This is a genomic window from Amphritea opalescens (assembly GCF_003957515.1).
Classification (GTDB): Bacteria; Pseudomonadota; Gammaproteobacteria; order Pseudomonadales; family Balneatricaceae; genus Amphritea; species Amphritea opalescens.
The window spans coordinates 1-57,671 of sequence record NZ_RQXW01000015.1 but is presented as its reverse complement, the minus strand read 5'-3'; the positions used below and the strand labels follow the sequence as shown (position 1 = coordinate 57,671).

Annotated in this window: 47 protein-coding genes, 1 tRNA gene and 1 pseudogene (1 of these 49 running past the window's edge); 21 read left to right on the top strand and 28 right to left on the bottom strand. The window is 46.4% G+C overall.

Annotated features, from left to right (window positions below; genetic code table 11):
* The 7 genes from EH243_RS14795 to EH243_RS14765 form a co-directional block, all read right to left on the bottom strand.
* A protein-coding gene (locus tag EH243_RS14795; RefSeq protein ID WP_126159439.1) for a lipid A deacylase LpxR family protein crosses the window boundary here: on the bottom strand, positions 1-309 show its 5' portion. Its footprint begins 777 nt before the window's first position; only the first 309 of its 1,086 coding nucleotides appear in the window; its start codon is at positions 307-309; the stop codon falls past the left edge of the window.
* On the bottom strand, positions 309-830 hold the full coding sequence (locus tag EH243_RS14790; protein ID WP_164549132.1) for a disulfide bond formation protein B: 522 nt from the start codon (positions 828-830) through the stop codon (positions 309-311). The genes EH243_RS14795 and EH243_RS14790 overlap by 1 nt, the downstream gene beginning before the upstream one ends.
* A gap of 26 nt (positions 831-856) precedes the next feature.
* Positions 857-1,189: a YdbL family probable chaperone protein gene (locus EH243_RS14785; RefSeq protein WP_126159437.1), complete on the bottom strand. Its 333-nt coding sequence runs from the start codon at positions 1,187-1,189 to the stop codon at positions 857-859.
* An 11-nt stretch (positions 1,190-1,200) separates the two neighbouring features.
* Positions 1,201-1,401: a YnbE family lipoprotein gene (locus EH243_RS14780; protein WP_164549131.1), complete on the bottom strand. Its 201-nt coding sequence runs from the start codon at positions 1,399-1,401 to the stop codon at positions 1,201-1,203.
* Between the two features lie 72 nt (positions 1,402-1,473).
* Positions 1,474-3,840, bottom strand: a complete 2,367-nt coding sequence (locus tag EH243_RS14775) for an intermembrane phospholipid transport YdbH family protein (protein WP_126159436.1) — start codon at positions 3,838-3,840, stop codon at positions 1,474-1,476.
* A 35-nt stretch (positions 3,841-3,875) separates the two neighbouring features.
* Positions 3,876-4,322 carry a hypothetical protein gene (locus EH243_RS14770; protein WP_241235097.1) on the bottom strand — a complete coding sequence of 149 codons (447 nt, stop codon included), beginning with the start codon at positions 4,320-4,322 and terminating at the stop codon, positions 3,876-3,878.
* A gap of 21 nt (positions 4,323-4,343) precedes the next feature.
* A complete protein-coding gene (locus EH243_RS14765) occupies positions 4,344-4,985 on the bottom strand; it encodes an O-methyltransferase (protein WP_126159435.1) in 642 nt (213 codons plus the stop codon).
* 244 nt (positions 4,986-5,229) lie between these two features.
* Between EH243_RS14765 and EH243_RS14760 the strand changes: the two genes are divergently transcribed.
* From EH243_RS14760 to EH243_RS14735, 6 genes are all read left to right on the top strand, one after another.
* Positions 5,230-5,580 carry a hypothetical protein gene (locus tag EH243_RS14760; protein WP_126159434.1) on the top strand — a complete coding sequence of 117 codons (351 nt, stop codon included), beginning with the start codon at positions 5,230-5,232 and terminating at the stop codon, positions 5,578-5,580.
* Between the two features lie 29 nt (positions 5,581-5,609).
* Positions 5,610-7,133, top strand: coding sequence for a DNA recombination protein RmuC (locus tag EH243_RS14755; protein ID WP_126159433.1), 1,524 nt, complete (start codon positions 5,610-5,612; stop codon positions 7,131-7,133).
* The gene (locus EH243_RS14750; protein WP_126159467.1) at positions 7,133-7,786 is read left to right on the top strand and encodes a gamma-glutamylcyclotransferase; all 654 of its coding nucleotides are present in this window, start codon (positions 7,133-7,135) and stop codon (positions 7,784-7,786) included. Before EH243_RS14755 ends, EH243_RS14750 begins: the two co-directional genes overlap by 1 nt.
* Positions 7,787-8,373: 587 nt before the next feature.
* On the top strand, positions 8,374-9,609 hold the full coding sequence (gene ftsA, locus EH243_RS14745; RefSeq protein ID WP_126159432.1) for a cell division protein FtsA: 1,236 nt from the start codon (positions 8,374-8,376) through the stop codon (positions 9,607-9,609).
* A gap of 135 nt (positions 9,610-9,744) precedes the next feature.
* On the top strand, positions 9,745-10,944 hold the full coding sequence (gene ftsZ / locus EH243_RS14740) for a cell division protein FtsZ (RefSeq protein WP_126159431.1): 1,200 nt from the start codon (positions 9,745-9,747) through the stop codon (positions 10,942-10,944).
* Positions 10,945-11,207: 263 nt separating this feature from the next.
* A tRNA-Ser gene (locus tag EH243_RS14735) sits at positions 11,208-11,295 on the top strand.
* 868 nt (positions 11,296-12,163) lie between these two features.
* Here the strand turns inward: EH243_RS14735 and EH243_RS14730 are convergent.
* The 5 genes from EH243_RS14730 to EH243_RS14710 all read right to left on the bottom strand — a co-directional run bounded on the left by EH243_RS14730 (position 12,164) and on the right by EH243_RS14710 (position 19,285).
* Positions 12,164-13,156: an LLM class flavin-dependent oxidoreductase gene (locus EH243_RS14730; protein WP_126159430.1), complete on the bottom strand. Its 993-nt coding sequence runs from the start codon at positions 13,154-13,156 to the stop codon at positions 12,164-12,166.
* A 563-nt stretch (positions 13,157-13,719) separates the two neighbouring features.
* The gene (locus tag EH243_RS14725; protein WP_126159429.1) at positions 13,720-16,650 is read right to left on the bottom strand and encodes a UvrD-helicase domain-containing protein; all 2,931 of its coding nucleotides are present in this window, start codon (positions 16,648-16,650) and stop codon (positions 13,720-13,722) included.
* A 394-nt stretch (positions 16,651-17,044) separates the two neighbouring features.
* Positions 17,045-17,755 carry an arsenical resistance protein ArsH gene (gene arsH / locus EH243_RS14720; RefSeq protein WP_126159428.1) on the bottom strand — a complete coding sequence of 237 codons (711 nt, stop codon included), beginning with the start codon at positions 17,753-17,755 and terminating at the stop codon, positions 17,045-17,047.
* A gap of 2 nt (positions 17,756-17,757) precedes the next feature.
* The gene (locus tag EH243_RS14715; RefSeq protein WP_126159427.1) at positions 17,758-18,117 is read right to left on the bottom strand and encodes an ArsR/SmtB family transcription factor; all 360 of its coding nucleotides are present in this window, start codon (positions 18,115-18,117) and stop codon (positions 17,758-17,760) included.
* Positions 18,118-18,439: 322 nt separating this feature from the next.
* Positions 18,440-19,285: a DMT family transporter gene (locus EH243_RS14710; RefSeq protein WP_241235096.1), complete on the bottom strand. Its 846-nt coding sequence runs from the start codon at positions 19,283-19,285 to the stop codon at positions 18,440-18,442.
* A gap of 882 nt (positions 19,286-20,167) precedes the next feature.
* On the opposite strand from EH243_RS14710, the gene EH243_RS14700 reads away from it, so the two are divergent.
* Positions 20,168-21,886, top strand: coding sequence for a protein adenylyltransferase SelO (locus EH243_RS14700; RefSeq protein ID WP_126159426.1), 1,719 nt, complete (start codon positions 20,168-20,170; stop codon positions 21,884-21,886).
* Positions 21,887-22,079: 193 nt separating this feature from the next.
* Here the strand turns inward: EH243_RS14700 and EH243_RS14695 are convergent, their stop codons facing one another.
* The gene (locus EH243_RS14695) at positions 22,080-22,544 is read right to left on the bottom strand and encodes an Lrp/AsnC family transcriptional regulator (protein ID WP_126159425.1); all 465 of its coding nucleotides are present in this window, start codon (positions 22,542-22,544) and stop codon (positions 22,080-22,082) included.
* A 162-nt stretch (positions 22,545-22,706) separates the two neighbouring features.
* Here EH243_RS14695 and EH243_RS14690 point away from each other — a divergent pair, with 162 nt between their 5' ends.
* Both EH243_RS14690 and EH243_RS14685 read left to right on the top strand, forming a co-directional pair.
* Positions 22,707-24,809 carry an alpha-ketoacid dehydrogenase subunit alpha/beta gene (locus EH243_RS14690; RefSeq protein WP_126159424.1) on the top strand — a complete coding sequence of 701 codons (2,103 nt, stop codon included), beginning with the start codon at positions 22,707-22,709 and terminating at the stop codon, positions 24,807-24,809.
* Between the two features lie 13 nt (positions 24,810-24,822).
* Positions 24,823-26,379: a 2-oxo acid dehydrogenase subunit E2 gene (locus EH243_RS14685; RefSeq protein WP_241235095.1), complete on the top strand. Its 1,557-nt coding sequence runs from the start codon at positions 24,823-24,825 to the stop codon at positions 26,377-26,379.
* A gap of 33 nt (positions 26,380-26,412) precedes the next feature.
* Here the strand turns inward: EH243_RS14685 and EH243_RS14680 are convergent.
* Positions 26,413-27,141 (bottom strand): annotated as a pseudogene (locus tag EH243_RS14680) (IS30 family transposase); the annotation flags it as partial.
* A 456-nt stretch (positions 27,142-27,597) separates the two neighbouring features.
* Here EH243_RS14680 and EH243_RS14670 point away from each other — a divergent pair.
* Positions 27,598-28,620: a polysaccharide pyruvyl transferase family protein gene (locus EH243_RS14670; protein ID WP_126159421.1), complete on the top strand. Its 1,023-nt coding sequence runs from the start codon at positions 27,598-27,600 to the stop codon at positions 28,618-28,620.
* Between the two features lie 179 nt (positions 28,621-28,799).
* Here EH243_RS14670 and EH243_RS14665 read toward each other — a convergent pair whose 3' ends face one another.
* The 6 genes from EH243_RS14665 to EH243_RS14640 form a co-directional block, all read right to left on the bottom strand.
* Positions 28,800-30,038 (bottom strand): hypothetical protein, encoded by a 1,239-nt coding sequence (locus EH243_RS14665; RefSeq protein WP_126159420.1) that lies wholly within the window; start codon positions 30,036-30,038, stop codon positions 28,800-28,802.
* Positions 30,039-30,203: 165 nt separating this feature from the next.
* Positions 30,204-30,557, bottom strand: a complete 354-nt coding sequence (locus tag EH243_RS14660) for a DUF3127 domain-containing protein (RefSeq protein WP_126159419.1) — start codon at positions 30,555-30,557, stop codon at positions 30,204-30,206.
* Between the two features lie 193 nt (positions 30,558-30,750).
* Positions 30,751-31,689, bottom strand: a complete 939-nt coding sequence (locus EH243_RS14655) for a LysR family transcriptional regulator (RefSeq protein WP_126159418.1) — start codon at positions 31,687-31,689, stop codon at positions 30,751-30,753.
* 232 nt (positions 31,690-31,921) lie between these two features.
* A complete protein-coding gene (locus EH243_RS14650; RefSeq protein WP_126159417.1) occupies positions 31,922-32,872 on the bottom strand; it encodes a Bug family tripartite tricarboxylate transporter substrate binding protein in 951 nt (316 codons plus the stop codon).
* An 84-nt stretch (positions 32,873-32,956) separates the two neighbouring features.
* Positions 32,957-34,483 (bottom strand): tripartite tricarboxylate transporter permease, encoded by a 1,527-nt coding sequence (locus EH243_RS14645; protein WP_126159416.1) that lies wholly within the window; start codon positions 34,481-34,483, stop codon positions 32,957-32,959.
* Between the two features lie 14 nt (positions 34,484-34,497).
* Positions 34,498-34,962 carry a tripartite tricarboxylate transporter TctB family protein gene (locus tag EH243_RS14640; RefSeq protein WP_126159415.1) on the bottom strand — a complete coding sequence of 155 codons (465 nt, stop codon included), beginning with the start codon at positions 34,960-34,962 and terminating at the stop codon, positions 34,498-34,500.
* An 819-nt stretch (positions 34,963-35,781) separates the two neighbouring features.
* Between EH243_RS14640 and EH243_RS14635 the strand changes: the two genes are divergently transcribed.
* The 10 genes from EH243_RS14635 (at position 35,782) to EH243_RS14590 (ending at position 45,488) form a co-directional block, all read left to right on the top strand.
* Complete coding sequence (locus tag EH243_RS14635; RefSeq protein ID WP_126159414.1) at positions 35,782-36,129, top strand: RidA family protein; 348 nt, start codon at positions 35,782-35,784, stop codon at positions 36,127-36,129.
* A gap of 27 nt (positions 36,130-36,156) precedes the next feature.
* Positions 36,157-37,398 carry an NAD(P)/FAD-dependent oxidoreductase gene (locus tag EH243_RS14630; RefSeq protein ID WP_126159413.1) on the top strand — a complete coding sequence of 414 codons (1,242 nt, stop codon included), beginning with the start codon at positions 36,157-36,159 and terminating at the stop codon, positions 37,396-37,398.
* A 15-nt stretch (positions 37,399-37,413) separates the two neighbouring features.
* Positions 37,414-38,130 (top strand): aspartate/glutamate racemase family protein, encoded by a 717-nt coding sequence (locus EH243_RS14625; protein WP_126159412.1) that lies wholly within the window; start codon positions 37,414-37,416, stop codon positions 38,128-38,130.
* A 682-nt stretch (positions 38,131-38,812) separates the two neighbouring features.
* Entirely contained in the window at positions 38,813-39,166 is a 354-nt protein-coding gene (locus tag EH243_RS14620; protein ID WP_126159411.1) for a hypothetical protein, read from the top strand.
* Between the two features lies 1 nt (position 39,167).
* Positions 39,168-39,809: a hypothetical protein gene (locus EH243_RS14615; protein WP_126159410.1), complete on the top strand. Its 642-nt coding sequence runs from the start codon at positions 39,168-39,170 to the stop codon at positions 39,807-39,809.
* Positions 39,810-39,852: 43 nt separating this feature from the next.
* Positions 39,853-41,037 (top strand): hypothetical protein, encoded by a 1,185-nt coding sequence (locus EH243_RS14610; RefSeq protein ID WP_126159409.1) that lies wholly within the window; start codon positions 39,853-39,855, stop codon positions 41,035-41,037.
* 79 nt (positions 41,038-41,116) lie between these two features.
* Positions 41,117-41,836 carry a C39 family peptidase gene (locus EH243_RS14605; protein WP_126159408.1) on the top strand — a complete coding sequence of 240 codons (720 nt, stop codon included), beginning with the start codon at positions 41,117-41,119 and terminating at the stop codon, positions 41,834-41,836.
* A 20-nt stretch (positions 41,837-41,856) separates the two neighbouring features.
* The gene (locus EH243_RS14600) at positions 41,857-42,669 is read left to right on the top strand and encodes a hypothetical protein (RefSeq protein WP_126159407.1); all 813 of its coding nucleotides are present in this window, start codon (positions 41,857-41,859) and stop codon (positions 42,667-42,669) included.
* A gap of 131 nt (positions 42,670-42,800) precedes the next feature.
* The gene (locus tag EH243_RS14595) at positions 42,801-43,994 is read left to right on the top strand and encodes a transporter (protein ID WP_164549128.1); all 1,194 of its coding nucleotides are present in this window, start codon (positions 42,801-42,803) and stop codon (positions 43,992-43,994) included.
* A gap of 87 nt (positions 43,995-44,081) precedes the next feature.
* On the top strand, positions 44,082-45,488 hold the full coding sequence (locus EH243_RS14590) for a sigma-54 dependent transcriptional regulator (RefSeq protein ID WP_241235094.1): 1,407 nt from the start codon (positions 44,082-44,084) through the stop codon (positions 45,486-45,488).
* A 131-nt stretch (positions 45,489-45,619) separates the two neighbouring features.
* Here the strand turns inward: EH243_RS14590 and pdxR are convergent, their stop codons facing one another.
* The 7 genes from pdxR to EH243_RS14555 all read right to left on the bottom strand — a co-directional run bounded on the left by pdxR (position 45,620) and on the right by EH243_RS14555 (position 55,444).
* Positions 45,620-47,089, bottom strand: a complete 1,470-nt coding sequence (gene pdxR, locus EH243_RS14585; RefSeq protein WP_126159405.1) for a MocR-like pyridoxine biosynthesis transcription factor PdxR — start codon at positions 47,087-47,089, stop codon at positions 45,620-45,622.
* 267 nt (positions 47,090-47,356) lie between these two features.
* The gene (locus EH243_RS14580; protein WP_126159404.1) at positions 47,357-48,748 is read right to left on the bottom strand and encodes an aminotransferase family protein; all 1,392 of its coding nucleotides are present in this window, start codon (positions 48,746-48,748) and stop codon (positions 47,357-47,359) included.
* A 391-nt stretch (positions 48,749-49,139) separates the two neighbouring features.
* Positions 49,140-50,510, bottom strand: coding sequence for a sulfoacetaldehyde dehydrogenase SafD (gene safD / locus EH243_RS14575; RefSeq protein WP_126159403.1), 1,371 nt, complete (start codon positions 50,508-50,510; stop codon positions 49,140-49,142).
* A 2-nt stretch (positions 50,511-50,512) separates the two neighbouring features.
* Positions 50,513-51,265 (bottom strand): sulfite exporter TauE/SafE family protein, encoded by a 753-nt coding sequence (locus EH243_RS14570; RefSeq protein ID WP_126159402.1) that lies wholly within the window; start codon positions 51,263-51,265, stop codon positions 50,513-50,515.
* A gap of 389 nt (positions 51,266-51,654) precedes the next feature.
* On the bottom strand, positions 51,655-52,875 hold the full coding sequence (gene glcF / locus EH243_RS14565) for a glycolate oxidase subunit GlcF (RefSeq protein WP_126159401.1): 1,221 nt from the start codon (positions 52,873-52,875) through the stop codon (positions 51,655-51,657).
* A gap of 24 nt (positions 52,876-52,899) precedes the next feature.
* On the bottom strand, positions 52,900-53,961 hold the full coding sequence (glcE, locus tag EH243_RS14560) for a glycolate oxidase subunit GlcE (RefSeq protein WP_126159400.1): 1,062 nt from the start codon (positions 53,959-53,961) through the stop codon (positions 52,900-52,902).
* 1 nt (position 53,962) lies between these two features.
* Positions 53,963-55,444: an FAD-linked oxidase C-terminal domain-containing protein gene (locus tag EH243_RS14555; RefSeq protein WP_126159399.1), complete on the bottom strand. Its 1,482-nt coding sequence runs from the start codon at positions 55,442-55,444 to the stop codon at positions 53,963-53,965.
* Positions 55,445-55,562: 118 nt separating this feature from the next.
* Here EH243_RS14555 and EH243_RS14550 point away from each other — a divergent pair, with 118 nt between their 5' ends.
* A complete protein-coding gene (locus EH243_RS14550) occupies positions 55,563-56,492 on the top strand; it encodes a LysR family transcriptional regulator (protein WP_126159398.1) in 930 nt (309 codons plus the stop codon).
* 72 nt (positions 56,493-56,564) lie between these two features.
* Here the strand turns inward: EH243_RS14550 and EH243_RS14545 are convergent, their stop codons facing one another.
* Complete coding sequence (locus EH243_RS14545) at positions 56,565-57,053, bottom strand: acyl-CoA thioesterase (protein WP_126159397.1); 489 nt, start codon at positions 57,051-57,053, stop codon at positions 56,565-56,567.
* Between the last annotated feature and the right edge of the window lie 618 nt (positions 57,054-57,671).

The following is a 57,671-nucleotide window of genomic DNA, read 5'->3' as shown; positions in this document are numbered from 1 at the left end:
GTTACGCACGATCTCACTTTGTTTGGGGGGCTGGTCGTCAAATAGTCCGAGTGGTGAGGTGATAAAGCGGTTATAGCGTCTAGACCAGGTCGGCAAACTTTCATCATCCAGATAACTGGTTATATCCGGTGATGTCCAAGAAAAACGAATCCCGTTGGTATACTGCTGATCGGTTTCGGCGAACAGGTCATTTTCTAAATAGAAAGTGAAGGTCCCTGGGTTTTTCTTGTCGCCATGGGGCATCTCGATGGCAAGTAGAGGTGTCGGCAGCAGAAGCCCTGCGGAAAGCACGATGGCAGATTTTTTCATCAGAAGAATAGGTTTCTCTGTGGTTTTTTAATCACTATCTTCCATACGATAACCAGTAAAACGAGCATGAGAAGCAGTGACAGATGGGCGACGTTTAGTTGATAAATTTGCCAGTCGGGATAGGGGCAGGTCGCGGCATTGTTGACGGTAGTTAAGAAGGAGTTAAAACTCCCCTGTTCCAGAAGTGTTGAGGTGCTGAGTTCACAGCTTGAGGGTAGATTGTCAGGATCTACAAATAGGCTGCGCAGGGTGGTAATAACGCCACCGGTAATTAATAACAGGTGGATGACGGCTATAAATCGTTGAAAATACATGCTGCGATTAATGAGAAAACTCACAAAAAACAACCCAGACATCAGTAGCAAAATGATACGGGTGACTGAGCACAGCGCGCAGTCGCTCTGTGCGATGAGTGGATCGATATAGGCTTGTGCGACCGCAAGGCTGGCCACACAGATAAAAAAGCCTAATGCATTATTTGAACGATATGAGGGCTTACCTGATACGCCAAAGGTGCTCACATGAATGTCCTGATCTTATTAGGTGTTTACTTTTTGGACCACTGTCCGTTAGGTGTTTGGATGTATTGTCCAGCAGGGGCGCGTTGAATCAACCGCTCACCGACACGCAACTCAATAATATTGATATCAACGCCGGCCTTTCGGGCTTTGCGGGCATAAGCTTCACGGCGTTTGTTATTGATATTTTTGACCAAGGCATTAACGTCAGATGAGCTTTTTACCACACCAAGATAACCGTTTAGCTGTTCACCGACCATACCCTGTTGTTTGGCATCGTCTAGGCTGATCGCCCAAGCAGGAGTGAAAACCAAGCTTAACAGAAGGGTGGCGAAGGTCAGGATAGTTTTTATCTGTTTCATGTTGCTACACCTCAGAATAGTTCGCTGTTTTCTTCAAACAGGCTATCAATCTCTTTATCAACTTTAATGAGTATCTCATGTTTGATCTTAACATTAAGGTTGATGGTGATCGGTTCATTGGGAACAGCAACCTGCACCGTGGGCGTACAAGCCACTAATGTGGCCATCAGGCTGCTGAAGACCAGCGATTGTAGTATTTTTGGCATAGCCATATGCTGTTCTCCGTCAATAGTAAAGCATGTTGTGATGCCGTTGTTGTCGCTGCATTAGGTGATTGTAACTCGTCAACGGTACCGTTTCTCTAAGGATTTCGTTAATTTATCGGTAAATTGAAGTGCTTGTAATAATTTGGGGATATTCTCCTCAATATTTATCGTGAAATCTACCGGCTGAGCGCTATTCCAGCTGGGGTTTCGACCCTTAAGATGGGTTTTTAGCAGGGCTTCACCGTCGGGATAGTAATCAAGCTCAATACCTAAGCTGTCATAGTGCATATTAGTCAGCGCATCAAATGCGACCCCTAATGCTTGATTGGTTTCTGTCAGCGCCAACACTTCCGGTTGTGGTGCATAGCGAATCCAACCGCCTTCTGAGGTACTGATGATCTGCCCCCCCGTAATACTAAACTCGCCATTTGAAACTCGAATAGGCATCTGGCCATTCAGTGTGCCGCTGCCTGTTAATCCTTCCTGTTGCTCTAGCGCAATGAGTTGGCCTAGATCGATCCCTGTGACGGCCACGGCGGTTGTGAAATGGGGGTTATCCAGTGATAACGTCAGAGGCAGGGTTGTCACCGTGCCGCCCAATAGATCAACCGTATTACTGCTCAACTGTACGAGAGATTTTCCGGCAATGCTACGTTCAAAGCGGTAGCGCCCCGAGAAGTTCTCCAGCGGCACACCAACATCAATAAAGGCGACGTTTAGTTCGCCGTTATCATCTAACTTACCGCGGTGGTTCTTAATGGTTTCTGAATGCCAGTTGATATCGTACAGATGGGTTTGATCATAACTGAGGTTCGCCTGCTCGGTCTTATTTAATAACCGCAGTGCGATACCGGTCTGGTTCATATCCAGCCAGCCTTGCTGTTTTAAGGTGCCAGCGGTGAACACTAGCTCTGGAGGCAGCGCTTGGGTATAGCGGCGAATCAGTTTTTCAATCCCTGTGAGGGGAAGGGCTGTTTGCCAATGCCCTGTAGTCACGCCTGTTGCCGTCACCGTGGTGGTTGAGCCATTGATCTGGGTGTCTGCGGCGAGCAGAGGGTCTTGTAACTGGATATCAAAACGGTTGGTGATCTTGGCGGGCGAGATCGAAGCAAGGCTGGTTAATGATAGCTGCGGTAATACTTGCTCGCCATAATGGCCGGTTAAGCTATTGGCTATGAGGTTAGCCTGAAAGCTGACCTCGTTGAGATTAATCTGCGACAACGCGAGTTTAAGCGGCTTAGTTTGAAGGGTTATCTTGGGTTGTCCGGCGATCTTCAGTGTCACCGGTGCTAGCTCTATCTGTAGCTGGGTATCGGGTAATTGAATATCGGCAAGCGATTGGCTGAGTTGCTCGATACTCGTTGTCACCGTTAGGGGGTTGAGTAGATTGACGCCCATGGTTGCCGTGCTGATCTGGTTTGGTTCTGGCTTAAGCTCAAGTTGTTGCCCGTTGACCGTAAAACTGTTGATCCTGAGCGTCAGATCGTCATGGTTAAGTGTCAGATTGGCATCCTGTTGCATCGCCAGTTCTTTTAAGTGCAGTGACGGGAAATACAATCGGCTTAGGTCGGCCAGTTGAGTTATGGTGAGTTGGCTCTTCAGATGGTATTGATGCAGCGCGGAGCTTAAATCGTTTAGTGGGATTTGACTGCTGCCTTCAAGCATAACGGTGCCGGAGATCACCGTTGGGATTTCTGGCCATGCAAGGAAGGTTTGTATTAATGGCAGTTGCAGAAGTGTGTGCCATTGTTCTGGATATAAGCTGGTTTGGCTGACGATCTCTAACTGTTGTTGCTGATAGGACAGCGATGCGGCTGTTTTTAGGGCGATGGCTTCCCCTGCGTAAATCGAAAGCGCTGCTTTATCTGTTTGATCCAGCATAAGAGTGAGGCGCATCTCGGGGGCATTATCGAGTTGGTCCACCGATAGGGTCAGTTGTTCGTTATTGGCGCTGGCGCTACCTGAAAAAGCGAAACGGGCCGGTTGGTTGCCTTCGACGGTGATTACCGCGCTGTAGTGCGATAAGTTAATGTGTTCCGCGGGTATTTGACTGAGGATATAGGAGGGCAGCGGAGGGAAGTCGAGCTGTAGTGCTGTGCTGTCTTGATCTGTATCGGTGATCTGTGAATGAAGGGTCAGATCCAGTTTTACGGCGTCCATATCCAGCGTGTTGATACGGCCGGTATTGAATAGTTGCCAGGGGCTAAAACTGAGGCTAATGGCCTCTGCGGTGAGTCGAAAGGATTGTTCGGGAGTATTTTTTTCGAGCTTAAGCTGATGTAACTCGATGCGGTTGAAGCCGGGGCGTTGTAGTTCAAATTGTGCATCGATCTGTTGCGCTTCGAGTGCTTGGCGGACGCTGTATTCGGCAATCGTCGGCAGTGCGAGATAGAGGCCGGTGATAAGAAGGACGAGGAGAACGGTGGCAATCAGTAGCTTACGCATTCGGTTCTCCTTTGTTGGGTTGGTGAGTGTCTGGGTTAAATCTCATCCAGTTCCATTTCATAGAGCCGGTCGACCGCATCCCGCAGATGAAAAATGATATCGGTATATTGATCGCTGTCGGCGGCAATATCAATATCACTGAGCCGGTCAGCGGTCTCTTCCAATGATGAGCCATCCACTCGAATACCCTGATCCCTCAGCAACCAGTGTATCAGGCCGTAGATTTCGGCAGGGGTTTCAATGGCATCGAGATCATCCAGCAAGTAACGTCGAGTCTGTTGCAACGCTGGGTAGAGAGGATTGTCATTATCCGTTGCGACATACAGTTTGAGTAACCGGTCGGCACTGTCTATCAGATAATCCGTGACGGCTAGGCTGGTCTTAGCCGAAGCCGAAGCAGCATTCGCGCTATCTGAATCTTGAGATTGGCAAGGTTCAACACTAAAACTGTCGCCGTTAGCGCGGATAATAAAGCTCATCATGGTCGGTTCCGTCCGTCGGTGTCAGCGGATTTTACGGACGACATTAAGGCCGTCTCGCACAGTGAGAAAAACGTTTTCCACATTGGGATCTTCAGCGATAACACGGTTGGTTTCGACCAATACATCATCGATGTCAGATTCGGGTTGCACGACTTTACCTGACCAGAGCACGTTATCTAAGACGATCAATCCACCGGGGCGGGTCATCTCTTTGACGCGATTGTAATAGTTGAGGTAGTTGCGTTTGTCGGCATCGATAAAGGTGAAGTCCAACTCGAGGTCGAGTTTTTCGAGGGTTTCCAATGCTCGACCAAAGATCACTTCAATTTTATGGCCATGTTCGCTGCGGTCATAAAAGGTTTGTGCAAATTCGATCGCCCTAGGGTTGGTTTCACAGCAGATGAGGTGACCGTCGTCGGGCATTCCTTCCGCGATAGAGAGTGCAGAATAGCCGGTAAACATGCCGATCTCTAAAGCGACTTTAGGCTGGTGGATAGCGCTAAGGAGCTTCAACGTACGACCGACTAAACGGCCAGAAAGCTTCTGTGGCCAGCCCATATTCTCGTTGGTTTTGTCGATGAGCTCCCGAAGTAGGGGCGGCTCTTCACCGGTATGGATAAAGGCGTAGTCTTCAATGGCTTCATCAACCAGGTACTGGGTCATTCTATGTCTCTCAATATGGCGGGTCTGGCCCGCACCGCTGTGGCGTGAGTGCCTATCGATGCGAGGTGAAATAGGCTGTGGATAATATCACTTTCAGGGGGCTTTGGGATAATTGCATTGCGCCAGCGCTGCTGGCAGATGAATCCGTGGTTTTTTAGTCGTTAGCGGTGGTTTGACCATAGGTTGATGCGGGGAAATCACTTACAATGGGGGCTCATAACGATCTGTAATAGTGGAGTAGCTCTTGGAATCCCTGATTTTATTTCTTTGCACCGGCTTTGTGTCTATGTCTGCAGCCTTGAGTGCTGGCCAACTGAATAAACTACCAGAGGCCGATAAGTCGGCGTTTTTACAGAGCCGAAACGGTGCGGTATTGGTGATTATGGCGGGTAACGTGGGGGCTTTGACACTGATTGGCGCGCTGGCTTATGGCTTCCGCTTGTTAGAGTGGTGGATACCGTTGAGCAGTATTTTTATCTCTTTCCCGGCGATATCGGTGGGGGTTACCCAGCGTTTATTCGGCGATAAGATTAACCTCTTTATTATGTTCCCGTTGACCTTGGTATCGGCCGGCTTGCTGTATTATTTTTGGTAAATCGACTGACGCGCTGATAAGGAATATCTATGGCTGCCACGACTCTGCCAACATTACTCAATCATCCAATATTAATCGCTATGATCGGCGCTGTGCTGGGCCTGCTGTTTGGTGTGTTGTTGATGCAGTTGGCAAAAGTAAAGCTCAGTGATCGTTACCAGCGACAACAACTGGCCGATGCAACGGAACTGCAGCAGCGTCAGGAACAGCTTGAACGCTTGCAGGCCGAGTTGGCGATGGTCAAGGGTAATAATCAGGATTTAGATCAAAATTTACAACAGCATCGCGCCCGGATACGTGAGTTAGAACTCGATCAGGTTCGGTTGCAACAGGTGGAAGCCCAGAAGCATTCACAAGATGATGAGCTGGCCGAACAGCATGAGCAGGTCGATCATATGCAGCGGCTGCTCAGTCAGCGCCAAGCCCGTATTGCCGAGCTAGAAAGTCGGCTCGAAAGTGAACGGGAGTCGCAGTCTGAAAAGCTACAGTTGTTAACTGAAGCGCGGGATCAATTGAAAAGCGAATTTCAGAATCTGGCGAACAAAATCTTTGAAGAAAAATCGGCGAAATTTTCGGCGGCCAATAAAGATTCTCTCGGCTCGTTGCTGACACCACTGCGGGACCAATTGGGTGAGTTCAAGCGGCGGGTGGATGATGTCTATGATAAGGAAGCCAAAGACAGGCGTTCACTCTATGAGCAGATCTCCCAGCTAAAAGAGCTGAATCAGCAGATGAGTGCCGATGCGGTTAATCTGACTAACGCCCTCAAAGGTGAAAGTAAGACACAGGGCAATTGGGGCGAGGTTATTCTTGAGCGGGTGCTAGAACAATCAGGCTTACGCAAGGGCTATGAATACGAAACGCAGGTCTCGTTGAATGAAGAGGGCCAGCGCTATATGCCGGATGTGATTATCCGTCTACCGGATAATAAAGATGTGATTGTCGATGCGAAGGTGTCTCTTACCGCGTATGAACAATACTGCTCCAGCGATGAATCGCGTATTCAAGATCAGGCTTTAGCCAGCCATCTACAATCTATCCGCAATCATGTGAGAGGGCTCAGTGATAAAGCCTATCAGAGCTTAGAAGGTGTCCGCTCACTGGATTTTGTGTTGATGTTTATCCCCGTAGAAGGCGCTTTTTTACTGGCGCTGCAGCAAGATAAAGAACTGTTCAGTTTTGCGTATGAGCGCAACATTATCTTGGTTAGCCCCTCAACATTGCTGGTGACGCTGCGGACGATTAATAATATCTGGCGCTATGAGCGTCAGAATCGTTTTGCTCAGGAGATCGCCCACCGAGGCGGTGAGCTACATGATAAATTTGTCGGTTTTGTCGAGTCCCTCGATGATGTAGGGCGACACCTGGGTCGTACGCAGGCGGCCTATGAAACGGCCCATAAGCGTCTCAGTACGGGGCGCGGAAACTTAGTTAGCCAAGCGGCTTCACTGCATAAGCTCGGTGTGAAGAGTAAGAAAGAGCTGGATAAAAAACTCACCGATAATGCAGTCGATTCAGACCCGGATGCGGAACAGTTGGAGATTCTTGATTGATGATCTCCGTTGTCGGTTATGGCTCACTTCTCTCTGAACGTTCTGCCCTGCAAACCGTGCCGACACTACAGAATTTCCGATTAGTGCGAGTACCCGGCTATCGCCGTATTTTTAATAAGGTAGGCATTGTTTTTCTGAGTCGGTATGGGGCCGATCCTGAAAGTCTAGAATTAGCCTCCTGCTCCACCGAAGCTGCCACGGATAGCATTATCTGTAGTCAGTTTGAATGTCCGGTGGATGACTTTGCCGAACTCTATGAACGAGAGCATCGATTTCGTTGGGTTGAGGTCGATACGCTGCCGTTAGGCGGGACAGGAGACCAGACATTGTTAACCAAAGGGCGGATGTGTACGGGCTATAACGACAGCGATTACCGCCTGAACAAATGCATTACCCCTGAGGACTATGAACTTAGGGTCGGACGTTTTTATGCTGGGCGTCTTTGGCGTGATGATATACGCCCCTTTCCACGCTACTTAGCCTTCTGTTTACAAGCGGCTGAATCTCAAGGCGCTAAGGTATTGGATAACTTCCTCGATAGCAGTTATCTAGCCGATGGCGTTACCTCGATTAGAGCATACCTTCAGCAAGCGCCGGAGCTGCAAGATTGGCGGCTGGTGGATACAGGTTATCAGTACCCCAAAAACCGTTAAATTCTAGGTTTATCGAAGCACTTATCTTCTTTAGTTATGTTTCTGCTATATATCAATATGACGTTCTGATTTTTATTGAAAAATCAAAAATAGATTTTGAAATTTCTTAAAATCATCAATATTAAATATTGAAAATTCACAAAAACATCAAAATTAAATAATGAATCATATGTTTATGATCAAAACTTAATATTGATATTTGTATATTTTTTGTACAAAAAAGAGGCGATCTATGATAAAAATAGAGAGGTTGTCTAATAAATGCTATATTTGCTGAAATAGCCGTTGTAGCAAGGTATTTTCAACTAAAGATGGCGAAAAATGGCCGATATAGATAAATAGACCATTTTTTCAGCAGTTATTTTGTTGTTGTGAAGTTACCGGCAAGAAAATATTTATTTTTAGTCATTATTGGGTTTATTTTTTGCTGTAGATATCAATAATGGCGGCCGATGTGAAAAGAATGGTTTTACCGGAACGAAAATAATCCGGGGTTGGTTGAATACTGTTCAGGACTGGTACAAACATCAGCCTGATAACTTGGGTCTGTTCTGTAACAGAACAACAGATTTTAAATGTGATTGGATATGGCAATGACGAGCAATATGATCGTAGCGCTGGATATAGGCACCTCGAAAGTGGTGTGTCTGGTAGGCGAGGTTGGCCTAGACGGCACGATCGATATCGTCGGCATTGGCTCCCATGAATCCCGTGGGCTTAAACGGGGCGTCGTGGTCAACATTGAATCGACGGTGCATTCTATTCAGCGGGCAGTAGAAGAAGCTGAACTGATGGCCGGTTGTAAGATTCATTCAGTGACCGTAGGAATTGCTGGCAGCCATATTCGAAGCATGAACTCTCACGGTATCGTTGCGGTGCGCGAAGGTGAGGTGATGGAGCACGACCTTGATCGGGTTATTGATGCTGCCCGAGCCGTTGCCATCCCCGCCGACCAGAAAATCCTGCATATCCTGCCGCAAGAGTATGTGATCGATAATCAGGAAGGCATCCGCGAGCCGTTAGGCATGTCGGGTGTTCGTTTAGAAGCCAAGGTGCATCTGGTGACTGGCGCGGTCAATGCGGTACAGAATATAGAAAAATGCGTCAAACGCTGCGGTTTAGCGGTGGATAACTCGGTGTTAGAGCAGCTCGCGTCTAGCTTCTCTGTACTGACGGAAGATGAGAAAGAGCTCGGTGTGTGCATGGTGGACATGGGCGGTGGCACTACGGATATCGCTATTTTCACCGGCGGATCGATCCGGCATACGGCGGTTATCCCGATTGCTGGCGATCAGGTCACTAATGATATCGCCATGGCTTTACGGACACCGACACCGTACGCCGAAGAGATTAAAATTAAATACGCTTGTGCACTGGCTCAATTGGCGAGCGCGGAAGATACTATAAAGGTACCGAGTGTCGGTGACCGGCCCGCGCGAGATCTATCACGCCAAGCGCTGGCCGAAGTGGTTGAACCGCGCTACGACGAGCTTTTTACACTGATACAGTCAGAACTACGCCGCAGTGGGTTTGAAGATTTAGTCGCGGCAGGTATCGTCCTTACCGGCGGCACAGCGAAGATGGAAGGCGCGGTCGAGTTGGCCGAAGAGATTTTTCATATGCCGGTGCGTTTAGCCTTACCAAAAGGTGTGCGCGGGATGGGGGATATATTGAATAGCCCTATCTATTCGACCGGTATTGGCTTGCTGCAATATGCGAAACAGGATACTCAGCACTTGTCTGAAGCGGTATCGGTTGAGGAACGCAGTGAGCAACCTAATATATTGAAACGGATGAAGACCTGGTTTCAGGGGAACTTTTAACAAGGCTCCTCGAATGGGTTGGCGGTCTGCCTAGTTGAGACCGGAATAGTCACAGGGTGTGGCAGATAATAAATCGAACGTAATAATACGCAATACAACAGGTGCGGGTTGGGCACTGAACCTGGAGGAAGGGACATGTTTGAATTAGTTAATAATATTGCACAGAGCGCGGTCATTAAGGTGATTGGCGTTGGTGGTGGCGGCGGTAACGCAGTACAGCACATGGTCTCATCAGAAGTTGATGGGGTTGAATTTATTTGTGCTAATACCGATGCACAAGCACTCAATAATATGGGCTCACGTAACGTCCTACAGCTCGGTGGTGAAATTACCAAAGGGTTGGGCGCTGGCGCGAATCCAGATATCGGTCGTGATGCGGCATTAGAAGACCGTGAGCAGATCATTGAGATGCTCAGTGGTGCGGATATGGTCTTTATCACCGCAGGTATGGGCGGTGGTACGGGTACTGGTGCTGCACCGATTGTCGCTGAAGTGGCAAAAGAACTCGGTATTCTGACGGTTGCCGTGGTCACCAAGCCATTCCCGTTTGAAGGCAAAAAACGGATGTTGATTGCCGAGCAAGGCATCAAAGAGCTGTCTGAGCATGTTGATTCCTTGATTGTCGTGCCTAACGAAAAGCTGCTACAGGTGCTGGGTAAAAACTGCACTCTGATGAAAGCATTCGATGAAGCCAATGATGTACTGAAAGGCGCCGTGCAGGGTATCTCTGACCTGATTATTCGTCCCGGTATGATCAATGTGGATTTCGCCGACGTACGTACGGTGATGTCCGAGATGGGGACCTCTATGATGGGTACCGGTTCTGCCCGTGGTGAAAACCGTGCGGTTGAAGCGGCCGAAGCGGCTGTTCGTAGCCCACTGTTGGAAGATGTTGATCTAATGGGCGCTCGCGGTATTCTGGTGAATATCACCGCCGGTCTGGATTTAGGCTTAGGTGAGTTCAGCGATGTGGGTCAGGTAATCGAAGAGTTTGCCTCAGACAGTGCAACGGTTGTGGTCGGTACGGTTATCGATCCAGAAATGACCGATGAGATTAAAGTGACTGTTGTTGCGACCGGTTTGTGTAGCGCTGAACAGCAAGATATCCGAGTGGTTAGTAACGCATCCGCAGCGGGTTCCCGTCGTGCGGCGACTAAAGTCAGTGATTACAGTCAGTTAGAATTACCGACCGTGATGCGCAACCGAAACGACTCTGTCCGTGCGCAGGATAACCCTGTCGTTGAGCCAGAGCCTGTTGCGGAAACGCGTAAAACCGGCACCGATGATATGGAATTTCTGGATATCCCAGCATTTCTCCGTCGTCAGGCTGACTAACGAACAGCCTCGAGGGATTTGTCCCGTCCCTTGTTTTTACCTGCTAAATAGACTCCGCCGATGAAGCCCTTCCTCGGCGGACGTTTTCTTTTTTGCTTCATTTATCATCCCTAGGTTTGATTTCTAACGAATCCGAAAAAAGTCGATAAAAAGCACCCTAGATATTTGATTTAAACCCTGAATTCTATTAAAGTACGCGGCCTCTGAGATTGGCTCTCAGAGAGTTTACGTATCAACTGTTTTCAAGGTTTGCGTAACGACGTGGTGAGGTGTCCGAGTGGCCGAAGGAGCACGCCTGGAAAGTGTGTATACCGCAAGGTATCGAGGGTTCGAATCCCTCCCTCACCGCCATTTTTCTTTTCCCTTGTTTATCACTGACTTACTTCTCTAGAAAATCACTAATGTTGACCCTAATGTTGACGTCTCAAAGCGTGTAACTATTTTTTTTCGTCTGCTTTTTGTGCTCTGTGTCACTAACGGTTTATGGATATGCTCGCCTAATAAAGAGGTCTGAATAGATGATAGCTTGGCGGAAAAGGGCGGTGACGCTAAAATCCGCGAAGAAGACAGAGCTACAGCTATCGCTCCTTAGGTGACATCAAGGCTTAGTGTCGGTTGGTGGGCTGGCTTAGGTGATAGCATTCGGTTTGGGCGGTGACGCTCGCTCCGAATAAGCAATTACAAAGCTACAGCTATTATTCCTTAGGTGACCTTAAGACTTAGTGTCGGCTGGTGGATTAACCTCATATGTTTCACGCAATGTTCCACAGCTCGAAAAAACAGGGAAGCCTGTTGCTCACTTTAAGGATGTTGTCAGGGTGACTATGACATCTAAGGCTTAGAGTTCACTGATGACATAACCTTGTATGTTCCACAGCTTGGAAACAGTAGGTAAGCCTATTGCTTACTTTAGTGGTGTTGTCAGGATGACTATGACATCTAATGCTTAGTGACTATTGCTGTGTCTACTTGTTAATGGTGTTCACGGATAGCGGGGGACGCCCTAGGTGAATGTCTATCACTGTGTCTACTTGGGCTAATGTCAGGGTAATTCGTTCAAAATCCACTAAACAAGGTTAAATAAGCTTGTTTAGTGGTAAAAAGCATCAAAACAGGTGGAATCCTGTGCTTTTAATTTGAAAAAGAGAGATTGAGTTTTTTGCGACTTCTTAATCGTAGTTTCCCTAGGCTGGGTGTTCTATTTGTTGTTTGCTAATAATCAAAAAAGGGAAGCTACGATTGACAGTGCTGCTTTGCGCTTTTCCTGATCATAAATATCATTGGTAAACATAAACTCGTCCACCTTGAACTCTGTGGCCAGGTCTTCAAGCTTCGTTTGAATCGTTTCAGCCCCGCCTACTACAGATAATCCTAAAAACGCTTCAACTGAGGCTTTTTCTTGAGAGTTCCATAAGTCATCCATGCTTTCCACGGGCTCCTTGAGCCATAGTGCACCGCCACGCAACAACGCTAAAACCCTTTGCTTTGAGCTTGTTGATATAAACGCTGCTTCTTCATCAGTATTTGCTGCAATAAGTGGCACACATAGCATGAAATAAGGTTGGGCTAAAACGCTGGAAGGCTTAAATCTTGCTCGATAGAGTGAAGCCGCCTGATGCGCAAGCCGTGGTGCAAAATGTGCTGCAAAAGCATAAGGCAAGCCTTTCTCTGCGGCCAATTGAGCACTAAATAGACTTGAACCCAGCAACCAGATGTCAACATTGCTGCCTTCCCCTGGCACAGCTCGGACGCGAGCTGCAGGGTCTTTCGGGCCAAGTAAACGTTGCAGTTCAGCCACTTCATCAGGGAAATGCTCTGCACGCATATCATCTCGACGCAATGCCCGACTGGTCAATGGGTCAGTCCCTGGGGCTCGCCCCAATCCCAAATCAATTCGCCCAGGGTACAAAGCATCCAATGTGCCAAACTGTTCTGCGATCACCAGCGGTGGATGATTAGGCAGCATAATGCCGCCGGAACCGACGCGTATATTCTGGGTAACAGAGGCAACAGCGCCAATCAACACAGAGGTGGCGGAGCTGGCAATACCCTCCATATTATGGTGCTCGGCTAGCCAGTAACGATTAAGGCCACAAGCATCCGCATGGCGAGCGCAATCTAGCATGCGCGTTAGAGTTTGCTCTGCCGTTTCGCCGAGCAGCATGGGTGCCAGTTCCAGCATAGAAAAAGGCATGTTGTGTATCTTATTCATTTCGCGCCTTCAGATAATAAGTTAATTGACGAGAGAGGGTTAAATATTCTCGTTTAGGAGGTTATTGGGGCAGAAACAGTAAAGCTGATAATTCACCGCTTACCCTTATGATCACCTCACAAAAGTACGACCTTCTGGTGAGTTATTAGTTGCGTTTCTTCTTGTAAAAGATATCGAAACCACTTAATAAAAATCACCAAATTTCTTTACGTCTTTTACGGCGTTTATTGTTAAATTCTCTGTCGGCAAAGGTAAGTTGATGTGACAAGGTCAGGCTCGAAGCTTAAAAATAAATTGTCTCATGGGAAGGACTTATTCGTATCTTCCCTAGCCATCGATAACAACCCAGCTGAAATGCGATCCGCTTTTTTGTGACTGGCCGAAAAGCTGGCGCTTCAGTGCCACGGTACTGGGGGCAAAATCTAGCGCCAACTTTTACAGTCTGATTGAAACGGGACGGCTAATCAACAAGAGCTTTATCGGTATCTCCGTTATGTCTTTGAATAAATGAACAATGTAAGCATAACTCGCCCATACGAAAGCGTTGCCAGTACACTCCTGAGTCACAGCTCGGCAGGTTGCTGCAAGCTAGTGGCCTGAAATGTGTGTTTTACCGGAGGTTCTATATGATTTTCCGTATGACTACAGCTTTGGCCGCTACGTCTGTAATTTATACATCCCCAAAACTGACCGTTTCGCCCATCTCGCAACCTTAGCTCTCCTTTACATGAAGGGCATATAGGCACCCATTTTTGGCATTGATCGTTTATACACATTTTAAAGCGCCCCTCTGTTTTCATCTCACTTTGACAGACAGGGCATACCTTATCTTTATAGCTACACAATGGATAATTATTACAGGAGAGAAACACGCCATAAGGCCCTGTTCTTTTGACGACGGTTCCCGTCTCACAACTAGGGCAATGTCGTTCTAAAGCTGTGGCCTGTGTTGAGCTTACGTCAAAGACACCTGTCCCTATCGGATAGCTATCGTTTATCAGTTCTTTCACAAAATCTGAAGTATTTGTCATGTCCGTGAGCAGATAGCTTCTATCTTTAGCGCGAGTAAGGGCTACATAAAACAATCGCCGCTCTTCAGCGTCAGGAAACTCTTCTAACTGGGGTAGCAATGCGTCTAGTAAGGGGTGGGTCACCTTTCGGGAGGGGAATCCGTGCTTTCCGCGTTCCAGCCCTAGAACAATGACGTAATCAGCTTCTTTACCTTTCGAGCCATGAAATGAGAGCTGCTCTATGATTAGGTTTGGGAACAAGTTACTGCATTCTTTTAGCTGATGCTGTTCTAACAGTTTGAAGTGAAACCTGGCTAACAAATAGACGGTCTTAGGTTCCGAGCTAATGTCGGAAATAGCCTCTAAAATTTCTTGTACGTGCTTAACCGTGTTATCAGCAGAGATGTCTTTTCTGACCAGTAGAACAGCAGGCGTGGATGTCTGTTTAACCGTCGCTATTTGCTTTTTAACTTGGGCAGGGTTTTGTGTGATAAATCGAGAAGCGATATCACTTATGCTGTTATTGAAACGAAAAGTTTTGTCTAAAGCGGTCGTTTTCGTAGCCCCAAATAAGCGTTCAAAACCTGTCGTGAGTGATACATCGCTACCCGTGAATCGGTAGATAGCCTGCCAATCGTCTCCCACACAAAAGACTGAAGAGTTCTTTTTAGCATCCCTTAGTGCTGTGACCAACCTCGCTCGGGGCTCGGATATATCCTGAAATTCGTCTACGAGAATGAATTTCCACGGCGAGATAAATAACCCTTCCTGCACATAGACGATAGCTTTAGCGATCATATCGTCAAAGTCTATCTCTTGATGCTGATTCAAAAGTCTCTGATAGCGCTCAAAAAGCGGTTTTAATAATTCAAAAGCGGCTTTAAGTAATGCTGATTTATCATGACTTTCAATAATGGCTTCAAAGCTTTCTAAGTGATAGCAGTTGGCTTTATAGCGCTGTAAGAGTTTGGATAATATCCCTGCGAACGTAGAGATAACACCAAACTCTTCAAGGGTGTTCAACACAGCCTCTTGAGGGAGTGGATCAAAGTTGACCCCTTGGGCAATCAACTGAGCTTCGAGTCTTGGAAGTAAAGCGCCTTCCCGTTGATCATAATGAAAAGTCTCAACGAGTTTCGTTTTATTCGCATTATGCAATTCTCGCTTCCAAGCGATGCCTTCGTTATAGCTGGTCTTATCGATATAGGGAGCGGTATTGCCATCGCGATCTATACCAAAATGCTCAATATAAATCCCATGCTCTGACAAGTAGAAGTCAGGGTAGTATTGTCTAAATTCTGGGGTGCGTGTATCCGCTTCTTTGTATGAGGCTTCATATTCATACTCAACCCCCATTCTGAAAAGCCAGTTAGCGATATAGCACTCTTCAAGGCTTTTAACATTTTCTCCTTTTAACGTTCTTATCTCATTCGCACGAATAAATTCTATGTACTCACCCTCAGAATTAAACTCAAAAGGATTTGCTGCGGGATATAAAAATTTTTCGAAGTAACGAATGGTCTTAGTCTGGTAGTCAGGATCTTTAAGCAACTCAGTGAACCAAGTATCAACGGTTTTGCTGAGCAGTTTTTCGTCGGTGGCTAAAGGTGAAATCGCAGGCTTTTTTTTCTCTACTGCTGCAATAATGCTTTGTCCCAGTGAATGAAACGTCCGAGCAGTAATATGTTCAATACCCAGTTTTTCAGTAATCCGTTCCCTCATTTCTTCGGCTGCTTTATTGCCAAACGCTAACATCAAAATCTCTTTAGCTGAGGCTTGATGACTATTAATCAAGTAACCAACGCGACCTATCATCGTGCTAGTTTTCCCCGTTCCCGCACCGGCTAACACTAAGTTGTTGTCTTCATCGATGATGCAGGCATCACGCTGCTTATCGGTTAATGGATTTGACTCGATTCTGTCGAACAACTCTCGATTGGCTTCTTTTTGTTGCTCTACGTAGCTTTGGCGCTGCGCTTCCAAGAATTCAGGATGAAGTGAAGACCATTTATAAAGCAGCACAAAGCTGTCTAACAGGTTCTCTGGCAACTCGTCGTATAAGTCTTCAGGTGGCACTTGAACTTTGTTTAAGACCGTCTGGGCATATTCAGATATCTTCAGGCAGTAGCTAGTGCGGAGGTAATGAATCCTATCAGTTTGATCTTTTATTTGGCTTAGCGCCTTATTGACAGTCGCTTCATGGTGTTTATAAAAGCACAGCAGCACCTTTTTTCGAAAGTCAGAGGCGTCCGTATGATTAGCCCACTTGATCTCATAGCGTTCTTGCTCGGAAGGGATCATAACGGAGCTAAAAAACAGACCTTGCTTCAGTATTGGCGGCGCGAGTAATTTTCCCCAAGTAACGAGAACTGAATCATGAGACTTTCTGAAAAGACGAATACCTTCAGGTTCAGACTCAGCACTGGTGATTGTACTTTGGAAGAGTAGCCCTATAAGGCCACCTTTTTTTGAAAGTGAATCCATTTACCCGTTAAGCCTTATTCGTAAATTGCTTTCCTCCCGACAGGAGAAACGTTTAGCTAATATTACCAACAAAACCTGATAGGTAGCAGTCGGGATCTTCTTTAAGCGTCAATATGTATGGTTGTGCTTTGTTTTTCAGCTCCTTCACTCTTCGAATAGCTGCACCACCGTGCAGCATGTGTCAGGGGTGTCTTCAGAGGCATCGGCTGGCAAAAAGCATACGTCCAGATAGGGTGTGATTGGTAAACCGCAAATGGATTTTACGAAGACGTCATATACGCGGCATTTGCCGTCTGTATATCGTTACCAAAACGATGGTGAGTAATATCCTCTGCCATATGCTTGCGATCTAAGTTGGCTACACAAAGAAATAAAATAGCTTCATATGAGCCCCTTAAATTGAACGTTGATTGACCCTTGCTGATAACGTTTCAGCAGACTCTTTTCGTTCCGAGTAACGGTCAACGAGGTAGTCTTTACGATCACGGACCAATAACGTAAATTTCATTAACTCCTCCATGACGTCCACAATGCGATCATAATAGGGAGACGGTTTCATGCGGTCGTTGTCATCAAATTCAAGAAACGATCTGGCAACAGAAGATTGATTTGGGATGGTCAACATGCGCATCCAGCGTCCTAAAATGCGAAGTTGATTAACCGTGTTAAACGATTGTGAGCCACCGCATACTTGCATCACTGCCAAGGTTTTGCCTTGAGTTGGCCGCACCGCACCAATTGACAGCGGAATCCAATCAATTTGTGATTTCATAATGCCGGTCATTGCACCGTGTTTTTCGGGCGAACACCACACCATGCCTTCACTCCATTGCACCAATTCGCGTAATTCCACCACCTTAGGGTGTGAGGTATCTTCGCTATCAGGTAACGGTAAACCATCGGGATTAAAGATACGTGTATCGGCGCCCATCGCTTCTAGTAAGTAGGCTGCTTCTTGAGTGACTAAGCGGCTGAATGAACGTTGTCTGAGAGAGCCATATAATAAAAGAATGCGAGGTTTATGCGAGCTTGGCACAAGGGCAATCCCATCAGTATTAGTAGGCGTTTTGAATGATTCTTTATTGATATTAGGCAAATGATCCATGACTAATCCTTCTGCTCAAATGGGCTTTCAAGGGGGCAGCACAGACCATCATCGGTTTGGGCAGTGCTGGCTTTGATATTGATTTGTTCTAGAAAGCTAGCGAGGGCATTGACACTACTTGGCTTCAGCGTGTAACAAACCCTAGGGTGTTCTATTTCACCCACAATGATGCCGGCAACTTTCAGAATTCGTAAATGTTCAGAAACGGTAGACTGAGCTAATCCAAGCTCAGCGGTGATTTCACCACCCACGCAAGATGTTTTGCTGAGCAGCAACCGGATTATTTTGACGCGGGCAGGGTGAGCGAGTGCCTTTGCAGTCTCTGCTATAGATTCGTCTTGTTCATTAAATAGCTTGTTCATAATCTCATTAAATCGTTTATCGTCGAATAACGATATTGTAGGCTGTTATCAAGATATCAATCAACCTCTGTAATCAACTTATTGAATATATTGGGTGTCGTGGTCAACAAAAACTGGCCACTACTTTAGCGGTTTCTGGTAACGCAGTTATGTTGTTTTTATTGCATTTGAGAGATGGTCCTATTGGACTGTAGACAGAGAGTAGAGCAGCTAGGGTAATCCTTCCCTTTTGAACACCTGCTAACAAGAGGAGGATTTACCTAATTATTTCTTTTCTTCTGCTTTGATGCACTGTGTTATATGTACAGCACTCATCGTTTTATCAAGACACTCTGCGCCGTCTAAGAACGACTAAGTTCGCGATAAACATCAGTGCGCCACCTAACACTAATGAGATTTCAAACGTCTCGGCATAGAGTGAAATGCCAACGAGGGCGATTAAAGGCAGCCTCAGAAAATCTAACGTAATCACCTTTGTTACTTCTGCATATTGCATCGCTTTCGCCATACAAAAGTGTGCGGATAGCGCCGTCATGCCGATGATGATCAACCACAGCCATTGCAAGCCAACCGGCCAAGACCAGTTGCCAATCGACAGGAGTAAGCCAATGGGGAGTTGAATTAAGCACATATAAAACAAGATAGAGATTGCCGATTCAGAGGCACTCAAGGACTTTGTCGCTGTGTGTGATATGGCATAGCAAACGGCAGCACCGAGCACGATGAATGATATGGGGTCAACGATGGCATAGCCGGGTTGAACAATGATTAAAACCCCCGCCATCCCTAGCAATACTGAGACTATTTTGGTGAGTGTGATTTTTTCCTTAAGAAAAATAGCCGCGATAATCAGTGTCCATATCGGGACGGTGAACTCAAGGGCAAAAACCTCAGCTAACGGAAGCGCACCTATCCCTAAAAACCAGCCGTATTGACCAGCAAAGTGAAAAATATTGCGAAAAATGTTTAGCCCTAATCTGTCCGTGCGCAGGTTAATTTTCTGGGTGGAAATCGAGATGACGATGGAGATGCAGATGCAGAGTAACCCGATAACACTACGACATAATAGAATTTGAAATACCGACAACTCACCGCTTAATTCTCGGGCACCTATAGCCATTAAACAAAATGAGAACAGTGTTCCTGACATCCATGCGACAGCATACATTGCAATTCAACTCCATCAGCACAAGCCCGTGCTATTGATGAAGAGTGTATCCTCATCGTTATTATTTTATTTTCCAACAGGCGAGGGATCACCTATGTTGGGCTGCAGCATTAGCCATCATTGCGCACCACTCAACAAGCGATAGGCCCGCTACATTCGGCCCAGAATAGTTAGCTTCAATACTAGATGCAAATCCGTAGAACATAGCGGGTGAGAAATTCCTTAAGAGTGTCCCTATCGGGTGCTGTGATTTTGCCGAAAAGTAGCTCAGCCGTCGCCATTAATCAGCATGTGGGTATCGTCGGGCGATATTGAGCAATAAAGAATTTTATCAAGTAGCAGGATAGGCTACTCGGCGGGTCAGACTGAATAACGGCTATAAGACGTAGTGGTTAAAATAAGCCGTAACGAGTTACAGGGGCAACGTTCAAAGGATGGCATCAACGGTAGCTCCTGCGCTTCTCATCAAGTGAGCCTTCGATTGATTTCCTACCCATAACGATCTGTTCTATTTATCGGCTTGTATATTTTCGGCACGACGGCCACTCCGTGATAACCTTTACCTATAAATTCTCAAGATTTACCCTTATCCTTGAGTCTCTAGCGTTAATGCATGGGATTTAGATGAGCGAACAGATTAATGACGATGCTCTAGAGGCATTAAAGATAGCCTTCACTCATATGCCCAAAGCGATCGACGCACCCAGTATGAATATGGTGATCGCTATCAAGAGGTGCTGGCGCAGATTGAGATAGTGAGAGAAACCCTGCTGATAAACGATGTAGATCCTGAAGAAGTGTATGGGGAGGTCGATCCTGACAATGCGCCTAACTCTTCTTATTAAAAATACCGCCGTTCTTCCCGTGTTATGAGAGCCTCCAATGAAAAATCAACTGTCCCAGAAAAATTCACTAACCGTTGAGACCCTAGACGATCTCGCAACGTTAGCAAACTACTCGTTCATGGATACTCTCAATGCTGATCCGGACGCCACCGATAACGGCGCTGATCACGATCCAAGACAGGTATTTAGTGGTCATTATGTTCCCGTTAGCCCTACACCCATTAAAGACCCTGAGTATATCGCGCATAGCAAAGATCTATTCAGCGAACTAGGTTTTAGCGACAGCCTTGCACAGTCGAATGGATTCATTCAGATGTTTTCGGGAGATATCACCGAACTACCCGCGCCGCTGCGTAAAGTGGGCTGGGCGACGGGTTATGCGCTGTCTATCTATGGCACTGAATACATCCAACAGTGCCCGTTTCAGACCGGTAATGGATATGGTGACGGCCGAGCGGTTTCTGTCCTAGAGGCGGATATCAAAGGAAAGCATTGGGAGATGCAGTTGAAAGGGGGTGGTCGAACACCCTATTGTCGGGGTGGCGATGGCCGCGCTGTTCTGCGCTCCAGTGTCCGGGAGTTTTTAGCACAGGAGCATATGCATGCACTCGGCGTGCCGACGTCTCGTTCTCTGAGCCTGTATGTATCGAAAACGGAAAAGGTAAAGCGTCCTTGGTACTCTGAAGGCTCGCGCAGACAAGATCCCGACCGGATGATATCTGAGCCTGTCGCCATCTCAACGCGGGTTGCCCCATCGTTCCTTCGGGTGGGTCAGCTGGAACTCTTTTGTCGCCGTGCCCGACAGCAAGCGCATCCAGATGCGATGGCTGAACTCGAGATGATCGTCCTGCACTTGATCGACAGAGAATACGCCGACGTCATCGACAAACGCTTGTCTATAGTCGAAAAGGTGCTGTTACTGGCAACCATGTTTCGCGACCGTCTTACCTCGTTAATCGCTAACTGGATACGGGTTGGTTACTGTCAGGGCAACTTTAATAGTGACAACTGTGCTGCGGGCGGCTTCACTCTTGATTATGGCCCTTTTGGTTTTTGTGAACTATTCGACCCCCATTATCAGCCTTGGACTGGGGGAGGGCAGCACTTTTCATTCCTGAATCAGCCGGCAGCAGCGGAGCGTAATTTCCATATGTTTTGGACGGCGCTGCGCCCGCTGCTAGCTTCGAACCAAGTCGCGCTGGATCAGCTCGAGGAGATTCGCAACGGTTTTGCCGATGAGATGCAGGCGAAACTAGAATCGATGTGGGCTAGTAAGTTGGGACTAGAGACCTTTAATGGAACGTTATTCCGTGAGCTCGGTGCTCTGATGATACAAACACCGGTTGATTACACACTCTTCTTCCGAGAGCTATCACATATACCCGATGATATAGGCAAGCTTCAAATAAGTTTCTACACGTCATTTGGCAGCAAAGATGCTGACGGTTTGAATCAACGTTGGATAGCTTGGTTCGACGAGTGGCGATCACTCATCGACAGTCGTGCTGACTCTCGTGAAGCTATCTCTGAGCAGATGCTTCAGGTGAACCCAAAATACAGCTTACGTGAATGGTTTGTTGTGCCAGCTTATCAACAAGCCGCGATGGGAGACTACCGCCTGATTAGAGAGTTACAGACGGTGATGACTCAACCCTATGCGGAGCAATCGCAAGAGATAGAGGCAAAATACTATCGGAAAAAGCCGCCAGAGTTCCACGGGCTGGGTGGTTTATCTCACTATAGTTGTTCGTCGTGATCTTCTAAACCGTTGGTCGTCTCGTCAATATTTCTATCAGCTAGGCATATGGATCGTGCCTATTCATATGCGGCGTATTTGGATTGGCAGACTAGGTCAACTTCATGGCCGAGCATTTCAGATTAACGGCTTATATTTTTTAAAAACGTCTACAACACAGGCTGTTATTGCGTTAACACTAGGCCGTCGCCGATTAGCAGCCACTCAGTGGTAGTTCATGGGTTATTTTGGGCTGCTTCATTGAAAACATGGTACTAGTCGAGCGAATACCCTCTGTAGGTAACAACCGGTTACTTAACAGCGCTTCGTAGCTCTCCATATCCCGCGTAATAATTTTCAACAGATAGTCGCAGGCGCCACTGACCGAGTGACACTCTTGGATTTCAGGGCAATCTTTTACCATCGATAGAAATGATTCTAAGGTTTCAGGGTGATGGTTATCCAGTGAGATCTGGGCAAATGCCACCACGTTTAAATTAACTTTCTTTGCCGATAGCGCGGCTATGTAATTCTCAATATAGCCTTCATCTTCTAGCCGTTTTAGCCGTCTCCAACAGGGCGCGGCGGATAGTCCAATTTTTTCAGCCAGCTCTCTATTACTCAATCGGCCATCTTTTTGTAAAGACGTTAGTATCGCTAAATCGAAGCTATCAAGCATAATTCATCCATTTTTATTTATTTTGAGAAAGTATATTGCTTATTATCGTTCATTTTCAATATTTTCAGAAAGATAATTTCGCCAAGAACTCACTACAATAAAAATAATGGATAACACAATAAAAAAGCTGATATACAGCTCATGCTGAGGTCGATTAAACAGATGAATAAGGTAACGCTAGCCTCTAAACAGGAATCTAACAACGGTGTATCAGCACCGCTTGATTGGACTAAAATTTGTCAGTTAATGTTAGCGTCACGCGCGCTGGATACCATCGAAGAACAGGAACTCGTGCCAGCGAAATTGGTCTTTAATCAATTTTCTGCTCGGGGACACGATTTCGCTCAAATTATCCTTGGTTCTTTGCTTACCCATCCCCATGATGCAGCAACCGGTTACTATCGTTCTCGCCCCTTTGTGATGAGTCTAGGGATCGATTTAGATGAAGTGGTGGCTTCACCTATGGCCAAGGAAGGTGGTTACAGTGATGGACGAGATATTGGGGTGGTGTGTAACTTCCCCAACCCTGAAAGAACGGGAGCGATGCTCTTTCCTATGTGTGGCGGTGTCGGTGCGCAATACTCTCCCATCGCGGGCTGGGCGCAGTCCATTGTTTATCATCGAGATCAGTTAGAAGACGACCGTTATACCGGCGCGATAGGGGTCTCAATGGGAGGCGACTCCTCGATGTCTACCAGCGGTTTCTGGGCGGCACTGAATATATCGACGACTCATCATCTGCCGCACCTTTTTTATATTGAGGATAATGGTTACGGTATCTCTGTGCCACAAACAGAGCAAACCCCCGGCGGCGATCAAGTCGCCAACCTCAAAGCCTATAAGAACCTCTACATTGTTGACGGCGACGGCACAGACCCTGAGCAAACCCCCATACTGATTAAAGAGGCTGTCGACTATGTGCGATCCGGTAAAGGGGCGTGCTTGCTCAGGCTCAAGGTGCCTCGATTATGCGGACATACGTTTCAGGATACCCAAACCTATAAGTCACCTGAATTTATTGCCGATGAAGTTACTCGAGATCCTTTGCCTAAACTGAAGGATTACGTGCTTAAACATAACATCATGACTGCAGCCGCTTGGGAGGCGCTTGAAATAGAGAGTATCAGCCAGATTCAAGCATCGGTAGAACGAGCTAAAGCCCGCCAGCAGCCGGACCCTAGTCAACTCACCCGCTTTGTTTATGCCGAACAAGGCTCGTCGCAAGTAAGAGGGGGGCTCGCAGCAGATAATCACCGCTTTCCGGCAAGCAATACTACACCGAGTCCCACCGGTTCTCGGATCAACATGCTCACCGCTATCCGTAAAACGTTGGATTATGAATTAGAGACCAACCAGAAAGTGATCGTCTTTGGTGAAGATGTGGGCCCTAAAGGTGGCGTGCATGGTGCGACACTAGGGTTACATGAGAAATTTGGTCAACAGCGTGTGTTTGATACCAGCTTATCGGAGGAGGGTATTATTGGCCGCTCCGTCGGTATGGCCTTGAGCGGGCTGATGCCAGTCCCTGAAATCCAGTTTCGAAAATATGCCGAACCCGCCGCAGAGCAGCTCAGCGACACCGGTATTATGCGCTGGCGAACAAATAATCAGTTTGCCGCCCCCATGGTGGTCAGAATCCCCGGTGGGTTTGCACGACGGGGCGATCCATGGCACTCCATGAGTGATGAGGTCGAGTGGGTGCACAAGGTTGGTTGGCAACTGGCGATGCCCTCTAATGCTGAAGATGCGGTCGGTCTGTTGCGATTTGCATTACGGGACAATAATCCGACGATTTTTTTTGAACATCGTTTTTTACTGGATCATAGCTGGGCGCGTCGTCCCTATCCCGGAGATGAATATATTATCCCTTTTGGTCAGGCGAAACGCTTAACCAGCGGTAATAAGTTGACGGTTATTTGCTGGGGAGCAATGGTTGAACGGTGCGAAAGTGCCGCCAAGCAACTCGATATGGGGATCGAAGTGATCGATCTGAGAACTTTGCAGCCTTGGGATAAAGAAGCTGTGATGACCTCGGTTGAAAAAACGGCTCGCTGCTTAATTGTCCATGAAGATAATAAAACCGCTGGATTTGGTGCTGAAATAGCGGCCACTTTAGCGGAGGAACTCTTTTTCAGCTTAGATGCGCCGATTCAACGACTCACCATGCCTGATATCCCTAGCCCTCACAATATTCACTTATTGGAGAGCGCTCTTCCTAGTGAACATCGCATTGCTCAAGCGATGCAAAACCTGATCGCCGTCTAAGGAGGAAAGAGCTATGCAACATTCAATATCGATTACGCTACCCGCTGATGCGCTAGAAGGTACCGTCGCTACGGTGTCCGATTGGTTAGTGACCGAAGGCGAGCAGGTGACAAAAGGGATGCCTCTGCTGGAGTTAGAAACCGATAAAGTGACTATGGAGATTTGTGCTGAAGCCGATGGTGTTATCTCCCAAATTTTAGTCGCTCGAGGTACCGAGGTAAGTGAAGATGTGCTGCTAGGTGTTATTAGTCGTGACTCGGTGAGTCCGACAGAAAACGCAGCTCCCGCTAGTCTAGACCTTTATCCATCGACGACGGACGAGAGCACCATCATAGAGATACGTTTACCAGCCGAACAATTAGAAGGTACTGCCGCAAAGGTAGCAAACTGGATCGTAGATACCGGAGGCTATGTTAAGGAAGGTGATCCTCTACTTGAGCTTGAAACCGATAAAGTGACGATGGAAGTCACCGCGCCAGCCGACGGCATGCTTCGGTCACAAGTAATACAGCTTGGTGATGAGGTTGAAGAAGGAACTCTGCTCGGTATCTTGGTAAAACAAGCCGGCCGAGAAACACTCACATTGGAGAGCGCACCCGAGAAAGCATCAACGGTTTCTGCTTCACCATCGTCATCGAGCCAGTGTAAGCCAGAGCAGCAACTTGACTCTGAGACACGCAATGCTCGTCATCTTATTGGCCCAGCCGTTCGGCGCCTATTAAACAAACATGGCCTCAATATTGACCTTATTAGCGGCAGCGGTCGTGGTGGTCGGGTCACGCGAGATGATGTTATTGCCTTTATGGCATCCGATGCTGCGAAACATCGCACCCCTAATCCGGTGACAACCTCGGGTCTCAGCGGAACACGCGTTCCGCACACACCGATGCGTAAATCGATTGCCAGCCATATGGTAAACAGTCTGCTGCACACGGCTCCCCATGTTACCAGTGTTTTCGAAATGGATATGGAGCGGATTATGGAGCATAGAAAGCAATGCAAGTTAGGCTTTAGCGAAGCCGGTGTAAAGCTGACGTTTACCGCTTACTTTCTTGCCGCTTGTGTTAAAGCGATGCAAGCCGTTCCATCAATCAACGCACGTTTCCATGAAGATGCCTTGGAAATATTTGATGATATCAATATCGGTATTGGTACCGCCCTTGGTGATCAAGGATTGGTTGTTCCGGTGATCAAACAAGTGCAAAACAAAAACTTATTTGAAATCGCCACGGCGTTGCAACAGCAAACCGACAAAGCACGGGAGGGCAAGTTAACCCCTGCGGATTTGAAAGACGGCACCTTTACTATCTCTAATCACGGTGTCAGCGGTAGCCTTTTTGCCGCCCCCATTATTATCAATCAACCGCAGGTGGCGATATTGGGGATTGGTAAACTGGAAAAAAGAGTCGTTGTGCAGGAAGTGGATGGTGAGGATGTTATGACAATCCGGCCGAAATGTTATGTTTCCTTGAGTATTGATCATCGTGCCATCGATGCTTATCAAACTAACCTCTTCTTAAGTCACTTTGTCGAAACGATTGAAAATTGGGCTTACTTGCCATCTTCATGAACGTTTAAGCGAAACAGTTGAAGGGCTTATGGTGATATTGAGCGCATCAGCTATTGCCTTATGTTCGACAAATTCCGAACCATTGTCGGCAGTGATTGTTCGCACCGATGCGGCATAAGGCTTCAGCATATCTATCACTGCATCTCGCACATCAGCTGCTCGCTTAGCCGCTATCTTTCGTACTAGGCACATGCGACTTTTACGTTCTGCCAGCGTGACTAGCGCCCCAGTGCCTTGCTTACCCAGAACAGTATCGACTTCCCCATCGCCAAAGCGTTCTCTATTTTCGACGACCTCAGGTCGCTCATCTATCGAACGAGGATCGGGTATCACACAACGCTTTGTATTCACGCCTCGTCGATAACGTTTATCTCCTTGACGTAACGCTTTGTAAAGCGTTACGGCAGCGGCTTTATTTGCAGCGATATAACGGTAGATCCACTCATGATTGACCGGCATATCAATTAAATGCCCGACACCGCTAATCTGCTCCGGACTCCAATGAAGTGACAATCCAAATTCAACATACTGAACCGTTAACGCTGGAATTCTGTATTTAGCTGCCAAAGTCCTACGCTCTTGAATTCTCTGCTGAGCCTATTCAGGAATGGTAACCATTCTTTGATCCGTTTCGATCTAGCTCTCGATAAACGGTTGAGCGATGTACATTAATTGTTTTAGCGATGAAAGCTGGCCGATAACCCTGTGCAAGAAGAATCGATATCTGGTATGTTTCCCTTCGGTCAACTGTTGATATGTCATAGTGATACACTTTGTCTTTGGCGAGAAGAAGCGTACCTCTATCAGCAGTTGGCCACCTCTCCATCTGTAGCAAAAAGTGTCGCACATATTATATGAATCTTCGTCCCTGTTCACCCTGTAGAAAGAAGGTTTGCCCCCGTCCTGAAAATGGTGTGACCCCTTGTTACGGCAGTTTACCGGGGGATTATGTATGGGAGGAGTTAAAGATGTTAATTGGCAGTAGCAGTCGTTGAATTTTTCGTATAGTAAATTTTTTAAAAGATAATAATTTGACTTTTCTTAGGTGTATGACCAATCTTAAAAAGAGTAAAGTGTTTGGTGTTTGGTGTTTGGTGTTTGGTGTTTGGTGTTTGGTGCACATAATAATGAATTGATGTTTGAGCCTTAGCCGGCTAAGTGATAATTATTTATGAGCTAAATTTTTTGTATTTGGAGTGGTTTGTGATAAGGCGTATTTTGGATTTTTTTGATTATAAGTATTCAAGGCGTGTGCGTCGCTTATTGATAAATGAGGCATCTAAAGCGGCGGACTGTAATGATTATAGGAAGCTAAAAAGGTTAGTTACTAGTGGTTTAGAGTCCAAATATCCAAATGTAAAAAACGTTGCTAGAGCTAAAAATGTTATTCTTGAACTAGAACATATGATGCAAGGGGTGGGCTGTAAAAATAGTAGGATTCCTCTGTGGTGGGCTGATACTCCTTATCCTGGTAATCTTGGAGACAGTTTGAATCCGTGGTTAATTAACGGCTTGACTGGAACTCCTCCAGTCAAAGCAAGTCTGATTACCCCGAATGTTATGCTTGCTATAGGTTCTACTGCACAAAAAGCTGAGGATCATACATCAATTTGGGGTAGTGGATTCATTTCAAAAGACTCGCCGGTTAATCCGAATAGTAATTATTGTGCAGTAAGGGGGCCATTAAGTAGGCATATGGTTGTGAAGTCTCAAGGGGAATGTCCGGACGTATATGGCGATCCAGCAGTGTTTATGCCACTTATTTTTCCTAGAACGAAAAAAGATTCTGGGCGTATCGGTTTTATCCCTCATTATATTCATGAACATTTGGTGAAAGATGGCGATTGTTTTACTTTAAGTGTGAAACGGGCATCAATGATTGATTTTCGAGAATTCGTAGATGATCTGTGTGAATGCTCATATGTGTTCTCGTCATCACTTCATGGTCTAATTCTTGCTAGGGCATATGGGATTCCTGCAAGACGCGTTGTTTTTTCTGAGCAGGCGCTTGCAGGTGATGATATGAAATTTGATGATTACTATTTGGGAGTTGGTGTGAAAAATGTATCAGATGCAGTAGATTTTTCCCAACTGGATAATTGGGATGAAGCCAATCTTAAAAAGTATAGATCATTCGAGGAGCCTGTTGAATTTAACGGTAGTAATTTGCTGTCTTGCTTTCCATATAGTGATCATTTGGTTGACGGAATTATTGATAGAGCAAAATATATTTTCGCATAAGATTTAATAAAGCAGGAAGTGCAATATAGTTTTATGGCAAAGGTGTATATGGTTGTTTAGTTGTTCACGGTTAGTAGAAAAGGAATGGTTATAATACTAACTCTGAGCGGAAAAGTATTGATAGCCAACTCGTAAATGCATTTTTTATTAACAGTGTTATTGTTTTTTATGCTAAATTATTATCTTTTTTGTTTGCCGGTAAGATTTAAAATGATGTTTTTAATTTTTCTTTTTATTGTTCTTTTTGTTTTTTTTATTGTTGCTTTTAGCTTGTGTCTTAATATATAAGAACAATCGCTAGTTAGATGGTTTGGTAGTTTTATTTTGTGTTTATTGGCTAGATCTATATTGTCTTTAGAGAATGAGTTTTTATTTCTGGTTGCAACTAATTGACGCATATAATTAGGCTTCAGTGTCATATATTTATTAATGTTAAATACGCCTGAATAGTTATGTAAGTTTCCAGAGAAATCAAGAGCAGTTAATGTTCTTAAACATTTAGAACAAGTAGAGCAGTTCTCATGAGTGTCATCGCCACGAATACAAACATTTAAAAACCTAAAAGTTGGCTCGTAAGATGCTATGTTTAATATTTTATCTACCCTTGTGTTTTGTATGCCATCAAGAATCATTTCAGTTGTCTCTGTTGATAAAAGAGGCAGTAATACTGGTTCGCAAAATATTCCAATGTCTATGCCTTTATATAAATAAGAATTTTTAATCATACTATTGTAGTCAATACCTGCTGATGCGAAATAGTATTTAGAAAAGTGATTTTGTAATGCCAATACTCCAGAGACACCGGTTAACGAGTATGTCTCTTGATGTCCCCACGGATAGAACTGATGGAGATTTGAGTCTAAAGGTATAAACTCAACACCAATTTCTTTTGGAAATGGCTTAAGATGCTCATACCTAGTTTGGAATTTCTTTTGAGACTTAACTAGATCGCTGCCATGAGATCCAACATTAAGGAATAAAAAGCTATTTATTTTAAATTCTTTATCTTTCTCTTTCTCATAGCGATCATATATTGTACTAAAGGAATCTACTCCGCCTGAAAAACCTGTTCCAATTCCATTGCATGTTATTTTTTTAGAGGTCGTCTTTAACGCAGTTACTGTTATCTTTTTTGCTGAATCTGAATAAGACATTAATAATGGAATGACATAATTGTTTATATTAAATAACAATTTTTTTGACACTATTCCATTAACTTCAATGTTTACTCCGTACTGCATAGCAGGATAAAGAAGGCCTACTAAAAAAGAGTCCATGCTAGTAGTGCAAAGATAGGATGAGTACTCTTTTGGTATTGAAAACCACACATCTTTTTTTCCTATTATCTCACAGTCTACAGTAGCTAAAAGCTTGACACTATCACCAACGTTTTCACTTCTAAGGTCAAATATTTTCATTACAGTAGCCTTAAATAAAAAATAGATTTATTGTGTATTATTACTTATTTTACCATAAAACCGTTTGAGTATTTTTAAACGTGAATATTGGTGATACGGAAAGCAGCCTCTATTGATAGAGGCTAGCAGGGGAATCGATGAAATCGTAGTTACAGAAATCGTTTGCTAGAACGGTATATCGTCATCGAAGGAAACTTCAGGAACGTTGTTATCAAATGCTGGCGGCTCTTGATTCATATAGCTATCATCAGAGCTGCCGGTTTCAACTTTCCATGCTTGAAGATTGTTGAAGTAACGGCCGTTATATTCTCGCCCACGAATATCAAAGGTCACCGTGACATCCTGCCCTGGCTGAAGGTTATCGAGTAAGCTCACTTTGTCTTGAACGAACTCAAGGTTGATTTCTTGGGGGTATTTGCCATCCTCAACAATGACCACCATTTCTCGCTTAGTGAAACCGCTGTTGAATGTCTGAGGGTCCTGAATTAATTTCACTTTACCTGATAACGTGTAAGCCATTGTTTCCTACCTTTAAGAAGTCTATTGCTGCGATGAATTAAACCAGAAAAGATGGAACATTACCTCCCGATTAGCCTCTTTTTTACGGCTTTATGAGGCGTCATGTAAGGTGAACGGAGAATCTCTTTAGTGCGTACGCCAGCGATGCTCATTTCTTCTGCCTAGGGGTAAAAATGAACAGGGCTACGTTCGGTTAATCATCCATGTCCCAGCAGAGAATCTGCTCAGGGTTTTCGCAGAGGTCTTCTATTCGCTGGGAGAGCAACTGCGCAAACTCAAGGGCGATCATTGATGATGGGGTTTCTGTTGGAAAGAGTAGGCCGACGCGTAAGAATATATCGGGTTGAAAACGGCGAAAGACAACTTTTCCCGGTTGAGCATAAGAGGTGTAACTGAATGCGGAGATCGGATCAATAATAGAGATGCCGAGACCTCGCTCGACAAACTTGAGAGCCGGTATAAAAAAGCGGGTTTGTAGCCGAACATTCATACGATAGCCGCCGGTTTCAAATAGCTGCAGTAGGTCATGGTAGATCATATGGTCCGGGTGGAGGGTGATCATTGGTTCAGCGTCGAGCATATCGAGTGTGATGATATCGTGCACGGCGAGTGGATGATCCGCAGGCAGGGCGCAGACACAGAGGAGATCAAATAGTTGGTTTCGACCTACTTTGGGCTGATGGGACGTGACCTCTGCGAGGGCAAGGTCATATTGATTGGAGGCAACCCACTCGATGACAGAATCAGAGGTGCGCGTTTGCAGTGAGGCTTGAATCTTTGGGTGTTCGATTAGAAAGTCAGCCAGAATGTCGGGCATGAAATAGTTGGACGGGCCCGGCATACAACCGATGCGGAGAAAACCATACTGCTTGTTTTGAATATCTTGAACGGTTTGATTGACATCCTGTATGCGGGAAAAAATAGCCTCTACTTCTTTGTAGAGATAGTTCGCTTCAGGTGTTGGATATAGACGCTTTTTGTGTCGTTCGAATAACTGAAAACCAATATCATTTTCCAACGAACTAATCATCATGCTGACCGCAGGTTGGGTACGGAATAGTTGCTGGGCCGCTTGTGAGACAGAACCTGTCAGCATTACCGCCCGGAAGGCTTCCATCTGTTTGAGGTTCATCGTTATTTCCTAATATATTAGTTATATTGATATATAGCTTTAATAATAAGTCATTATTTATGATAGAAAATATAACGCATGTCTAAAATGAATGCACGGCTATCCCGAGTGTTAGGGGGATCCGTCAGTCAGTGAAGGGAAAAGATTTGCGGGTTGTCTGAGCATAAGAAGAAACGGCAGCCTATAACGAGGGTTAAGACTGCCGTTGAGAGCCGTTGAGAATAGAGGCTTATTATTTAGTTTTTGCTTTAGCTGCTGCGTCAGTCATGATGCTATAGGTGGTTTGCATATCGGCAATCCACTCAGGCCCATGACGGAAGTCGATGACCGCACCAATATTTTGGTAAGCTTGGATAACTTTAGGATCATGCATCACTTTCTCTGTGGCTGCAGTGAGTTTTTCCACGACTTCTTCAGGGACGCCTTTAGGGGCGAATACGCCAGACCAGCCTTCGAAGCTGCCTTTAATGCCAAAGTCAGAGAAGGTCGGCACGCCAGGGAAAGCGTCCATTTTCTGATTCATCACCAATACCCGTGCACGGTCTGCTTTTACGTGAGGGCCGAATGCTGGCGGGAAGGAGACGGCTGAATCAATATGCCCGCCGACAACGGATACCATGGAGGCCGCGGCGCTTTTTGCGTTGACATATTTAGGTTTATAACCGGCTTGATCAGCAATAATGTTAGCTAAAATAGTGCCCGATGATGATGCTCCCCAAGAGCCTTGGGTAACGGTTTTACTTTTGGCTCCGGCAATAAACTCATTAAAGGTTTGGTAAGGGCTATCTTCTTTTACCACAATCGCGAGCGGCACCGCTGTCATTTTGACAATGGGGGTGAAGCTTTCAAAGCTGTAGGGGGTCTTACTGAAGTTTGGGGTCACTAACATGTTGCTTAAGCCGGCGTTGATGAGGGTGTATCCATCTTTTTTCGCACGGGCCACAAAGCTTGTGCCGACGATCCCAACACCGCCGGGCTTATTAATAACAACGACGGGGACGCCGAGTTCTTTCTCGACGGCATCAGCCCAGATACGAGTCGTTAGGTCTGAATCGCCACCCGCTCCCCAAGGCACAATCACATTAATCGGTTTTTCCGGATATTCTGCCAGTACCGAACCTGACGCTAACGTTACAGCGAGTGCTGCAGTGATGGTTGTTAGTGTTTTCTTAAGTTTATACATCATGAATTCCTGTGAAGTTTTGTTATTGATATTTAATCAGTGGCCGATTGTGTTTCTAGGGACGGTTTTCCTGTTGTGATGCCTTCAGGCTGCTTTCCTCTTTGCCAAGGTAATTAAGGTGGCTGCTTTTGCTTTTCGTCTCATGCGCATGCTGGATATGACGAAGAAGGCAGACAGTGCGATAAAGACCCATGAGAATGGAGACGCAAAAAATAGATGATATTCGGTGCCAACAATTGCGACAGCTTGGTCTAAATTCTGCTCTAAAAAGGGCGTCAGAATAAAACCGATGATAAATACCGCGGGGTTTAATCCGACTAATCGCATGCCGTATCCCATGATGGTGAAGAGGATAAGAATCAGAATGTCATTCATATTCTGGCCTGCGGTAAACGCTCCTGCGAAGGCAAACACCGTGACACATGGGAAGATGTAATAACGCCGTAGAGATGCCATCTTGACGAAAAACTTAAACCCAGCCCGTGCGATGCCTAATAGAAATAGATCGGTGAGGAGAAATCCAGCAAAGATGGCATAGATGGTTTCGGTATGTTCAAAGAAAATCATCGGGCCGGGGGTTAATCCATGGATTAAAAATGCACCCATCAGTAGGGCGGCGACATCATCGCCGGGTATGCTGAGGGTTAGCATCGGAATCAAGCTTGAACCACACACCGCGTTATTGGCTGATTCAGCGGCCGCAATACCTTCTACCGAACCTTTTCCATACTCGTCGGGTTTTTTCGACGTCCGCTTGGCTTCGCTATAAGCGATAAACGCGGCAGTGCTTGAACCCAAACCCGGGAGCGCGCCAACAAAGGTACCGATACCACTGGATTTTAATATAGTGCCAAACACACTGCGAAACTCTTTGAAGCTAATGCGGTTATCGGCAGGGTTGGGTGAATGGGTAATCATCATTTCATGATGGGGTGTTCGCCGCCGCCGAATGACGTTAAACACTTCAGGCATGACGAGAATACCAATTAGCATGGGGGTGAAGGTAAACCCTCCCATCAATTCGGTATAGCCAAAGGTAAAGCGGGATGCGCCGGTGATCGAGGACATACCGACCATGGCAAAGAGCATTCCTAGGCAGCAGGAGAGTAAGCCCCGTGGGATAGATTCTCCAGCCATGGTGCCTATCACGGTGAAAGCAAACAACAGTAAAAATACTTTCTCGATCGGCCCCGCTTGCAACGAGATTAAAGAGAAAGGTGCCGCGACGAGAATCAATACTAAGGTGGCCAACATCTCGCCAGTGATAGAGGCAAACAGTGACATATCGAGCGCTTTACCCGCTTTGCCTGCCTTAGTGAGCGCATGGCCGTCTTGGGCGGTGAGAAAGGAGGCGGCTGCGCCTGGGGTATTGATCAATATCGCCGAAATAGACCCGCCATAAATACCCGATTTATAGACCGCCAGTAGCATGGTGATACCGATAATGGGATCGACATAAAAGGTCATGGGCAGAATGATAGCGATCGCCATGATGGCAGATATACCCGGGATAGCGCCAAAGGTGATACCAATCACGACACCGAGGATAATCCCCAAAATCGGGCCAACCGCTAAAATTTGGGAGAAGCCATTAATAATATTATCAAACATTTAATAACGCTCCTTTATAAAGACCATGTGGGCAGAAAGACACGTAAAAATTCTCTCGAGCCGTAATAGATGAGTAGCGGCGTGACAATCGATGTCGCCACAATGGGCACCCAGTTTCGGCCGCCAAGGAGAATGGCGACGGCGATCATGACGAAGGGAGTCGCGACTAAAAAACCGATATAAGGTACGGCCAGCCAATAGGCGATAAAGATACCGATATAGACAAAAATACCGGAGAAACCGTTAGTTATGATGACTTCAGAGCCTTCCGGCTGTGCGCCTTGAGATAACGTTTTAAGCGATTGAATTGCGATGGTGGCCGCGAAAATAATGATTAGGCTCGCCACAACCCGTGGTAAAAACATAGAGCTTAAATCACTCTCTGCGCCGCCCTCAACTAGGTTGTCATTCGTTAAAATGATCACGGAAAGTATTATCAATAACGTCGAAAGCGCGACATCAATTTTTCGTCTATCCATTGTGTTACCTGAATATTTATTTTTTTGAGTTACGTCAGAGCACTTTATGAGAGCTCCTTGCAATGGGTCTTTCAACGGTGCTGATCAGTGTCAATTTTCTCTGTCAAAAGCCGCTATTCAAATCAGTTTATACAAACAGAACATAGATACAATTCTAAAAAAACTTTGATGTTATAAGTTTGTCTTATGAACTTTTGATGTTTAGCCGCGAGATAGGCTTAGGTGCACCAATACGAATCTTTTGGTTTTATTTGGCTTTTTCAATGGGAATTATCGCACTTTTATGGGGCGATTGTTCGGAGAGTATTTTTTATTAGTCGGTTAAACATATGTCCATGAATCTTGTTTCATCGAATCATATTGTCTTATGACCTGCAGAGGGTTTACAGGTCACGATGTTTAACCTCATGGTTAATGCATCTCTAGAGCCGCCGTTTCAATACTTATACTTACGCTTTGTTTCAGCACTCATAGTTACGCTTTATATATATAAGTTTTTTTGATGAACTCGTAAGTATTTTGAATTTGTTGTTATATTTTTTGCAACAGATAATGCCTATCTAAAGCATGGATCGAACAGTTATGCGCGCAGATGTGCCTAGCAATCAACGGGAATAACCTTAATGAGCTTAAAACCTATGCTTATTAAATGAAGCATCTGGAGCGCCTTTAGCGGGTGCTATTGAAGGAGCTTCTCTTATCTCGATTGATGATGGCCTGCCTGATGTTTTCCCTTTGTCGTTTAAATTGTGAACGCTTGTGAAACCGTCTGCACATAACTTTGTCGTGCCAACAATCCTATATATAAGAGCGTAAGTAATGATTCAGCGACAGCATTCTAATCAACGTATGAGCCAGCTAGTCAGCTTTGCCAACCTATGCTGGACAGCAGGCCAAGTAGCCAAAGATCCATCAGAGGATATCGCCGGACAAACGCGCCAAATATTGGCACAGATCGATGGGTTATTAGCCGATGCGGGTAGTTGTAAAAGTCAGTTAATTAGCGTGAATATTTGGCTTGCTGATATTGATCAGTTTGCGCAGATGAATGCAGTTTGGGATGACTGGGTCGATAGTGACAATCCGCCAGCCCGTGCCTGTGTCGAGTCCCGCTTGGCGCGCCCTGAATTACGGGTAGAGATTCAGGTTGTTGCGGTTACCTCTTAAGCATAAGTGTCTCACTAGGTAGGGATTATGGACAGTTCACAGATTGGTGTTGTTGGCGGCGGTGTTGTTGGTCTTGCAACCGCTATTTTTTTGCAACAAGCAGGGTATCAGGTAACGTTAATCGATAAGGAAGCCCCCGGTATGGGCGCTTCGTTTGGTAATGCGGGTCTATTTGCTGACTATGCTAGATTGCCGTTTGCTAATTTTTCGATGATGCGCAAGATGCCGGGTATGTTATTGGATAAAAGCAGCCCTTTGTCGATGCAATTAAGCTATTTACCCTCATTGATGCCGTATGGTTGGGAGTTTTTCAAAGCGTGTTTTCCGGCTAACTATACTCGGGCGAAGGTCGCCATGAAGGCGTTGCAAGAGCATACCCAGCAGGCCGATCAAGCGCTTTTAAGCCTGACGCAGTCGCAAGATTTGATTAAATCGGAAGGTTGTTTAGGTCTGTTTGCCACCGATGAAGCTTTTGCTACGGCGCAAAGCGGTGATCTGCACAATCGAAGAGAGCAGGGGGTTGAACTCGAGTTTTTGAATGCTAACCAAGTTCAGGCGTTAGAACCCGATCTGGCAGGCTTTCATGTCGGTGGGGTTTTCTATCCCAATACACGCTCTACCGTGAGTCCGATAGAGTTAAGCCGGCGTTATGCCCGTCACTTCACGGCGAATGGCGGGGTTATTTTGCAGGATGAAGTGCTGGCGTTAATACCGAATGAGCATGATGTGGTGGTGCGTCTGAGCGATAGACATATCACCTATGATCAAGTTGTACTTTGCGCGGGCCTTGCATCCAAACATCTCTTGGCAACCTTGGGTATAAAGGTACCAATCGTGAGTGAACGGGGTTATCACCTAACCCTTGATACGGGCGATAAATCATTGAATCGCCCTGTGGGCTGGTTGGATAAATCGGTTTTCTTAACACCGATGGATGATGGTGTTAGGTTAGCAGGCACCGCGGAATTCGCTTCTGCTGAAGCCCCGCTCAATGTTGAGCGGACGGAGGCGATGCTTGCTCATGCGAAGGTGATGTTGGGGAGTGATCCCGCGATTAAATCGACCTGGGTTGGGAGTCGGCCCTCAACACCGGACACTTTGCCGGTTATTGGCTCGCTTGAACGATATCCTAGAATCACCGTCGGTTTTGGTCACGGTCATTTGGGCCTGACCTTTGCTGCGGTAACGGGGCAGCTGATTACTGAGAGCCTACTTGGGCAAACCCCCTCGATCGATTTAAAACCTTTTTCTGCAACTCGTTTTAGCTAACGGTAGGATCTGAATATGATGATTAAAGGCGGACACAATGTCTGTGGGCTGGTCATGGGGGTTATCTCCTTGGAATCTTATTTTCCTAAACCCGATGGGCATATCAAAAATCCCGCGAGTTTTGATTTTCCGGTGTTATATCACACGGTAAAAGGGGCGACGATTGAACGTCTAATCAGTGAACGTGACCCTGAACTGTTACAGCCTTTTATCGATGCGGCACAGGCGTTAGAGCGCGAAGGTGTTAAAGCGATCACGGGTAGCTGCGGCTTTTTAGCCTTGCACCAAAAAGCGATTGCGGATGCGGTGGATATCCCGGTGTTTATGTCCAGTCTGATCCAGGTGCCTTTGGTGTCGCGTATGTTAAAGCAGGATCAGGTCGTTGGGGTGGTGGTGGCGAATAGTGATGCGTTGTCGTCAGATCATTTGACGGGTGTAGGCATTGCGGATGAACCGATAGTGGTGGCCGGTATGCAGCATCAACCACAATTCGCTGACGTTATTTTACGTGGAAAAACCGATGATCTAGATATGGCTCTCTTCGAAGAGGAACTGTGTGCGGTGATTCAAGGGATGCTAGAGGCTAACCCTAATGTCGGCGCTCTTGTCTTAGAGTGTACCGATCTTTCACATTTTGCCCCGGCACTACAGGCGAAGTTTGGCTTGCCTATTTTTGATTTGAGTAGCCTAACACGAATGGTGGCGGCAACTGTGAATCGGCACATCGCTTAAATACCATTGCTTTAACCTTCAGCTAGGGTCTCGTAGGTATGGATTCATGTAATGGTTACATGGGAAATGCCTTATATCATGAACGTCGTTCTAGAAAATACCTGGGTGCTTTAAGCCCAGGGCATTCTTGCCTGAGTAATATGATCACCGGATAACCGACTGAGATTAGCCCCTCCCCCGAAAAACAGCATTGAAACCTTTTGAGCCCCCTTTTTATACACCCTTTTATACACCGGATGGTACAGGTGTAACCCTTCCTTAATATGCGATCTAACAACGTCATTAATACGTTTTCCAAGTATGAATATAAGCGGTCAAGTGCGTGTTGCTGATGCGGGCTAACTCAGCGGTAGCACTTGTTACGAGGGTATCTTGCGTTTGAAACCCTGTGATAAGAGGCGCTTTCATAGCGAATAGCAGTGCGGTGATATAGCTTGTTGTTGGCTAATCGCTATTTCATAAACGTTACATCTCCTTCTAGAACTCTAAGTGATTGTTTAATGGTTGTTTTTTTGATTGGCTTATTTAAGTGTTTCATTTGATTAACACTTAGGGGGCTTTTGATCATCCGGTTATCGGTTTTTGTTAATAAAAACTATTTATTTTCAATGAGTTGTATTTTTTGGACTGATGTTTGCTGTATTGAGAATAACAACAATATATTCAATGTTAGGTGATCAACATGATCAAACGTCTTCAGCAAGCCTATACCGTAAAAGCACTGGCGATGATGTTGCTACTGCCGGTAGGTCTGTGGCAGACGCCTACGGCAATCGCTGATCAATCGAGTGATGATCCTTTGTCGGTGTTTGAAGCTAACATGAATAATGCATTACCAGATTCTACTTATGTAGCGCTTTCAGAAAACCAGCTTAAAGACATTCGGGGTGAGGGCGTTGATGCTGTTATTCCACAGGCTCCGATGGAGCTGGGTGTGATCCTTTGGGATGAAGGCGATACCAAAAAAGGCGGTCACAACGGCCAAGGCTACGGCAATTCAGTGGTCACTGTGAAAGTCCATTGGGAGGTTCGTTGAGATGAAACATACGCGCTGTATTCATACCACAAGTTATTTATTCATGTTGTTAATGGCAACTAATGTTTCTGCTGAAATATCGTTGAGTGATGAACAATATGGCAGTAGCCATCGTTCTGTTATTACGGATAGCGCGCTTGAAGGAAGTGTGGGGATTATCGGTGTCAACATCGCGGCAGGGGACTCTAATACCCAGCTAAATGCCCGTGCGCTGGCTGTGAGTTTTGGGCAGGGCGTAGATGTGAATGCGAGTGTTAAAGCGTCCCAGTATGTTGGCTTTCCAGATAGCGATAGTAGAGCAAGCTCCGCGGTGAGTTTGATTGAAGGTAACGCATTTGCGAATGCGTCAGGTTTGATTTCTGTTAACCATGCTAGCGGTTCCGGCAACGCCCAGTTGAATGATGTTTCTATCGGTTTTGCATTAGGAGGGACTGCCGTGACTGAAAGTGAGTTAAACCTCACGGTAACCGGGCAGCCCGCTATTCAATCAGATAACGATTTAACAGGACATCGTGAAGTATCGATTGGCGAGGGTGCTTTCGATGGAAGCAGTGGATTGGTTCAAGTCAATCAGCTGGCGGGTTCAGGTAATACGACACATAACAGTTTTGGTCTCAGTGTTTCGCTGCAGACTAAAGAGTAAGTATCGGGTATGACCGATAAGAAAAACAAAAAGGAGAACCACCATGAAACAGGTATTTAAATTAGCTCCATTGGCTGTAGCTGTTGCTGCATTTGGTTTTGCTGGTATTGCGAGTGCTGATAATGGCGGACGTCATCATCAGTCCAAGGAAGGCGCTACATTGAGTAAATCGGTGAGCGTAAGCAAAACCGTTGATTACTCCGGTGATGTGTCTATTAGCGGTGATATCCAGATTAATGCTTTGGGTATGGCTGTTATCGACCAGGAGCAGGATAGCGATAACAATCTGACGATCAATGACCGAGTCGATAATAATGCGACGTTTAATGGCAATGCTCTGCGTAGTGGTAAAGGTAATATTGGCGTCAACGTCAGTGCGGGGGATAATAACGTACAAAGCAATGCCGCGGCTCTGGCTGCCGCAGATGCGGGCTTTGTGTTTGGCTCTGCGGATGCAGAAGTGTTTGTTGATCAGAATGCAGAAAATAATGTCGCGTTCAACTGGGGGACGATTAATAATTCCAGTTTAAGTGGTAATGCATTGCAAAATGCTAAAGGTAATATCGCTGTTAACGTGGCCTCAGGGAGTGGCAACGTGCAGGGCAACTCTTTTGCGGCTTCAGTTGCATCAGGTTCCATGGGTGAGGCCACCGTATCCGTTGCTCAGGAAACCGAAGGTAATATGACTCATAATATGCCAGAAGAAACCTTTGAAGTGGTTACCACTGAGTTTAGTGTAGGAGGCAAACTACAGGGTGACTATAGTGGTAATGGTCAAGGTGGATACATTGGTGTGAATGGCCCTGCGCAATATACCGGTACATCCACTCAGAGCAATGATGTGTATCCTGAAATTTGGAAAGGGGATAGCCATAGCGATGGTGGATCAACCTATGTCGGTCATATTGATTTTGATAATGAGGCAGAGGATGCCGGGAAATTCGAATTTGATGAGGAAGGAACAATCGGCTCATCCCTTGAAGGAGGTGTCTTAGGCTTTAGCGAAGCAGGTACTCAAGCATTGAGTGGCGTTTTGACTGGATCGGCTCAACATGTCATTTCCCGTTATGTGCGCCATCAAAACAATGCCTCACTGGGTGATAATGCACTGCGCGGTGCTAAAGGTAATATTGGTGTCAATATTACCGCTGGCACAAACAACCTTCAGAATAATAGTTTGGCTATGACGAAGGTCGATGTAATGACTGCAGTAGCGCCTACAGAGTAACAATACTCATGACCTAATATAACCTGGGCTAGTCTTATTCTTGAGTCTAGCTCGGGTTTTAATAAACAGGTATCTAACGATGAGTATTTTGCTTATCAACATCCATTATTCGATAAGGTTGGCATTAATATTAGTGCTGACCTTGTCTTTTAGTGCGTTCTCATTTTCTGGTCAGATTGAACTTTCGAATGCCTTGCCGGGTAGTTTTGGCCTGCGTAAGTCGGTGGTCAGTATGCATGAGCAACGCTATAGCAATCTAGTCAGGCAGCAGACAGATTTTAGTTGTGGTGCGGCTGCGTTGGCGACAGTACTTCGCTATGGATACGGGTTGCGTGTCCAAGAGGAGGACATGTTAGACGGGCTATTTGCGGTTAGTGATATTGATAAGGTGCGTGAGCAGGGATTTTCACTTTTAAATATTAAGCACTATCTGGAGCGGATAGGTATGCGTGGACGGGGTTATAAAGTCGAAACGGATACACTATTAAATATAAAAATTCCAACCATAGTGTTGCTGGATCTGAAAGGTTATAAGCATTTTGTTGTATTAAAGAAAACCGAAGAAGATTTTGTTTATCTGGCGGATCCTGCGTTAGGGAATAAAATCATGCCTAAGCAGAAATTTATGGATAGCTGGAATGGTATTGTATTTGCAGTTATTGGACGAGGATTTAACAAAAACTCAATATTGGTTAACCCTCGACCGCAATTAACCGCCCGCGCTTTAAATAATACTTTCGCTCCTTTGAGTAATGCACAATTACTGGATTATGGCTTTCGTCATTCAGACCTTTTTTAGGTTCCGAAAGGGAGAAAATAATGAATATTTGGCAAAGAAATTATTGTACAAACATCGTCGCCAGTATGACCTGGTTAGCCGTAGTCGCGATACCGGTTGCTCAGGCTGATACTGTTCAGCCTAAGAGCTTTGGCCTGCAGGGCGCCGCTGTCAGTGATAGTGAGTTAGCGTCCATGAGAGGCCGTTTTATCGATGGCCGCAATGTTACCTTTTTTGGCGTCAGTATGATGACGGATTGGTATTTACAGTCGGGTAAGCACATCGATATGGAGATGCAGGTCAATTTTGATCTCTCAGGTGACCGTTATCAACCGACTATGTCAATGTATCGCAGCCAAGATGTCGGTTCGCAGGTTGCATCCGGTTACAGCGGTGATGAGCCATTGGATAATATATCCAATAGCCAAGGGCTAAATAGTGTATCGGGTGTTGTACAGAACATTCAGGTAGCAGGGGATCAGAATCGCGTTGAAAACGGTGTTGAATGGACTATCAGTGATCAAGCGGCCGTACAGCAGACTGACGGGTTGGTTAAGGTTGATGTGGCCGAATCTCAAAACCACTTAACAGAAGAGGGTGTGGGTACCAAGGTTTCGGTTGGTACCGATGGTGTGGGTTATCAAGTCGATGTGCCCGATGTTGGACGGGTCACGCAGCATATTAATAGCTCTCAATTGACGGGAGGAAATATATTACAAAGCACACAGTTAAATAGCGACCTGAATCAGGTATTCAATCGTATCGGCTTGACCGTTACGTTAAGCCCCGAAACATCTAATATGCACCCGCAAAACATCAATAACGCACTTAATCAGCTACGAGGTCTACAATAAAGTGGCAGCTTTTGTATCAGCTGCTACTTTTAATATCTAACTGCATAAAAATAAAAAATTAGATTTATTAAGCTTAGGGGATGAGTGTAATGATGAATCGAGCTTTCAGGTTAAGGCCGCCTGGTATTCTTATGGGATTGTTGACGTTTACGTTAATTCCGTTGGCGCAAGCGGCCGATGTCCCTATGGCGAGTGAGGCGGAACAGCTTAAATTTGAAATTCAGCAACTGAAGCTAATTAATGATAAGCAAGCGCAAACATTGAGGCAGATGGAACAGCGGCTGTATATTGTTGAACAAGGCGGTTCAACCTCTTCCACGCAAGCTTCTCAACAAAAGGTTGCAGGTAAGTCGGATGTCGTAAAAGAGGCTCTTCCTAGTGCCAGTATTGATAATATGATGGAGGAAGAGCATGCATTATTTAGTAATGACTTCACCCTAGAGTTAGGAATGAATTACAGTCATTATGATCGCAAGGAATTAGTGTTAGAAGGTTTTTTAGCACTGGATGCTATCTTTCTAGGCGATATCTCAGTTGATGATATCTCCGCCGATATTTTTACCTTTGATATGACCGGCCGTTACAACATTAATGATCACTGGCAACTGGGTGTTAATATACCGTTTGTCTATAGGGAGAGTACGTTTCAACGGAATATTAATGGGGTTGGCGCTGAGGCATCGGTTAATGAAGCCGGCTTAGGTGATATCACGCTGACATCGGCTTATAAGTTATTCACTGAAACTGAAAATAGACCAGATATTGTCTGGAATCTCAGTATTAAAACCCCCTCTGGTAGTGACCCCTACGGCACATCAACGGTTACGAAAACAGTGAATAATGGCGGAAATAGTGATCAAGTAACCTATCCTAAAGAGTTACCAACAGGCAGTGGCTTGTGGAGTATTAGCAACAGCCTATCTTTCGTCAAAACAACAGACCCCGCTATTATTTTTGCCAACCTGGGATATACCTATAACTTTGCAGGCAATTTTGATGATATTAGCTCTGCTGACGGCGATCAGCCCGGTGATGTGCGTCTTGGTAATTCATTTTATTATGGCTTAGGTATGGCATTTGCGCTGAATGAGCGCATGAGTACGAGTTTATCCTTCTCACAAAGGATCAGCCAAAATGGCGAGACCCGTTTGAAGGGAGGCAGCTGGCAAGAAATTTTCGGCAGTAACGGTAATGCGGCAACCTTTAATATTGGTGTCACTTATGCGCTGAGTGAAAAACTGTCGATGTCCACTTCGTTAGGTCTCGGCTTAACCCCCGACGCCCCCGATTATAGCTTGAGCCTTAAGTTCCCCTATCGTTTTTAACTATCTATTTGACATCAGGAGGTCTGTTGGAAAGTTGTTGCTGGCTTAGGTTTTAAAGTATTCACCGTTGTGTAAGGGAGGATGATTGTGATTGTTCAGAAAATGGAGTTTGAGTTACGTTCAGTTTTATTTGTCGTAACCCAGGACAAGATTGATGCAGGGCAGGTGACGTCGATTCCTGATTGGGATGTTCATGTGGCTCAAGGGCTAGAGAGTGCGGCGCTCAGTCTTGCTAATAATAACTATAAAGTGGGGTTGATTCAGCTAGAAGACTTTAGCAATAAGATGCTTCGAGCGGTAGAACAATTGATAACAACGGATCGTTCGATGGAATGGATTGTGTTGACTAATGATGAGTGTTTACAGAAGAAACCTTTCTGTAAATTTATTAGTGAAACCTGTTATGACTTTGTGACTTTGCCATTAGATGACACCGGCTATGCCTGTTTACTTTCTACGTTAGGGCATGCATTCGGTATGGCAGGGCTTAAACAGAGTGATAGTGAACCCAACTATGACGAATATGAGATGGTGGGTAGTAGCCCCGCGATGATTAAACTGTTTAGCGCGGTTAGGCGAGTCGCCAATGTATCAGCACCCGTGCTGATTTGTGGCGAAAGTGGTACCGGTAAGGAGTTGGTCGCCAGAGCGATTCATGAGCGTTCGAGTTGTGCCGACGGCCCTTTTGTTGCCGTCAACTGTGGTGCCATTCCCGAAAATCTGATTCAGTCGGAGCTTTTTGGTTATGAAAAAGGCGCCTTTACGGGGGCCAATAAGCAGAAATTAGGTCAGATTGAAGTCGCATCTGGTGGCACGCTGTTTCTCGATGAAGTTGGCGATCTACCATACGATATGCAGGTTAATTTATTGCGCTTTCTGCAAGAGAAAGTCATTCAGCGCGTAGGGGGGAATGAGGAGATAAGCGTCGATGTTAGGGTCATCTCTGCTACCAATGTCGACCTTGAAGCGGCGATTAAAAAGGGTCGGTTTCGTGAGGACTTGCTGTACCGTTTGAATGTACTACAAATTTTAACCCCTGCCTTACGTGATAGAGGTGGCGATATTGAATTGCTGACGAAATTCTTCTTCGATCACTTTCTATCTGAAGGCCAAGGTCGGTTGAAAGGCTTTTCTCAACAGGCTTTATTAGCCATTCAGCAGCATCGTTGGCCCGGTAATGTGAGGGAGCTTATTAATCGGGTGCGACGGGCGATAGTGATGTGCGATGGAAGGCTTATTCAGCCAAATGATTTGGGCCTGAAGGAGTGTGCTGTAGAGGAATCTTTAGTGATGCCCTTGAAAGAGGTGAGAGCCTTGGCCGAAAAGGAGGCGATAGCGAATGCTATACAGAACTGTCGACAAAATATGACCCAAGCCGCCAAAATGTTGGGGGTTTCCCGTGTCACTCTGTACCGCATGATGGAAAAATACGCCTTAGTTCAGCCGACTGAAGCGTCTGTCGAAACTGATTTTCAAAAGGTCCGTCCAATTTAAATCAATTCATTCTCCTTTATTAGTGACGATCGCATGATGACGCCTATCTTTTTTATTGTCATCAGCTGTAGAGGTTAAGTCACAACATAAAGGAGGTTCTCGTCCAGGATTTATCAGTGTTTACGCTACTTTCACACTGTGGTCATGTTGTTAATCAGTTCGGCTAGTTTTTTGATGCCGGGCTCGATGCGGTCGGTAGAGATTGAAGAGAAACCCAGACGAATAAAATTCTTGGGGCCGTCATCATGATAAAAGTGGATATGGCCGGGCTCAATAATGATACTTTCATCGATGGCACGCTGTTTTAGTTCGGCGGTATCTAGGTTGTCAGGACAGCGGACCCAGTAGCAAGAACCACCAAAATTGGGCGCTTCATGGCTGCCCGGTAGATAGCGACTAAGCGCCTCATCAACGGCACGCCAGCGGGTGCGGTAGTTTCGATTAATGTTCATAATTAACGCGTCATAATAGCCACGCTCTAAGAACATAGCCGCCGCGCGTTGATTATTTGATGCGGGGTGGCGAATCATTAGGCGGCGCAGCGCACGGGCTTCTTTGATTAAGGGCTCCGATGCCACCACATAGCCGAGGCGTAGGCCGGGGGCTAATGTTTTTGAAAGACTTCCGATATAAATAACGCGATCACTTTTATCTAAACTTTTCAGCGCTGGATTGGGTTTGTTATCGAAATTGGTTTCGCTTTCGTAATCATCTTCAATGATTAAGAAATCATCGCTGCAGGCGCGATTTAATAATTCGTAGCGTCTTGCCAGAGGCATGGTTACCGCCGTCGGGCATTGGTGGCTAGGGGTGGTATAGATTAAATCACAATCACTGAGTTGATCGCCGATCATCAAACCATCTTGATCGATCGGCAGAGGCTTCATTTGGCACCCGTGCAGTTTGGCGATATTGCGAATATCCACATAGCCGGGGTCTTCTAAGCCTAGGGTCGAGTGCTTATCTAGTAATAACTGCACCAACAGATAGAGTGAGAGTTGCGCGCCGACGGTCACCAATATCTGTTCAGGCGAAGCCCATATACCGCGACGGGGCAGTAGGCGGGTTCGTATTTGCTCAATTAGCCGCGGGTCATCGTGATCTAAGCTATCCGAGGCCCAATCACTGACCGCGGAATCACTGACGGCATCGCGACAGCATTCTCGCCAGTTAACGGCGGGAAAGATTTTTTCATCAAATTGGCCATAAATAAAGGGATACTGGTAGCGTTGCCAGTCCAATGCTTTGTTGATATTGATCTGTTCACTAGGGTGGATTTTGAAGCGCTGTTGCCAATCAAACCGTTGATCGTCCCCGGTCAGAGGTTCCGCCTGTTCCGCCGCTTGGTTATGTAACATGTCGGGGTTTACAAAATAGCCTCGTCGCTCGCGCGCAATCAGATAACCATCATCGAGGAGATGTTCATAAGCTAATACCACTGTATTACGCGCGATATCTAATAGCTTGGCGAGTTTTCGGCTAGACGGTAGCGGGACATCCGGCGGGATATTGCCATTCATAATGGCGCTGGCGATCTGTTCTCTTAACTGTTTTTGCAGGCTAACGTTTTTGTCTTGAGTGAGATGGAAAAGATGGAGCATATACAAGTGCCTCATGCTAAAAACAGACTTATATAATGAAAGCAATCCGTAGCTAAATATAAGAGAAGAGATCAATCATCAATGTGCTGAAATAATACCATAACTGGCTGAACGTATTGATAATAGAGGGGATGTCGATGAAAAGATAGATGAGTGATCGGAGGTTAAGGTGGTTGATGAGCCCCATTTGCCAGCCTGAGAGTATGAACTCTTTCAGGCTAACAAAGGGAGTAAATAACCGTTATTGAAAAGTAGTGCGATAAAAAATTATAGGCTGCTAGTGACGGCTAACAAGGCTTCGTCGATAGCGTTGACCACTATATCGATCTCTTCCTTAGTAATAATGAGCGCCGGTGCCAAGCAGATGGTGTTATTGAACTCTTTGAATGAACGGTTAGTTCGGCCAATAATGACGCCATTGGCCATACAGTGTCCTGCAACCGCCATGACCACTGATTCATCAACGGGCTCTTTTGTGGTTCTATCTTTAACCATTTCAAAACCAGCAAACAGGCCTTTACCGCGTACATCACCAATGATGTCATGCTTCTCTTTTAGCCTATTCAGTTGGCTAATCAGGTAGGCACCTTGGGTATTGACATTATCGAGCAGGTTTTCATCTTCGATAATTTGCATATTAACCAAGGCGGCAGCGGGCCCTGCAGTACAGCCACCAAAGGTAGAGATGTCGCGGAAGTAGCCCATACGAGGGTCTTCATCTTCTTTAAAGGCATCAAATACCGCTTCGGTGGTGACGGTACAAGAGATGGCGGCATAACCGGATGCAACCCCTTTGGCCATGGTGACAATGTCAGGCTGGATGTTGTAATGCTGATAACCAAACCATTGACCTGTTCTGCCTAGACCACAAACCACTTCATCGATATGGATTAAGACATCATATTTTTTACAGATCTCTTGCACACGAGGCCAGTAACCGGCGGGTGCTTCGATAACGCCACCACCGGCGGTGATAGGTTCAAGACAGATGGCACCGACTGTTTCAGGCCCTTCGGCTAAAATGACTTTTTCGATCTGATCGGCGGCCCAGATGCCGTAGTTTTCTTTATCGGCCTCATCTTGCGCCCGGTATTCACAGCAGTGAGGCACTTCAACAAAGTCGGGTACAAAGGGACCATATTGGTTTTTACGTTCAAACTGCCCCGTCGCACTCAGTGTACCGATGGTGGTACCGTGATAATCACGGTCACGGTAAAGGATCTTCGTTTTCTTGCCGCCATATTTCTTGTGTGCGATTTGGCGAACAATTTTAAAGGCTTTTTCGTTCGCTTCTGAGCCCGAGTTAGAATAGTAAACGCGGCTCATGCCGGGCATTTTTTCAATCAGTTTTTGCGCAAACTGTGCAGCGGGAACGTTACCGGCGGTTTGTGCAAAGTAGTTCATTTTGACTAGCTGGTCACGCACGGCATCGGCGATTTCGGTACGGCCATAGCCAACGTTAACAGTCCATACGGCACCTGAAACGGCATCAAGGTATTCATTGCCTTTAGCATCCCATACCCGTAGGCCTTTACCGTTAACGATCACCATAGGGTCGCTTTTTTCAAAGGCTTTATGTTGCGTCAGATGATGCCATACATGGTTACGGTCACTGTTCACGACATCGATAGAATCAAACTCATTCACATTATTGGTCATATTAGCCTCATCTGTTTATACCGGAGAGACAAGCTGATATTTTATTTTCTACCGTCTTTGGCGAGCCATATTTATAAACAGCGTTATAACCAGAGTTATAAAAGTTTATCAGTAACGGCTTGATAACCAATAAGGTTGAATAATATAAACTTGCCTAATTATCAATAATGTTAAATTACGCTTCTCTGTACTTGCTCGTTAGGGCCAGATGAAACTCCGACTTGAGGCCAGCGATAATATCTAAATAGACCAAAGGTAAAACGAGCGCTGAGATAGTTTTAAAAGCGAAAAAAACGCGGGAAAAATAGAAAAGGGAGCCGAAGCCCCCTTTATCAATACAGTTGTAATAGCAATGATTAACGCTAAGACAGAGTGTAAACGCTAGCGATAATTAGATAACCAATGTTTTGGTATAGCTCATTTCGCGAATCGCATATTTAATGCCTTCACGGCCCACACCGCTTTCTTTAACACCACCAAAGGGGAAGTGCTCTGTACGGAAACCAGGACCTTCGTTGGTGGCTAGGGTGCCCACATCCAGCTCTTCAAACAGATAGCGAATAACAGACAGGTTATTACTGAATATGCCAGCCTGTAAGCCATAAGCGGTGTTGTTGATAACAGGAATAATCTCTTCCACATCTTCAAATTTAAACAGCGGCATCACCGGACCAAAGGTCTCTTCAATCATGACTTCGCTATTGGCGCGAACGTTTTCTAGGATGGTTGGGTGTACAAAGGCACCGTCGTATTGGTTACCAAGGGCAACGGTTGCACCGTCTTCAATGGCTCCCTCAATACGTTGACGAATCTCTTTAGCAGCCCCCATATGAATCACAGGCCCAACAAAGGTGTTGTCATCCATTGGATCGCCAATCACCAGTGCAGCGCTCTTGGCGACCAGAATATCGCGGAATTGATCATAGACAGAAGCATGCACGAATAAGCGTTTCGCGGCGGTACAGCGTTGTCCCGCGGTGGCAAAACGATGGTTAATCGCAGAGGTTGCCGCGGCTTCTAAATCGGCATCATCCATGATGATTAAAGGATCATTACCACCGAGTTCGAGTAGTAGTTTTTTATAACCTGCAGCTGCAGCAATAGCATTTGCCGCAGCGGTGCCGCCGGTAAAGTTAATGGCATTAACATCGGGGTGAGCGTTCAGTTTATCCAGATCAGCGAGCGGTGGCATGCAAAATTGCAGCACACTTTCTGGCATACCGGCTTCATAGCATAGCTCAACCAGCAACTGAGAGGTCGCTGTGTTTTGTGGACCCGGTTTAAAGAGAATAGCATTACCGGCGGCATAGGCAGGCCCGATTTTATGCATCGCAATATTAATGGGGAAGTTGAAGGGGGTAATGCAAAAAATAGTCCCTAGTGGGCGCCAGCAAACCACGCCGATCTTACCACCGGCGGGAGCGTAGGCATCAGAATCGAGTGATTCACCACTGATTTGACGCGCTTCCTCACTGCTAGCGATGGTTGCATTAACCGCCCGAATCATTTCAACGCGGGAATCGGAAATCGTTTTGCCGGTTTCAATGGTAATCAATCGCGCCATTTTTTCAGCGTTTTCTTTAAGGAGACCGGCCAATTTTGCCAACACGTTGGCACGCTCATAAGCGGCTGTTTTGCGTTGAACCTTCTGACCCGTTTTAAGCAGCGCTAGCTTCTCTTCAATTTGTGTCCAACTGGTGTATTCATATTCACCAATCTGTTCATTGTTGTAAGGGTTTACTAATGTATAGGTTTGGCTCATTGCTAAACTCCCATTTGGATGAGTTGAAATACGATACGACTGGCTGCTATGAATAGTGCCAGTTTCATGAGTGTAAAAAAGACTTTGGTATTGATATAACGCAGTCCAATAACGCCAAGCTTTGCACCCATAACGGCGGCTAAGCTTAATATGCCAATCAGGTAGGCGTTATCGATAAATGAGAAACCGAGAAAAATAAAGGCTGGTATTTTAGTCAGATGAGCAAACATCTGCATAACCGATTTATTACAGACAACCTCTTCTTTGCTCATATCATCGCGCATAAAAAAGAGTGCGAGTAAGGGGTCGATCGCACCCACAATAATGCCCATGCTGCCGGTCGCAATGCCGACCCAGAAAAAATTCTTATCACTGATTTTAAAGTGAGGCAGGTGTTTAGGCTTAAATAGGGTATAAGCGATTAACAGAACCAATATCAGTAGAGGAAAGAACTCTCCCACGTACTTGACGATAAATAGCGTAGTGATAAGCGCGCCAATGACCGCACCGAAGGCAAAGGGGGTGCACATGCTCCAGCGGACATCCTTGCGTAGAAACCAAGCGCGGGCTGCGTTATTGGTGATCTGTACAACCCCGTGTATCGCGACCAGCGGTTTGACGGGCATATAGACACTCATCGCAGCGAACATCAATACGCCACCCGCCATGCCGGTGATGGAGGTGATCATCGATGCGATCGCGACCGCTAATGAGAGCCAGATGATGCTTTCGTTGGATAAGTTAACAACTTCCATTATTTCTCAATTTAAGTGACGAGTTGTGTGTAGGACTTAGCATAAAAAGAAAGTGGTCAAGGCTATAGGGCCAGTTTGACGTATGTTCTTGTCCACCCTCGTTAATGGTGAAAAACGCAGGGTTTAAGCCTATGGGTTTTATAGAAAACGGCGGGTGAATACACCGGCAACCTGATTGATTCAGATTACGCGATGATCGGGAGAGCAGCGAGGGGCTGTTAAGCTGTCAGTGTTATCAGTGTTGTCGGCTTAAAGGAGGTTGTTCTAACCATAGGATGCTGTCGATGAAGCCGCCTAGAGTCACAGGCCTACGGTTATTGAGCGAGTGTTGCGCATGCCTGCTTCTATTGAAGCAGGATGCAGTAGGGTATCAACGGGTTGTAACCCGGTTATTTGGCGTCACGAATAGATTGATCGACAATCTGTATCCAGTGTTTTACCGGTACTTCCGCGCTAGCTAGGTGGGTCATGCAGCCGATATTGGCGGTGCCGATCACATCGGGAGCTCCGCGCATTAAGCTGCTGAGTTTTTTGTTTTTTAACTCGGTAGCCAGTTCCGGCTGAAAAATTGAGTAGGTGCCGGCCGAGCCACAGCACAGGTGATTATCCGCCACAAAGGTTGTTTTAAACCCTAAACGGGTGAGGATTTTTTCCACTTCGCCGGATAACCCTTGGGCATGTTGTAAGGAACAAGGACATTGAAAAGCAATCGCAGCGTCGGGGTTGAGTGATAGCTTATGTAGCTCTTCATGGCTTAATATTTCGACAATATCTTTGGCTAAGGATGAAACCCTGAAGGCTTTGTCTGCATAGGTCGCATCACATTTTAACAGCTCGCCATACTCTTTGATGGTCGCGCCACAGCCGCTAGCGGTGATCACAATGGCTTCACAGCCCGCCTCAATATAGGGCCACCAGGCATCAATATTCCGGCGCATGAAATCAAGGCCATCCTCTTGTTGATTCAGGTGATAACTGACGGCGCCGCAGCAGCCCGCTTTAGGTGCAGCGATCAGTGAGATGCCTAGTAATGACAGAATTCGGGCGCTCGCAGCGTTAATATCCGGTGCCAGTGCGGGTTGTACACAACCTTCGAGCACCAGCATTTTCCGGGGATGGCTATCGCTAGGCCAGGGGCTTTTTTTCTCGTACGCGGGTATTTTTACTTTCAGGTGAGAGGGGAGTAACGGTTTAAGGGTTTGTCCGAGTCGCAGTAACGATTGAAACCGCGAGCGATAGGGCAGCACATTGACGATCGCAGTACGCAATAGCCTTTGTTTAACATTACGGGGGGCTTGTTGCTCCACTAATGGAATAGCAATATCTAATAACCGATGATACTCAACATTGGAGGGACAGGTGGTTTCACAGGCGCGACACTGGAGGCAGCGATCAAGATGGTCTCGTGTGTGAGATGTCACTGGCTGCCCTTCGAGCATCTGTTTGATCAGATAGATACGGCCTCTGGGGCTGTCTAACTCATTATTCAGCACGTTATAGGTGGGGCAGGTAGCGAGACAGAAGCCGCAGTGTACGCACTTGCGTAGAATAGCATCGGCTTCCTGGCCTTCCGGGGTGTCCTTGATGAAATCTGCTAGGTTCGTTTGCATGATGGAGGTCTCTGGCGTGCCGGATTAAAGGTCAGGGTAGATGCGGCCAATATTGAAAATATGCTCGGGATCGAAACGCGCTTTGAGGCGTTGATGCAGTGCCAGTAACGCCGCTGGCAGCGGGGTGAAAATATGGGTGCCTGCCATAGGGTTTCTGAAACAGGTGGCGTGTCCGCCCTGGGCTTTGGCCCACTGCTGAATCTGCTCGCCCTGCTGACTATAGAGCCAGCGAAGGGCACCACCCCACTCGGTCAATATTTGGCCATCATATAAGCTATCTGGAATAGCGGGTGCCATCGGCGGGATCGAAACGCGCCACAGCGGTGCGGGTTGCTGAAAAAACGCATGTTGTTGTTCTTTGAGGTTATGCCAGAGGCTATCAGAATCGGCCAGTGTATCGCCGCCGATCCGTTGTATGGCTTCCCTAACGCCGCCCTGTGCACCGGATAAACGGATGTAGAGTTGATCTTCATGCTGCAGGGTGGCGGAAACCGGAACGGGTTGGAGGCCAATATCCGCTAGTAGACTCTGCATCTGTGGAAAAGAGGCGCTGAGTACTCGGGTTTCTTCATAATGGGGTTTAGGTATCACTTTGAGGGAGATATCCAGCAAAACCCCTAATGTGCCTAGTGCGCCGCACATCAGGCGGGATAGGTCATAACCGGCGACATTTTTCATCACCTGACCACCAAACTTAAGCCGCTGCCCTTGACCATTGATCAGCGTAACCCCGAGAACAAAATCTCTAACCGCCCCTGCGTAAGGGCGTCGAGGGCCTGATAAACCACAGGCAACGGTACCGCCGAGGGTGGCATGGTCAGAGAATCGTGGTGGCTCAAAGCCAAGCATCTGTCCCTGTTGCGCCAGTAACTGCTCAATCTCTTTTAAGGGGGTGCCTGCGCGAGCGGTGATCACCAGCTCAGAGGGTTCATAGTTAATAATGCCTTGGTACTCGGCCATCATTAATGGTGTTCCCGACGTCGCTGCGCCATAGAAATGTTTACTGCCGCCGCCCCGAATCTGCAATGGGCTTTTCGTCGCTGCTGCTTGTTGTACCTGTGCCGTTAAATCTTGGATATCGAGCATATTAAAAACGTTCCAGATGGGGGAAGGGCATTTCGCCTTGATGTACGTGCATCGCATGAAATTCAGCGCAGCGGGCGAGGGTGGGTATCTGTTTGCCCGGGTTGAGCAGGTTTTTGGCATCGAAGGCGGCTTTAACCGCGTGGAACTGTTGGATCTCAGCTTCGGTGAACTGCAGGCACATCTGATTGATCTTTTCGAGACCGATGCCGTGTTCTCCCGAAATGGTGCCGCCCACCTCGATGCAGAGTTCTAGAATGCGTGTGCCGAGCTCTTCGGCCCGATGGTGTTGGTCGGCATCCATGGCGTCGAACAAAATAGAGGGGTGCATATTGCCATCACCCGCATGGAAGACATTGACCACTAACAGTTGATATTCATCGGCCAGTTGATTGATACGTTGCCAGACATCGGCCAAGGCTCTTCTCGGGATGGTGCCATCCATAATGTAGTTATCCGGTGCTAACCTCGCCATCGCGGGAAAGGCTGCTTTGCGGGCCGCCCAGATACGAGCCTTCTCTTCCTCATTGTTGGATATTTGGATATTCGCGGCATCCAGAGCTTCCAATAGTGACATCACTCGGGTGAGTTCGTCCTCGACCTCCTCAATACTGCCATCGAGTTCGCAGATTAATACGGCGGCGGCATCGATGGGATAACCTGCGTGCATCAGCTCTTCGATGGCATTGATACCGGTATGGTCAATCATCTCTAACCCTGCGGGGATAATGCCTGCGGCGATAATGTGGGCAATGGCATGACTCGCATTCTCGATACTGTCAAAGCCACATAACAACACGCGGGCGCTGGCGGGTTTGGCGAGCAGTTTGACTCGAATGCCGACGATCACACCGAGCAACCCTTCAGATCCCGCAAACAGCGCGGTGAGATCATATCCTGCGGCATCTAACGAAGCCCCGCCAAGGGTGAGTCGTTCGCCTTCAATGGTGATCACATCGAGCTCAAGAATATTATGTACCGTCAGACCATATTTTAGACAGTGAATACCGCCGGCGTTCTCGGCCACGTTACCCCCCACGGAACAGGCTAGCTGTGATGATGGGTCCGGTGCGAAATAGAGATTGTAAGGTGCTGCGGCTTGGGTCACGGCTAGGTTGCGCACACCGGGTTCAATCAGGGCGGTTTTATTGGCAATATCAATATCGAGTATACGATCAAATTTGGTCATGCTCAGCAACAGGCCGTTTTCGACGGGCATGGAACCGGCGGTTAGCCCTGTGCCGGCGCCTCGAGCAACCACCGGGATATCCAGTTCATAGCAGAGGCGCATGATTTGTTGCACCTGTTCAATGGTGTCAGGCAGTACGGTGAGCAGTGGCAACTGGCGCATGGTGGTGAAGGCATCGCACTCGTAAGCGCGCAAGGCTTCAACGCTGGTGACAATATTTTCCGCTTTGATGAAGCGTTGCAGTGGCGTAAGAATACGTTGCAGCTGCTGTTCTCGTGTTGGTTGAGCGTCGCACATGGCCGATACCTAAATTGTCCCGTTGGATGGAGTTTAGGGGGAGTGATGATATTAAAAAAATACATATTATATATACTTAACCATCGTGTTTTTTAATGGCTTATAGGCGGGTGTTGGTTTGAATCTGAAGCAGTTGGAATATTTTGTACAGATCGCTGAACATGGCAGCTTTTCGGCCGCTTCTCGCGCTATTTTCGTCGCTCAGCCGGCGTTGACCCATCAGATAGCGGCGTTGGAAACGGAGTTGTCGATAAAACTCTTTGCCCGCAGCGTTAAAGGGGTAAAGCTGACCGAGACCGGTGAAAGCTTTTTACATCACGCGAGACTGATTTTGCGGCAGGTGGATAAGGCTAAATCGGATCTGATCTCCGATGAGATAGCCCCCAGAGGGGAAGTAGCGGTTGTGATCGATTCTTCCAAAGCGTTTGCCCTGATTCCCCATCTGCTGTCTTTATGTGAAACCCGCTATCCGGATATTCAGCTGCAGGTGCGTGATGCGATGAGTGTCGATGCGGCGGCCTTAGTACAAGAGGGTAAGGTGGATTTGGGGTTGATTCCCAACGCGGCGGATATCGAGGGTGTGGATGCTATTTCAGCCTACCAAGAGAACCTTTATCTATTTGGCAAAGCGTTGCTGCCCTTTGCCAATGAGGGGACGATCAAGTTTGAACAGCTATGTGAGTTCCCCTTGGTGGTGCCCGCTAAGCCCCATAGCATGCGGCTGCAACTAGAACAGAAAGCATTGGAGGCTAGGCGGCCGCTGAATATCCGTTATGAACAAAATTCTGCCAATGTTATCCGCAGTATCGTTAACAGCGACTTGGCCAAAGCGATTGCGCCCTATGATGTGGTGACGCAAGAGTGGCGGGGTGATCAGCTCGATGCCTTAAAAATCGTCAGCCCCGAAGTCAAGCGTGTCCATGCGATCGTATCCCTTAAAGGGCGACCGAAAACTCGGGCTGCCCGAGCGGTGGAAAGTATTCTAAAAGAGGTGATTCAAACCCTGCATACCTCGGGGCAGTTACGAGGGACATTGTTACTGCCATGAGCGGGTAGTGATTAGCCGGTATTGAGCATTGATGATGGTATCGGTTAAGCAGTAGACCGCTTATCGGTTGATTCAAGCTTGGCGACCGGCTAAACGGGCCTGAACTTTTTCGATAACCTCGGCGGGAGGGATGACTCCCTGCTTGCTGAGTACGCAACCTTTCGATGTGCCCTGCGCCAGTATCCTACCTTTAGAGGCTTTGCTTTTACAGATAAAGGTGTGCGTCATATGAAAGGTTTTCTCATCCCAGCCGGTAATTTCCATTTCGAGATCATAGCTTTGAAACAGGTTTAACGGTCGTTTATAGACCATGGTTTGTTCTGCCACAACCGGCATCCAATTTTCACGCAGCATGGTTTTGGCCAGTCCAGTGCGGATAAACATATCCACCCGTGACAGATCACAGATAGTGAAAAAGCGGCCATTATTCATATGTCGATTAATATCGATATCATTGGGTAAGACGCGAAGCGATAAGGTGTTTTGCGGGTGGTCTATCGAGAGGCGTGGCTTAAAAAAGGAAGCAATGAGTAGGTAGATCATGCGTAGATAAAGGTTCATAGCGGTTGCCGTCGAGAATAGAAAGCCTTGATTGTCGTCGACAGCGGTTCAGATATCACTAACATCAGCGGGCAGGATGGTTTACAAATTGAGTCACTTTGCTTTTAAGCCTGTTAAAAGAGCGTGTCAGCATTGGCTGCCTGATGCTCGATTGGATCCGTTGAACCTTGCGGCAAAGCCGTCATAGCGGCGATACGCCAGATAGGATGAACATATCGAAAAGGAGGCGTTGATGTTATCAGTCCTCCTTTTTCATGCCTGAGTTTCGGTGGTTTGCGATAGGGTTATTTGCCGTCTATCTTGGATATCCGGCCGTAAAACCGATCCATCTGAAAAGAGCCTTATGATGTTAATTGTGGCGTTAACGCTATTAACACAATGGATCAGTCTCAGCGGTCCGCGAATATGGGTCATCATGGGATCGGGCAATAAGCCGTTTGAACTGCTGCTGATAGCGTAGCCAGCTTAGGGAAGATGCGAATAAGCCCTGTTCATGAGACAATTTATTTTTAATCTTCGAGCCTGACCATGCCACATCAACTTACCTTTGCCGACAGCGAATTCAACAACAAACGTCGTAAAACACGTAAAGAAATTTTCTTGACTCGAATGGATAGC

Bases quoted from the DNA above. Each gene is read 5' to 3' on its own strand.
- EH243_RS14555 (WP_126159399.1), bottom strand. From the start codon at position 55,444: ATGTGCGACGCTCAACCAACACGAGAACAGCAGCTGCAACGTATTCTT.
- EH243_RS14780 (WP_164549131.1), bottom strand. From the start codon at position 1,401: ATGGCTATGCCAAAAATACTACAATCGCTGGTCTTCAGCAGCCTGATG.
- EH243_RS14695 (WP_126159425.1), bottom strand. From the start codon at position 22,544: ATGCTTGATAGCTTCGATTTAGCGATACTAACGTCTTTACAAAAAGAT.
- EH243_RS14620 (WP_126159411.1), top strand. From the start codon at position 38,813: ATGATCAAACGTCTTCAGCAAGCCTATACCGTAAAAGCACTGGCGATG.
- ftsA (WP_126159432.1), top strand. From the start codon at position 8,374: ATGGCAATGACGAGCAATATGATCGTAGCGCTGGATATAGGCACCTCG.
- EH243_RS14665 (WP_126159420.1), bottom strand. From the start codon at position 30,038: ATGAAAATATTTGACCTTAGAAGTGAAAACGTTGGTGATAGTGTCAAG.
- pdxR (WP_126159405.1), bottom strand. From the start codon at position 47,089: ATGCTCCATCTTTTCCATCTCACTCAAGACAAAAACGTTAGCCTGCAA.
- EH243_RS14600 (WP_126159407.1), top strand. From the start codon at position 41,857: ATGAATATTTGGCAAAGAAATTATTGTACAAACATCGTCGCCAGTATG.
- EH243_RS14615 (WP_126159410.1), top strand. From the start codon at position 39,168: ATGAAACATACGCGCTGTATTCATACCACAAGTTATTTATTCATGTTG.
- EH243_RS14545 (WP_126159397.1), bottom strand. From the start codon at position 57,053: ATGAACCTTTATCTACGCATGATCTACCTACTCATTGCTTCCTTTTTT.
- EH243_RS14580 (WP_126159404.1), bottom strand. From the start codon at position 48,748: ATGACCAATAATGTGAATGAGTTTGATTCTATCGATGTCGTGAACAGT.
- EH243_RS14725 (WP_126159429.1), bottom strand. From the start codon at position 16,650: ATGGATTCACTTTCAAAAAAAGGTGGCCTTATAGGGCTACTCTTCCAA.
- ftsZ (WP_126159431.1), top strand. From the start codon at position 9,745: ATGTTTGAATTAGTTAATAATATTGCACAGAGCGCGGTCATTAAGGTG.
- EH243_RS14625 (WP_126159412.1), top strand. From the start codon at position 37,414: ATGATGATTAAAGGCGGACACAATGTCTGTGGGCTGGTCATGGGGGTT.
- EH243_RS14655 (WP_126159418.1), bottom strand. From the start codon at position 31,689: ATGAACCTCAAACAGATGGAAGCCTTCCGGGCGGTAATGCTGACAGGT.
- EH243_RS14785 (WP_126159437.1), bottom strand. From the start codon at position 1,189: ATGAAACAGATAAAAACTATCCTGACCTTCGCCACCCTTCTGTTAAGC.
- EH243_RS14570 (WP_126159402.1), bottom strand. From the start codon at position 51,265: ATGGAAGTTGTTAACTTATCCAACGAAAGCATCATCTGGCTCTCATTA.
- EH243_RS14755 (WP_126159433.1), top strand. From the start codon at position 5,610: ATGGCTGCCACGACTCTGCCAACATTACTCAATCATCCAATATTAATC.
- EH243_RS14770 (WP_241235097.1), bottom strand. From the start codon at position 4,322: ATGATGAGCTTTATTATCCGCGCTAACGGCGACAGTTTTAGTGTTGAA.
- glcE (WP_126159400.1), bottom strand. From the start codon at position 53,961: ATGCTCGATATCCAAGATTTAACGGCACAGGTACAACAAGCAGCAGCG.
- EH243_RS14640 (WP_126159415.1), bottom strand. From the start codon at position 34,962: ATGGATAGACGAAAAATTGATGTCGCGCTTTCGACGTTATTGATAATA.
- EH243_RS14660 (WP_126159419.1), bottom strand. From the start codon at position 30,557: ATGGCTTACACGTTATCAGGTAAAGTGAAATTAATTCAGGACCCTCAG.
- EH243_RS14750 (WP_126159467.1), top strand. From the start codon at position 7,133: ATGATCTCCGTTGTCGGTTATGGCTCACTTCTCTCTGAACGTTCTGCC.
- EH243_RS14685 (WP_241235095.1), top strand. From the start codon at position 24,823: ATGCAACATTCAATATCGATTACGCTACCCGCTGATGCGCTAGAAGGT.
- EH243_RS14710 (WP_241235096.1), bottom strand. From the start codon at position 19,285: ATGTATGCTGTCGCATGGATGTCAGGAACACTGTTCTCATTTTGTTTA.
- EH243_RS14650 (WP_126159417.1), bottom strand. From the start codon at position 32,872: ATGTATAAACTTAAGAAAACACTAACAACCATCACTGCAGCACTCGCT.
- safD (WP_126159403.1), bottom strand. From the start codon at position 50,510: ATGAGCCAAACCTATACATTAGTAAACCCTTACAACAATGAACAGATT.
- EH243_RS14775 (WP_126159436.1), bottom strand. From the start codon at position 3,840: ATGCGTAAGCTACTGATTGCCACCGTTCTCCTCGTCCTTCTTATCACC.
- EH243_RS14630 (WP_126159413.1), top strand. From the start codon at position 36,157: ATGGACAGTTCACAGATTGGTGTTGTTGGCGGCGGTGTTGTTGGTCTT.
- EH243_RS14645 (WP_126159416.1), bottom strand. From the start codon at position 34,483: ATGTTTGATAATATTATTAATGGCTTCTCCCAAATTTTAGCGGTTGGC.
- glcF (WP_126159401.1), bottom strand. From the start codon at position 52,875: ATGCAAACGAACCTAGCAGATTTCATCAAGGACACCCCGGAAGGCCAG.
- EH243_RS14635 (WP_126159414.1), top strand. From the start codon at position 35,782: ATGATTCAGCGACAGCATTCTAATCAACGTATGAGCCAGCTAGTCAGC.
- EH243_RS14730 (WP_126159430.1), bottom strand. From the start codon at position 13,156: ATGAATAAGATACACAACATGCCTTTTTCTATGCTGGAACTGGCACCC.
- EH243_RS14610 (WP_126159409.1), top strand. From the start codon at position 39,853: ATGAAACAGGTATTTAAATTAGCTCCATTGGCTGTAGCTGTTGCTGCA.
- EH243_RS14765 (WP_126159435.1), bottom strand. From the start codon at position 4,985: ATGACCCAGTACCTGGTTGATGAAGCCATTGAAGACTACGCCTTTATC.
- EH243_RS14690 (WP_126159424.1), top strand. From the start codon at position 22,707: ATGAATAAGGTAACGCTAGCCTCTAAACAGGAATCTAACAACGGTGTA.
- EH243_RS14715 (WP_126159427.1), bottom strand. From the start codon at position 18,117: ATGAACAAGCTATTTAATGAACAAGACGAATCTATAGCAGAGACTGCA.
- EH243_RS14700 (WP_126159426.1), top strand. From the start codon at position 20,168: ATGAAAAATCAACTGTCCCAGAAAAATTCACTAACCGTTGAGACCCTA.
- EH243_RS14595 (WP_164549128.1), top strand. From the start codon at position 42,801: ATGGGATTGTTGACGTTTACGTTAATTCCGTTGGCGCAAGCGGCCGAT.
- arsH (WP_126159428.1), bottom strand. From the start codon at position 17,755: ATGGATCATTTGCCTAATATCAATAAAGAATCATTCAAAACGCCTACT.
- EH243_RS14605 (WP_126159408.1), top strand. From the start codon at position 41,117: ATGAGTATTTTGCTTATCAACATCCATTATTCGATAAGGTTGGCATTA.